At 71.9% G+C, this 57,127-nt stretch carries 53 protein-coding genes (1 of these 53 only partly in view); 37 read left to right on the top strand and 16 right to left on the bottom strand.

What is annotated here, in order from left to right; genetic code table 11:
* Positions 1–25: the beginning of a pyridoxamine 5'-phosphate oxidase family protein gene (locus ABZ454_RS09850; RefSeq protein WP_359536955.1), read on the bottom strand. Its footprint begins 431 nt before the window's first position; the window shows 25 of its 456 coding nt (coding positions 1–25); the start codon lies at positions 23–25; the stop codon falls past the left edge of the window.
* A 101-nt stretch (positions 26–126) separates the two neighbouring features.
* Here ABZ454_RS09850 and ABZ454_RS09845 point away from each other — a divergent pair, with 101 nt between their 5' ends.
* Together ABZ454_RS09845 and ABZ454_RS09840 are read left to right on the top strand one after the other, a co-directional pair.
* Positions 127–957 carry an arylamine N-acetyltransferase gene (locus tag ABZ454_RS09845; RefSeq protein WP_359536953.1) on the top strand — a complete coding sequence of 277 codons (831 nt, stop codon included), beginning with the start codon at positions 127–129 and terminating at the stop codon, positions 955–957.
* Between the two features lie 184 nt (positions 958–1,141).
* Positions 1,142–2,026 (top strand): YceI family protein, encoded by an 885-nt coding sequence (locus tag ABZ454_RS09840; RefSeq protein ID WP_356319123.1) that lies wholly within the window; start codon positions 1,142–1,144, stop codon positions 2,024–2,026.
* Positions 2,027–2,114: 88 nt separating this feature from the next.
* On the opposite strand, the gene ABZ454_RS09835 is transcribed toward ABZ454_RS09840, so the two are convergent.
* A complete protein-coding gene (locus tag ABZ454_RS09835; RefSeq protein WP_359536950.1) occupies positions 2,115–2,360 on the bottom strand; it encodes a hypothetical protein in 246 nt (81 codons plus the stop codon).
* 84 nt (positions 2,361–2,444) lie between these two features.
* Between ABZ454_RS09835 and holA the strand changes: the two genes are divergently transcribed.
* Complete coding sequence (gene holA, locus ABZ454_RS09830; protein ID WP_359536948.1) at positions 2,445–3,431, top strand: DNA polymerase III subunit delta; 987 nt, start codon at positions 2,445–2,447, stop codon at positions 3,429–3,431.
* A gap of 433 nt (positions 3,432–3,864) precedes the next feature.
* Here the strand turns inward: holA and rpsT are convergent, their stop codons facing one another.
* A complete protein-coding gene (gene rpsT, locus ABZ454_RS09825) occupies positions 3,865–4,131 on the bottom strand; it encodes a 30S ribosomal protein S20 (protein WP_266778644.1) in 267 nt (88 codons plus the stop codon).
* Positions 4,132–4,345: 214 nt separating this feature from the next.
* Here rpsT and lepA point away from each other — a divergent pair, with 214 nt between their 5' ends.
* The 4 genes from lepA to hemW all read left to right on the top strand — a co-directional run bounded on the left by lepA (position 4,346) and on the right by hemW (position 11,880).
* Positions 4,346–6,220, top strand: coding sequence for a translation elongation factor 4 (lepA, locus tag ABZ454_RS09820; protein ID WP_356319120.1), 1,875 nt, complete (start codon positions 4,346–4,348; stop codon positions 6,218–6,220).
* Positions 6,221–6,547: 327 nt separating this feature from the next.
* A complete protein-coding gene (locus tag ABZ454_RS09815; protein WP_359536946.1) occupies positions 6,548–8,437 on the top strand; it encodes a long-chain fatty acid--CoA ligase in 1,890 nt (629 codons plus the stop codon).
* 257 nt (positions 8,438–8,694) lie between these two features.
* The gene (locus ABZ454_RS09810; protein WP_359537134.1) at positions 8,695–10,596 is read left to right on the top strand and encodes an ATP-binding SpoIIE family protein phosphatase; all 1,902 of its coding nucleotides are present in this window, start codon (positions 8,695–8,697) and stop codon (positions 10,594–10,596) included.
* A gap of 51 nt (positions 10,597–10,647) precedes the next feature.
* Positions 10,648–11,880 carry a radical SAM family heme chaperone HemW gene (gene hemW, locus ABZ454_RS09805; RefSeq protein ID WP_359536944.1) on the top strand — a complete coding sequence of 411 codons (1,233 nt, stop codon included), beginning with the start codon at positions 10,648–10,650 and terminating at the stop codon, positions 11,878–11,880.
* Positions 11,881–11,888: 8 nt separating this feature from the next.
* On the opposite strand, the gene ABZ454_RS09800 is transcribed toward hemW, so the two are convergent.
* Both ABZ454_RS09800 and ABZ454_RS09795 read right to left on the bottom strand, forming a co-directional pair.
* Positions 11,889–12,710, bottom strand: a complete 822-nt coding sequence (locus tag ABZ454_RS09800) for a DUF3097 domain-containing protein (protein ID WP_356319117.1) — start codon at positions 12,708–12,710, stop codon at positions 11,889–11,891.
* Between the two features lie 25 nt (positions 12,711–12,735).
* On the bottom strand, positions 12,736–13,467 hold the full coding sequence (locus ABZ454_RS09795; protein WP_359536942.1) for an MBL fold metallo-hydrolase: 732 nt from the start codon (positions 13,465–13,467) through the stop codon (positions 12,736–12,738).
* A 185-nt stretch (positions 13,468–13,652) separates the two neighbouring features.
* Here ABZ454_RS09795 and hrcA point away from each other — a divergent pair, with 185 nt between their 5' ends.
* The 9 genes from hrcA to ABZ454_RS09750 all read left to right on the top strand — a co-directional run bounded on the left by hrcA (position 13,653) and on the right by ABZ454_RS09750 (position 24,307).
* Complete coding sequence (hrcA, locus tag ABZ454_RS09790) at positions 13,653–14,669, top strand: heat-inducible transcriptional repressor HrcA (protein WP_356319115.1); 1,017 nt, start codon at positions 13,653–13,655, stop codon at positions 14,667–14,669.
* Positions 14,670–15,806 carry a molecular chaperone DnaJ gene (gene dnaJ, locus ABZ454_RS09785; RefSeq protein WP_356319114.1) on the top strand — a complete coding sequence of 379 codons (1,137 nt, stop codon included), beginning with the start codon at positions 14,670–14,672 and terminating at the stop codon, positions 15,804–15,806.
* A gap of 278 nt (positions 15,807–16,084) precedes the next feature.
* Positions 16,085–17,158: a nitronate monooxygenase gene (locus ABZ454_RS09780; protein WP_356319113.1), complete on the top strand. Its 1,074-nt coding sequence runs from the start codon at positions 16,085–16,087 to the stop codon at positions 17,156–17,158.
* Positions 17,155–17,901, top strand: a complete 747-nt coding sequence (locus ABZ454_RS09775; RefSeq protein WP_359536939.1) for a 16S rRNA (uracil(1498)-N(3))-methyltransferase — start codon at positions 17,155–17,157, stop codon at positions 17,899–17,901. Before ABZ454_RS09780 ends, ABZ454_RS09775 begins: the two co-directional genes overlap by 4 nt.
* Positions 17,902–17,973: 72 nt before the next feature.
* Positions 17,974–18,513, top strand: a complete 540-nt coding sequence (locus tag ABZ454_RS09770; protein WP_359536937.1) for a hypothetical protein — start codon at positions 17,974–17,976, stop codon at positions 18,511–18,513.
* A gap of 112 nt (positions 18,514–18,625) precedes the next feature.
* A complete protein-coding gene (locus ABZ454_RS09765) occupies positions 18,626–21,841 on the top strand; it encodes a S41 family peptidase (protein ID WP_359536935.1) in 3,216 nt (1,071 codons plus the stop codon).
* A gap of 163 nt (positions 21,842–22,004) precedes the next feature.
* Positions 22,005–22,364, top strand: coding sequence for a histidine triad nucleotide-binding protein (locus ABZ454_RS09760; RefSeq protein WP_359536933.1), 360 nt, complete (start codon positions 22,005–22,007; stop codon positions 22,362–22,364).
* Between the two features lie 8 nt (positions 22,365–22,372).
* A complete protein-coding gene (locus tag ABZ454_RS09755) occupies positions 22,373–23,281 on the top strand; it encodes a ribonuclease Z (RefSeq protein ID WP_359536931.1) in 909 nt (302 codons plus the stop codon).
* Positions 23,282–23,314: 33 nt separating this feature from the next.
* Entirely contained in the window at positions 23,315–24,307 is a 993-nt protein-coding gene (locus ABZ454_RS09750; RefSeq protein WP_359536929.1) for an adenosine deaminase, read from the top strand.
* On the opposite strand, the gene ABZ454_RS09745 is transcribed toward ABZ454_RS09750, so the two are convergent.
* A complete protein-coding gene (locus ABZ454_RS09745; RefSeq protein WP_359536928.1) occupies positions 24,271–25,626 on the bottom strand; it encodes an MFS transporter in 1,356 nt (451 codons plus the stop codon). The genes ABZ454_RS09750 and ABZ454_RS09745 overlap by 37 nt on opposite strands.
* A gap of 370 nt (positions 25,627–25,996) precedes the next feature.
* On the opposite strand from ABZ454_RS09745, the gene ABZ454_RS09740 reads away from it, so the two are divergent.
* The 5 genes from ABZ454_RS09740 (at position 25,997) to ABZ454_RS09720 (ending at position 30,436) form a co-directional block, all read left to right on the top strand.
* Entirely contained in the window at positions 25,997–27,109 is a 1,113-nt protein-coding gene (locus ABZ454_RS09740) for a PfkB family carbohydrate kinase (protein ID WP_359536926.1), read from the top strand.
* Between the two features lie 131 nt (positions 27,110–27,240).
* The gene (locus ABZ454_RS09735) at positions 27,241–28,290 is read left to right on the top strand and encodes a PhoH family protein (RefSeq protein ID WP_356319104.1); all 1,050 of its coding nucleotides are present in this window, start codon (positions 27,241–27,243) and stop codon (positions 28,288–28,290) included.
* A gap of 9 nt (positions 28,291–28,299) precedes the next feature.
* Positions 28,300–28,797: an rRNA maturation RNase YbeY gene (ybeY, locus tag ABZ454_RS09730; RefSeq protein WP_136325172.1), complete on the top strand. Its 498-nt coding sequence runs from the start codon at positions 28,300–28,302 to the stop codon at positions 28,795–28,797.
* Complete coding sequence (locus ABZ454_RS09725) at positions 28,794–30,086, top strand: hemolysin family protein (protein ID WP_356319102.1); 1,293 nt, start codon at positions 28,794–28,796, stop codon at positions 30,084–30,086. The genes ybeY and ABZ454_RS09725 overlap by 4 nt, the downstream gene beginning before the upstream one ends.
* A complete protein-coding gene (locus ABZ454_RS09720) occupies positions 30,083–30,436 on the top strand; it encodes an MmcQ/YjbR family DNA-binding protein (RefSeq protein ID WP_356319101.1) in 354 nt (117 codons plus the stop codon). The genes ABZ454_RS09725 and ABZ454_RS09720 overlap by 4 nt, the downstream gene beginning before the upstream one ends.
* Positions 30,437–30,451: 15 nt before the next feature.
* Here the strand turns inward: ABZ454_RS09720 and ABZ454_RS09715 are convergent, their stop codons facing one another.
* On the bottom strand, positions 30,452–31,099 hold the full coding sequence (locus ABZ454_RS09715) for a dihydrofolate reductase family protein (RefSeq protein WP_359536923.1): 648 nt from the start codon (positions 31,097–31,099) through the stop codon (positions 30,452–30,454).
* 56 nt (positions 31,100–31,155) lie between these two features.
* On the opposite strand from ABZ454_RS09715, the gene ABZ454_RS09710 reads away from it, so the two are divergent.
* Positions 31,156–31,689 carry a helix-turn-helix domain-containing protein gene (locus ABZ454_RS09710; RefSeq protein ID WP_359536922.1) on the top strand — a complete coding sequence of 178 codons (534 nt, stop codon included), beginning with the start codon at positions 31,156–31,158 and terminating at the stop codon, positions 31,687–31,689.
* A 52-nt stretch (positions 31,690–31,741) separates the two neighbouring features.
* Here ABZ454_RS09710 and ABZ454_RS09705 read toward each other — a convergent pair whose 3' ends face one another.
* The gene (locus ABZ454_RS09705) at positions 31,742–33,154 is read right to left on the bottom strand and encodes an MFS transporter (RefSeq protein WP_359536921.1); all 1,413 of its coding nucleotides are present in this window, start codon (positions 33,152–33,154) and stop codon (positions 31,742–31,744) included.
* Positions 33,155–33,258: 104 nt separating this feature from the next.
* Here ABZ454_RS09705 and ABZ454_RS09700 point away from each other — a divergent pair, with 104 nt between their 5' ends.
* The 5 genes from ABZ454_RS09700 (at position 33,259) to era (ending at position 38,306) form a co-directional block, all read left to right on the top strand.
* The gene (locus ABZ454_RS09700; RefSeq protein WP_359536920.1) at positions 33,259–34,137 is read left to right on the top strand and encodes a helix-turn-helix transcriptional regulator; all 879 of its coding nucleotides are present in this window, start codon (positions 33,259–33,261) and stop codon (positions 34,135–34,137) included.
* Positions 34,138–34,200: 63 nt separating this feature from the next.
* Entirely contained in the window at positions 34,201–34,554 is a 354-nt protein-coding gene (locus ABZ454_RS09695) for a cytidine deaminase (RefSeq protein WP_219573182.1), read from the top strand.
* A gap of 216 nt (positions 34,555–34,770) precedes the next feature.
* Complete coding sequence (locus ABZ454_RS09690) at positions 34,771–36,153, top strand: beta-xylosidase (RefSeq protein WP_359536918.1); 1,383 nt, start codon at positions 34,771–34,773, stop codon at positions 36,151–36,153.
* A gap of 164 nt (positions 36,154–36,317) precedes the next feature.
* Complete coding sequence (locus ABZ454_RS09685; protein ID WP_359536917.1) at positions 36,318–37,268, top strand: DUF916 domain-containing protein; 951 nt, start codon at positions 36,318–36,320, stop codon at positions 37,266–37,268.
* Between the two features lie 63 nt (positions 37,269–37,331).
* Complete coding sequence (gene era / locus ABZ454_RS09680) at positions 37,332–38,306, top strand: GTPase Era (protein ID WP_356319095.1); 975 nt, start codon at positions 37,332–37,334, stop codon at positions 38,304–38,306.
* A gap of 133 nt (positions 38,307–38,439) precedes the next feature.
* Here era and ABZ454_RS09675 read toward each other — a convergent pair whose 3' ends face one another.
* Together ABZ454_RS09675 and ABZ454_RS09670 are read right to left on the bottom strand one after the other, a co-directional pair.
* Positions 38,440–38,706 carry a protealysin inhibitor emfourin gene (locus tag ABZ454_RS09675; protein ID WP_356319094.1) on the bottom strand — a complete coding sequence of 89 codons (267 nt, stop codon included), beginning with the start codon at positions 38,704–38,706 and terminating at the stop codon, positions 38,440–38,442.
* A 50-nt stretch (positions 38,707–38,756) separates the two neighbouring features.
* Positions 38,757–39,833, bottom strand: coding sequence for a M4 family metallopeptidase (locus ABZ454_RS09670; protein WP_356319093.1), 1,077 nt, complete (start codon positions 39,831–39,833; stop codon positions 38,757–38,759).
* Positions 39,834–40,127: 294 nt separating this feature from the next.
* On the opposite strand from ABZ454_RS09670, the gene leuA reads away from it, so the two are divergent.
* The 7 genes from leuA to ABZ454_RS09635 all read left to right on the top strand — a co-directional run bounded on the left by leuA (position 40,128) and on the right by ABZ454_RS09635 (position 49,017).
* On the top strand, positions 40,128–41,915 hold the full coding sequence (gene leuA / locus ABZ454_RS09665; RefSeq protein ID WP_356319092.1) for a 2-isopropylmalate synthase: 1,788 nt from the start codon (positions 40,128–40,130) through the stop codon (positions 41,913–41,915).
* Positions 41,916–42,125: 210 nt separating this feature from the next.
* Positions 42,126–42,830, top strand: coding sequence for a TerB family tellurite resistance protein (locus tag ABZ454_RS09660; RefSeq protein WP_359536915.1), 705 nt, complete (start codon positions 42,126–42,128; stop codon positions 42,828–42,830).
* Between the two features lie 158 nt (positions 42,831–42,988).
* Positions 42,989–45,088 (top strand): MMPL family transporter, encoded by a 2,100-nt coding sequence (locus ABZ454_RS09655; RefSeq protein ID WP_359536913.1) that lies wholly within the window; start codon positions 42,989–42,991, stop codon positions 45,086–45,088.
* 89 nt (positions 45,089–45,177) lie between these two features.
* The gene (locus ABZ454_RS09650; RefSeq protein WP_359537132.1) at positions 45,178–46,581 is read left to right on the top strand and encodes a histidine kinase; all 1,404 of its coding nucleotides are present in this window, start codon (positions 45,178–45,180) and stop codon (positions 46,579–46,581) included.
* The gene (locus ABZ454_RS09645; protein ID WP_359536912.1) at positions 46,578–47,261 is read left to right on the top strand and encodes a response regulator transcription factor; all 684 of its coding nucleotides are present in this window, start codon (positions 46,578–46,580) and stop codon (positions 47,259–47,261) included. Before ABZ454_RS09650 ends, ABZ454_RS09645 begins: the two co-directional genes overlap by 4 nt.
* Before the next feature lie 58 nt (positions 47,262–47,319).
* A complete protein-coding gene (gene recO, locus ABZ454_RS09640) occupies positions 47,320–48,066 on the top strand; it encodes a DNA repair protein RecO (protein ID WP_359536910.1) in 747 nt (248 codons plus the stop codon).
* Positions 48,067–48,186: 120 nt separating this feature from the next.
* Positions 48,187–49,017: an isoprenyl transferase gene (locus ABZ454_RS09635; protein ID WP_359536908.1), complete on the top strand. Its 831-nt coding sequence runs from the start codon at positions 48,187–48,189 to the stop codon at positions 49,015–49,017.
* A 60-nt stretch (positions 49,018–49,077) separates the two neighbouring features.
* On the opposite strand, the gene ABZ454_RS09630 is transcribed toward ABZ454_RS09635, so the two are convergent.
* The 4 genes from ABZ454_RS09630 to ABZ454_RS09615 all read right to left on the bottom strand — a co-directional run bounded on the left by ABZ454_RS09630 (position 49,078) and on the right by ABZ454_RS09615 (position 52,299).
* Entirely contained in the window at positions 49,078–49,512 is a 435-nt protein-coding gene (locus ABZ454_RS09630; protein ID WP_356319086.1) for a transcriptional repressor, read from the bottom strand.
* Positions 49,513–49,577: 65 nt separating this feature from the next.
* A complete protein-coding gene (locus tag ABZ454_RS09625; protein WP_356319085.1) occupies positions 49,578–50,471 on the bottom strand; it encodes a metal ABC transporter permease in 894 nt (297 codons plus the stop codon).
* Positions 50,472–50,473: 2 nt separating this feature from the next.
* Positions 50,474–51,256 carry a metal ABC transporter ATP-binding protein gene (locus ABZ454_RS09620; RefSeq protein ID WP_359537130.1) on the bottom strand — a complete coding sequence of 261 codons (783 nt, stop codon included), beginning with the start codon at positions 51,254–51,256 and terminating at the stop codon, positions 50,474–50,476.
* A gap of 89 nt (positions 51,257–51,345) precedes the next feature.
* A complete protein-coding gene (locus ABZ454_RS09615) occupies positions 51,346–52,299 on the bottom strand; it encodes a metal ABC transporter substrate-binding protein (protein ID WP_359536905.1) in 954 nt (317 codons plus the stop codon).
* A gap of 253 nt (positions 52,300–52,552) precedes the next feature.
* On the opposite strand from ABZ454_RS09615, the gene ABZ454_RS09610 reads away from it, so the two are divergent.
* Positions 52,553–53,935 carry a glycine--tRNA ligase gene (locus ABZ454_RS09610; RefSeq protein ID WP_356319083.1) on the top strand — a complete coding sequence of 461 codons (1,383 nt, stop codon included), beginning with the start codon at positions 52,553–52,555 and terminating at the stop codon, positions 53,933–53,935.
* 124 nt (positions 53,936–54,059) lie between these two features.
* Positions 54,060–54,266 (top strand): hypothetical protein, encoded by a 207-nt coding sequence (locus ABZ454_RS09605; RefSeq protein WP_356319082.1) that lies wholly within the window; start codon positions 54,060–54,062, stop codon positions 54,264–54,266.
* A gap of 93 nt (positions 54,267–54,359) precedes the next feature.
* On the opposite strand, the gene ABZ454_RS09600 is transcribed toward ABZ454_RS09605, so the two are convergent.
* A complete protein-coding gene (locus tag ABZ454_RS09600) occupies positions 54,360–54,947 on the bottom strand; it encodes a TetR family transcriptional regulator (protein ID WP_356319081.1) in 588 nt (195 codons plus the stop codon).
* An 83-nt stretch (positions 54,948–55,030) separates the two neighbouring features.
* On the bottom strand, positions 55,031–56,044 hold the full coding sequence (locus tag ABZ454_RS09595) for an aldo/keto reductase (RefSeq protein WP_359536902.1): 1,014 nt from the start codon (positions 56,042–56,044) through the stop codon (positions 55,031–55,033).
* A 365-nt stretch (positions 56,045–56,409) separates the two neighbouring features.
* Here ABZ454_RS09595 and ABZ454_RS09590 point away from each other — a divergent pair, with 365 nt between their 5' ends.
* Complete coding sequence (locus ABZ454_RS09590) at positions 56,410–56,646, top strand: DUF6243 family protein (RefSeq protein ID WP_356319079.1); 237 nt, start codon at positions 56,410–56,412, stop codon at positions 56,644–56,646.
* Positions 56,647–57,127: the final 481 nt, after the last annotated feature.

Genomic DNA, 57,127 nt, shown 5'->3' with positions numbered 1-57,127 from the left:
CGCGCGCCGGCTCCCGATGCGTCATGCCCGGCACGGTAGTGAACACACCACGCGCCGCGCCTCCGCCGCCGGTCCTAGGACCATCGCCCCAGGGCGTGGTCCCCTCCGCCGGGACAGACTGCCCTCATGGACCCGTATCTGCCGCAGACCGCCGACGCCTACCTGGAGCGCATCGGCGCCGCCCGGCCCGCCCGCCCCGATGCCGCGGCGCTGCGCGAGCTGCAACTGCGCCACCTCGTCAGCGTGCCCTTCGAGAACCTCTCGATCCACCTCGGCGAGGACATCGTGCTGGAGGAGCGCGCACTCCTCGACAAGGTCGTGGCGGCCCGTCGCGGCGGGTTCTGCTACGAACTCAACGGCGCCTTCGCGGTGCTGCTGCGGGCGCTCGGCTTCCGCGTCACGCTGCTCCAGGGGCGGGTGCACGGGGACGAAGGGCGGCTCGGCATCCCCTACGACCACCTGGCGCTGCGGGTGGAGACGGACGACGGCACCGGGCCGTGGCTCGCCGACGTCGGCTTCGGCGACCACGCCCAGCACCCGCTCGCGCTCGATGACCGCACGGACCAGCGGGATCCTCGCGGCACCTTCCGGATCGGGCGGGCCGCCGCCGAGGACGGCGAGGACCACGGCGACCTCGACGTCCTGCGGGACGGCGTGCCCCAGTTCCGCCTGGACCAACGGCCGCGGGCACTGGCCGACTTCCGGGGCGGGGCCTGGTACCACCGCACCTCACCCGAGTCCGGCTTCACCCGGGCGCCGGTCTGCTCACGCTTCACCACCACCGGGCGGATCACGCTCAAGGGCCACAAGCTCCTCACGACGGTGGGCACCGAGCGCCACGAGACACGGCTGGAGAGCGACGAGGAGGTCCTCGCCGCCTACCGCGAGCACTTCGGAGTACGCCTCGACCGGCTTCCCGACGAACGAGGAGTCGGCGCTCGTGCGTCGAATGCGTGACACACACAAACGGAACGAGCAATTCGGACCTGCGGTAACACCTCCGCCCAAGCCCTTGCGAGCCGCCCTGTTTGCCTCGAACGCCACAAGGGTGATCGAATGCATGATCGTCGGCGGGCCGCTGCTCCGACAACGACGTCCAGCCCTTCGGCCCGAGGTGGAACCGCCCCCGGGAGTGCGTGAGATGTTCGGCCGTTGGCTCGGAAACAAGAGACCGGCGGGTGCCGCGCGTGGCAACGCCTTCGCCGGTCTCGCCGTACCGGACTCCGCGGGTGTCCTCAGCTGCCGGGTGCTCGACCCGGTCGACGAGGCGGTTCAGCAGGCCGAGTTCGTCGTCACGGACGCCGCGGGCCGCAAGGTCGTCAGCGGGGAGACGGACCCGTTCGGCAACGTGCTCGCCACGGTGCCGGCAGGGGAGTACCGACTTGCCGTCACAGCGGAGGGGTTCACCCCGTTCCACGGCTCGGCCACGGTCGTCGAGGGCGGGCACGCGCAGCTGGGCGAGGTGACGCTGCAGGTCTCCGCGCCTCCGCAGCTGCCCGACCCGGGCGAGTGGGAGATCGAGCCGATGCACTCCCAGATCGGTTTCACCGCCCGGCACATCGGGATGGCCCGTATCCACGGCCGGTTCAACACCTTCGCCGGCGCGGTGCGGATCGCCGACCGCATGGAGAACTCGGCCATGCACGTGATCATCGACGCCGCGTCGATCGACACGAACGTCCAGATGCGCGACGACCACCTGCGCTCGGGCGACTTCCTCGACGTCGGCCGCTTCCCGACGCTGGAGTTCTACAGCGACCGCTTCGTCCACCGGGGCGGCACCCGCTGGGGCGTGAGCGGCGCGCTCACCCTGCACGGAGTGAGCCGTACGGTGACGCTGGACACCCAGTACCTCGGCCTCGGCAACGGCCTGGAGGGCGAGACCCGCGCCGCCTGCCGCGCCACCACCGAGCTGCACCGCGAGGACTTCACCCTCACCTGGCAGACGATGCTGGCCCGTGGCATCGCCGCGGTCGGCTCCAGCATCGCGATCGACATGGACATCCAGATCGTCCCGAAGGGCTGACCCCGGGGCGCTGACCCCGGCCGCCGGCGCCAGGGCGGCCCGCCGGGAAGCGGACACCCTCCGTGGGCGGCACCGACCGGGGCGCCGTTTACGGAGCCTCCAGCCATCCCTCGTACTCCGCGGCGAACGCGTCGAGCGCCGCGGAGTCCAGGCGCCGGTCCTGGTCCTCCACGACCACCAGCCACTGGGCGTCCTCGGCGTCGTCCTCGCCGGCCAGGGCGTCGCGTACGAGCTGCGGCTCCTCGGTGACCCCGAACCGGTCGGCCAGTTCTCCGGCCGCCTCCTCCGCGGCATCGCGGTCGGGCAGCACCAGTACATGTCTCACGTCGCTCACCCGCCCATTCTCGGCTACGGTCCGCGGCGCCCGGAACGGCGGTCGCGGCCGGGCTGTCAGTGGCCCGTGGGATGCTGGACGGCGATGGCCACCAGAAGGAATTCCGCCGACGACCCGCTCGCCCCCCTCACGCTCGCCGTGGGGCAGGAGGACCTGCTCCTGGACCGTGCCGTGCAGCAGGTGGTGGCGGCGGCCAAGGCCTCCGACGCCGACACGGACGTCCGGGACCTCACCTCCGACCAGCTCCAGCCGGGCACGCTCGCCGAGCTGACGAGCCCCTCGCTCTTCGCCGAGCGCAAGGTGGTGATCGTGCGCAACGCGCAGGACCTCTCCGCCGACACGATCAAGGACGTCAAGAAGTATCTCGACGACCCGGTCGAGGAGATCACCCTCGTGCTGCTGCACGCGGGCGGCGCCAAGGGCAAGGGGCTGCTCGACGCCGCGCGCAAGGCCGGGGCGCGGGAGGTCGCGTGCCCGAAGACCACCAAGCCCGCCGAGCGCCTCTCCTTCGTGCGGGGCGAGTTCCGGATCCTGGGACGCTCCGCCACGCCCGAGGCGTGCCAGGCCCTGGTCGACTCCATCGGCAGCGATCTGCGGGAGTTGGCGAGCGCGGTGTCGCAGCTCGTCGCGGACGTCGAGGGCACGATCGACGAGGCCGTGGTCGGGCGCTACTACACGGGGCGCGCGGAGGCGTCGAGCTTCACGGTCGCCGACCGGGCGGTCGAGGGGCGGGCGGCGGAGGCCCTGGAGGCGCTGCGCTGGTCGCTGTCGACCGGTGTGGCGCCCGTCCTGATCACCAGCGCACTCGCGCAGGGCGTACGGGCGATCGGCAAGCTCTCGTCGGCGCGCGGGGGGCGGCCGGCGGATCTCGCCCGGGAGCTGGGCATGCCGCCCTGGAAGATCGACCGGGTCCGCCAGCAGATGCGGGGATGGACGCCGGACGGGGTGGCGGTGGCACTGCGAGCGGTCGCGGACGCGGACGCGGGGGTCAAGGGCGGCGGGGACGACCCGGAGTACGCGCTGGAGAAGGCCGTGGTCGCGGTGGCACGGGCGGCGCGGGCAGGGCGATAGCGGTGTGCCCCGGTGGGTGCGGTGTGCCCCGGCGGGGGCGGTGCGACCCGGTGGGTGCGGGTCCGTCCCGCTGACCCGGGGTGTCCTCAATCGCCGGACGGGCTTGAACTTGCCGTTCGGGGTGTCCTCAATCGCCGGACGGGCTGGGTGTGGCCGAGCGCCGTCATCACCGGACGGGCTGGTGTGGCCCAGCACCGTCATCACCGGACGGGCTGCTCCTGGCCGAGCACCGAGCACCGTTCGTAGCCCCCCACGCGCGCCATGACGAAGGCCCCGGTCGTCCCCCTGGGGAGGGGGACGACCGGGGCCTTCGATACGCGCTTGGTGCGCCGCACCCGCGTGGCGAACGCAGGTTCGGTGTGCGGCGCGGGGTGCCGGTCAGGAGCGGGAGAGAGGGCCCGCTGGGTCCGTTCCGGCGATCACATCAGAATGCTCAGCCCTGGAGGGTGGCAACCTTGGTGGCCAGCGCCGACTTCTTGTTGGCGGCGGCGTTCTTGTGGATGACACCCTTCGAGACAGCCTTGTCGAGGGCACGCGAAGCGTCGCGAACGGCCACGGTGGCCTTCTCGACGTCGCCCGCGACAACGGCCTCACGGGCCTTGCGGATCGCGGTCTTGAGCGAGGACTTGACGGCCTTGTTACGCAGGCGCGCCTTCTCGTTCGTCTTGTTCCGCTTGATCTGGGACTTGATGTTCGCCACGAAAGAGCCTTTTCAGGTTCGTTGGATCTTCGATGTGTGTCCTTGCGGCCCGAGAGCCACGAGGCACAGCTGTCCACGGTACCAGTCACACTCCGACCGGCCCAAACCGGTCTTCGCCCCGCAGGCGTGGGACGATGGAGGCTACGTACAGATCCGACCGACCCGACATCGACCCGAGACACGGCGTTCGGCGTCTCAAGAATCAGGACCCTGCGTGCCCGCGACTCCTCTCCACGTGCCCGAGCCGAGCCGTACCGACCCGGCGCTGATCCGCAATTTCTGCATCATCGCGCACATCGACCACGGCAAGTCGACCCTTGCCGACCGGATGCTCCAGCTGACCGGTGTGGTCGACCAGCGGCAGATGCGCGCTCAGTACCTCGACCGGATGGACATCGAGCGCGAGCGTGGCATCACCATCAAGTCCCAGGCGGTACGACTGCCCTGGGCGCCCACGACCGGCGAGGGCCAGGGCAGCACCCACGTCCTCAACATGATCGACACCCCGGGACACGTCGACTTCACGTACGAGGTCTCCCGCTCGCTCGCCGCCTGCGAGGGCACGGTCCTGCTGGTCGACGCCGCGCAGGGCATCGAGGCCCAGACGCTGGCCAACCTCTACCTGGCGATGGAGAACGACCTCACCATCGTCCCGGTGCTCAACAAGATCGACCTGCCGGCCGCCCAGCCCGAGAAGTTCTCCGAGGAGCTGGCCAATCTCATCGGCTGCCAGCCCGAGGACGTCCTCAAGGTCTCCGCGAAGACCGGTGTCGGCGTGGACGCGCTGCTCGACCGGGTGGTCAGGGACGTCCCCGCGCCGGTCGGCAAGGCGGACGCCCCGGCCCGGGCGATGATCTTCGACTCGGTCTACGACGCGTACCGCGGAGTCGTCACGTACGTCCGCGTCGTCGACGGCCAGCTGAACAAGCGCGAGCGCATCCGGATGATGTCGACCGGAGCGACCCACGAGCTGCTGGAGATCGGGGTCTCCTCCCCGGAGATGACCCCGTCCGACGGCATCGGCGTCGGTGAGGTCGGCTACATCATCACCGGTGTGAAGGACGTCCGGCAGTCCAAGGTCGGTGACACGATCACCTCGCTGAGCAACGGGGCGACCGAGGCGCTGGGCGGCTACAAGGACCCCAAGCCGATGGTGTTCTCGGGTCTGTACCCGCTGGACGGATCGGACTACCCGGACCTGCGCGAGGCGCTGGACAAGCTCCAGCTCAACGACGCCGCGCTGGTGTACGAGCCGGAGACCTCCGCCGCGCTCGGGTTCGGTTTCCGCGTCGGTTTCCTCGGCCTGCTGCACCTCGACGTGGTCCGCGAGCGGCTGGAACGCGAGTTCGGCCTCGACCTCATCGCCACCGCCCCGAACGTGGTCTACCGCGTCGAGATGGAGGACGGGACCGAGCACACCGTCACCAACCCGAGTGAATTCCCCGAGGGCAAGATCGACAAGGTGCACGAGCCGGTCGTCCGGGCCACGGTCCTGGCGCCCAGCGAGTTCATCGGCGCGATCATGGAGCTCTGCCAGCAGCGCCGCGGCACGCTCCTCGGCATGGACTACCTCTCCGAGGACCGCGTCGAGATCCGCTACACCCTGCCGCTCGCCGAGATCGTCTTCGACTTCTTCGACCAGCTGAAGTCCAAGACCCGGGGCTACGCCTCGCTCGACTACGAGCCCACCGGCGAGCAGTCCGCCCAGCTCGTCAAGGTCGACATCCTGCTGCACGGCGACAAGGTCGACGCCTTCTCCGCGGTCACGCACAAGGACAAGGCGTACGCGTACGGCGTACGGCTCGTCGCCAAGCTGCAGAAGCTCATCCCTCGGCAGAACTTCGAGGTGCCGATCCAGGCGGCCATCGGCTCCCGGGTCATCGCCCGTGAGACCGTCCGCGCCATCCGCAAGGACGTCCTCGCCAAGTGCTACGGCGGTGACATCTCCCGTAAGCGGAAGCTGCTGGAGAAGCAGAAGGAAGGCAAGAAGCGGATGAAGATGGTCGGCAACGTGGAGGTGCCGCAGGACGCGTTCATCTCCGTGCTGTCGACCGACGAGTCCGCCGGAGAGGCCAAGGCCAAGAAGTAGTACGGAGGCGTGGAGGGGCACGGAGACGTGGCCGTCTATTCCTACCGACCGGTAGACAAACGGGTCTCCGCATCGCAGAACGCTGCGGCGCGGGGGCCCGTTCGTTATGAAGCGGCGTCCGATTGCCCCTTACGCGGGGCGCGCGGGCGCTTTACCCTGATCACGGCTTCGTAGTTACTCGCCAGTTAAACAAGCGGGATCCCGCACGCGTGGACACGCAGGGTCCAGTACGCCCGAACACGCAGGATCCAGCACGCAGACGTCAGCGGAGAGCACACCCCAACCAGCAGCCCGTCGTGAAGCAATGCCGCAGGCCCGGAGGATGTCGTGAGCGACACACAGACCATGATCGAGAACCGTCCGCCCTCCGTGGCGACCCTTTTCATCGACCGGGTGGCGGCCACCCCGGACGGGGAGGCCTACCGCTACCCCGTTCCCGCGGCCGCCGGCCAGGGTCCTGACGAGTGGAAGTCGCTCAGCTGGGCGCAGGCCGCCGAGCGCGTCTACGCCGTGGCGGCCGGGCTGATCGCTCTGGGCGTGCAGCCGGAGGAGCGCGTCGCGCTCGCCGCGAGCACCCGGGTCGAATGGATCCTGGCCGACCTCGGCGTCATGTGCGCGGGCGCCGCGACCACCACGATCTACCCCTCGACGAACGCCGAGGAGTCGGCGTTCATCCTCTCCGACTCCGAGAGCCGGGTGCTGATCGCCGAGGACGCCGTACAGCTGGCCAAGGCCCGCGAGTGCCGTGACGAGCTGCCGCACCTCGCGCACGTCGTCGTCATCGACGCCGAGGGCGCCGGACCGGCCGAGGGCGACCCGGAGGGCTGGGTGCTCTCGCTGGCCGACCTGGAGGCACTGGGCGCCCAGCACCTGGCCGAGAACCCGGAGGCGATCCGCGCGCGGGTCGACGCCATCACCCCCGAACAGCTCGCGACCCTCATCTACACCTCGGGCACCACCGGCCGCCCCAAGGGCGTACGGCTGCCGCACGACAACTGGTCGTACATGGCCAAGGCCACCGTCTCCACCGGCCTGATCACCAAGGACGACGTCCAGTACCTCTGGCTGCCGCTCGCGCACGTCTTCGGCAAGGTGCTCACCTCCGGGCAGATCGAGGTCGGCCACGTCACCGCCGTCGACGGCCGGGTCGACAAGATCATCGAGAACCTGCCCATCGTCCAGCCGACGTACATGGCGGCCGTCCCCCGCATCTTCGAGAAGGTCTACAACGGCGTCGCGGCCAAGGCCCGGGCCGGCGGCGGGGCCAAGTACAAGATCTTCCTCTGGGCGGCCGGGGTCGCCCGCGAGTACGCGAAGGTCTCCCAGGACAACTTCCGGCGCACCGGCATCGCCTCGGTGCCCTTCGCGCTCGGCGCCAAGCACAAGGCCGCCGACGCCCTCGTCTTCGCCAAGATCCGCGAGGCGTTCGGCGGACGGCTCCGCGCCTGCGTCTCCGGCTCCGCCGCACTCGCCCCCGACATCGGCTTCTTCTTCGCCGGCGCCGGGATCCACATCCTGGAGGGCTACGGCCTCACCGAGTCGAGCGCGGCCTCCTTCGTCAACCCGGGCGAGGCCTACCGCACCGGCACCGTCGGCAAGCCGCTCCCCGGAACCGAGGTCCGGATCGCCGACGACGGCGAGATCCTCCTGCGCGGCCCCGGCCTGATGCAGGGCTACCAGGGGCTTCCGGACAAGACGGCCGAGGTGCTGGAGGCCGACGGCTGGTTCCACACCGGCGACATCGGCGAACTGTCCGTGGACGGCTATCTGCGGATCACCGACCGCAAGAAGGACCTGATCAAGACGTCGGGCGGGAAGTACATCGCGCCGGCCGAGGTCGAGGGCCAGTTCAAGGCGGTCTGCCCGTTCGTCTCCAACATCCTGGTGCACGGCGCGGACCGTAACTTCTGCACCGCGCTCATCGCCCTCGACGAGCCGACCATCCTCGGCTGGGCCGCCGAGAACGGCATGGAGGGCAAGTCGTACGCGGACGTCGTGGCGTCCCCGAAGACCGTCGAGCTCATCGACGGGTACGTCAAGCGCCTCAACGAGGGACTGCAGCGCTGGCAGACCATCAAGAAGTTCCGGCTGCTCCCGCGTGACCTCGACATCGAGCACGGCGAGGTCACGCCCAGCCTCAAGCTGAAGCGCCCGGTCGTCGAGCGCGCGTACAAGGACCTGATCGAGGACATGTACGCGGGCTCCCGCGAGGCGTAACGGCGGCCCGGGGCCCCGCCCCGCAGCGGTCGGCGCCGCCGCTCCCGCCGCCCGTCACCGGCCCCCCGCGCCCCGCGCGGGGGGCCGGGCCGTCGTCCCGGGCACCCCGTTCTCCAGAAACTTCGGTAACTCGACGCGTATGCGAGGGGCCGATCTGTCACTCTGTCCGTGTCGTCAGCGGCGCTTAGAGGGTCCGTCTTAACGGAGAACAGGCAGAGCGAGAACAGGTCAGGAGCCGCCCTGTGGGGTCCATTCCCTTGCAGCGGGACATCGTGCAACGTCCCGGAACCACTGGCGCGTCCACGGGCGCACAGCCCGTCGCCCGCACGAGCCTGCCCGGCAACCTGCTGGCGCCCTCCGCGGCCCGGCAGTTCGTCGCGGCGGCGCTCGCCGAGTGGAGCGGGCTCGGGCTGCCCGCTGCCGTGGGCTTCAGCGAGCGGCTGTCCGACGACGCGTCGGTCATCGTCAGCGAACTCGTCACCAACGCCGTCGTGCACGCCGGGACCCATGTCGAACTGCTCTTCCGGCTGGAGGAGGCGACCGAGGACGAGGCCTCCGCGCTGGTCCTGGAGGTCTCCGACCACCACCCGGCCCGCGCCGTGCGCAGCGACCGCCCCGAGAACGGCTCCGGGGACGGGGAGGGGCCGGGGGAGCCCGCCGAGTACGGGCGCGGCCTGGAGCTCGTCGCCACCCTCGCCGAACGCTGGGGCATCACCTACCGCACCGGCCTCAAGACCGTCTGGGCCCGCCTCCCCGTCGACGACTGGAACCCCTTCCCCGACGCCCCGGAGGCCGGATTCCAGCACGGGCTGCGCGCCGCCGAACTGCTCGCCCCCACCGCCCGCCGCGCCGTGCGCGACGGCGGGGACTGGGCGGGCCGCGGCGCGCTGTCGTTCCTCGCCGAGGCCTCGGACCTGCTGGCCGGCCAGCTCGACGAGGACATCGTGGCCGCCCTCGCCGGACAGTTACTCGTGCCCCGGCTCGCCGACTGGTGCGCGATCTGGCTGGAGCCCGAGACCGCCGGCCGGGCGGCCGTCCCGCGGCTCGCCAAGGTCTGGCACGTCGACGAGGCCCGCATCCAGCCGCTGCGCACCCTGCTGGAGGGTGACCCCCTCCGGCTTCCCGAGCGGGTCGGGACCGGCCCCGTCTCGATGCCGTGGCCCGGCGGCGCGGAGGACGGCGGGCAGCCGGACGGGACCGAAGGCGTCACGCTCGCCTACCGGATCACCTCGGGCGGCCGCACCCTGGGCGCCGTGCTCCTCGGACGCGGAGGCATCGCCCGCGTCCCCGACGAGGTCACCGCCCTGATCGAGGACTTCGTACGCCGGGTGGGCCTCGCCGTGGGCGCGGCACGCGCCTACACCCGGCAGGCCACCATCAGCCGCATCCTCCAGCGCGGACTGCTGCCCAGCAAGGTCGCCGAGATACCGGGAGTCGCCAGCTCCCTGGTCTACGAGCCCAGCGACGACGGGGTGGTCGGGGGTGACTTCTACGACATCTTCCCGTGCCCCGGCGACCGCTGGTGCTTCGTCCTGGGTGACGTCCAGGGCAGTGGTCCCGAGGCGGCCGTCGTCACCGGGCTCGCCCGCCCCTGGCTGCGCCTGCTGGCCCGGGAGGGCTTCCAGGCGGGGGAGGTCCTGGTCCGCCTCAACCGGCTGCTCCTCGACGACGCGATGGAGGCCGCCGAGGCGGCCGCGCTCATGGTCGCCGCCGCCGGCGGCCAGCACTCGGCGGACACCGGTCAGTCCCGGTTCCTGTCCCTGCTGTACGGGGAGCTCGTGCCGCTGCCGGGCGGTGGCGCGCGCTGCACCCTGGCCAGCGCCGGTCACCCCCTGCCCCTGCTGCTGCGGCCCGACGGCACGGTGCGGCCGGCCGCCCGCCCGCAACTGCTCCTCGGCGTCATGGACGACGCCGTCTACGAGACCCAGAGCTTCGACCTGGCCCCCGGCGACAGCCTCCTCTGCGTCACCGACGGGGTGACGGAGCGCCGCTCGGGTCCGCTGATGTTCGACGACGGGGACGGGCTGGCGGAGGCCCTCTCCGGCTGCGCCGGGCTGAACGCGGAAGAGATCGCGGAGCGCATCAAGCGGGCCGTGCACGCCTTCGCCGAGCGTCCGCCGGACGACGATCTGGCGCTGCTGGTCCTCCAGGCCCAGTAGCGCGACCGGGCGTGGCGTCCGCCGGCCGGGCGGCGCGCGACAATGGGCGGTATGCCTTCCGTACTGCCCGATGGTGAACCCGTACCCGACGACGGGGCGCTGCCCCGCCACGCCCTGGAAGGCGCCGCGACCCGGCCCCTCGGCTTCTATCTGCACGTGCCGTACTGCGCGACCCGCTGCGGCTACTGCGACTTCAACACCTACACCGCGACCGAGCTGCGCGGCTCCGGCGGGGCGCTGGCGTCCCGGGACAACTACGCCTCCCACCTCGTCGGCGAGGTCCGCCAGGCCCGCAAGGTCCTCGGCGACGACCCCCGCCAGGTCCGTACGGTCTTCGTCGGGGGCGGGACGCCGACGCTGCTGGCCGCCGCCGACCTCGTACGGATGCTGGCGGCCATCCGGGAGGAGTTCGGCCTCGCGGACGACGCCGAGATCACCACCGAGGCCAACCCCGAGTCCGTCGGGCCCGCCTACCTGGCCGAGCTGCGCGAAGGCGGCTTCAACCGGATCTCCTTCGGGATGCAGAGCGCCCGGCAGCACGTCCTCAAGATCCTCGACCGCACGCACACCCCCGGCCGGCCCGAGGCCTGTGTCGCCGAGGCCAGGGCGGCCGGCTTCGAGCACGTCAACCTCGACCTGATCTACGGCACCCCGGGGGAGTCCGACGACGACTGGCGCGCCTCCCTCGACGCGGCGATCGGCGCCGGCCCCGACCATGTGTCGGCGTACGCCCTGATCGTCGAGGAGGGCACCCAGCTGGCCCGCCGGATCAAGCGCGGCGAGATCCCGATGACGGACGACGACGCGCACGCCGACCGCTACCTCATCGCGGACGAGGCGATGGCCGCGGCCGGCTTCTCCTGGTACGAGGTGTCGAACTGGTCCCGGACGCCCGAAGGCCGCTGCCTGCACAACGAGCTGTACTGGCGTGGAGCCGACTGGTGGGGCGCCGGACCCGGCGCGCACAGCCACGTCGGCGGCGTGCGCTGGTGGAACGTGAAGCACCCGGGGGCGTACGCACAGGCGCTGGCCGAGGGGCGCTCGCCCGGCGCGGGCCGCGAGATCCTCTCGGCGGAGGACCGGCGGGTCGAGCGCATCCTGCTGGAACTGCGCCTCGTCGACGGCTGCCCGCTGGCGCTGCTCGCCCCGGCCGGTCTCGCGGCGGCGGGCCGGGCGGTGGCGGACGGGCTGCTGGAGCCCGGCCCGTTCGCGGACGGGCGGGCGGTGCTGACCCTGCGCGGGCGGCTGCTGGCGGACGCGGTGGTGCGGGACCTGGTGGACTGAGCGCAGGCCTACTCGGGAGGGGCCGTCACGAAGTCGATCAGCTCCTCCACCCGGCCCAGCAGCTGCGGCTCCAGGTCCCGGTAGGAGCGGACCGTCGACAGGATCCGCTGCCAGGCCGCACCCGTGTTCTCCGGCCACCCCAGCGCGCGGCACACCCCCGTCTTCCAGTCCTGGCCGCGCGGCACCACCGGCCACCCGGCGATCCCGACGGAGGACGGCTTCACGGCCTCCCACACGTCGATGTACGGGTGGCCCACCACCAGCACGTTCGCGTCCGAGATCCGCGCCGCGATCCGGGACTCCTTGGAGCCCGGCACCAGGTGGTCCACCAGGACCCCGAGCCGCGCGTCCGGGCCCGGTGAGAACTCCCGCACGATCGCCGGCAGGTCGTCGATGCCCTCCAGGTACTCGACGACCACGCCCTCGATGCGCAGGTCGTCGCCCCAGACCCGCTCCACCAGCTCGGCGTCGTGCCGGCCCTCCACGTAGATCCGCCCGGCCCGTGCCACCCTCGCCCGAGCCCCGGGCACCGCCACGGAACCGGAGGCCGTCCGGCCGGGCCGGGCCGGGCCGCCCGCCGACGGGCGCACCAGCGTGACGACCCGGCCCTCCAGCAGGAAGCCGCGCGGCGTCATCGGGAAGACCCGGTGCTTGCCGAAGCGGTCCTCCAGGGTCACCGTCGGGCCCTCGGCCGTCTTCTCGCAGCGGATCACCGCACCGCAGAAGCCGGTGACGGCCTCCTCCACGACCAGATCCGGGTCGGCGGGCACCTCGGGAGCGGGGGCGGACTTCTTCCACGGCGGGGTCAGGTCCGGCTGGTAGCTGCGCATCGGACGACGATAAGCGGGGAGCGGCCTACGACACGCCGAACCGGGCAGCGAGATCATCGCGTTGGGCCCGGACGAACGCGGCGTCCACGACCGCCCCGTGCCCCGGCACGTACAGCGCGTCCTCGCCGCCCAGCGCCAGCAGCCGGTCCAGCGCCGCCGGCCAGCGCGCCGGGAAGGCGTCCGGGCCCGCCTGCGGCTCGCCGGACTCCTCCACCAGGTCGCCGCAGCACACGATCGCGGGGGAGCCCGAGGCGGCGGGCACCAGCACCGCCAGATCGTGACCGCTGTGCCCCGGGCCGACGTTCACCAGCACCACCTCGCGCCCGCCTCCCAGATCGAGTGCCCATGAGCCGCACACCTCGTGATGCGGCGCCACCAGCACATCGGCGGACTCGGCCGCATCGTGCTCGGCCAGGCCGTGCCGCACCGCGTCGGCGTGCAGCTCGTCCGCCCCACGCCGCAGCAGGTCCGTCAGGCCGGCCGCGCCGTACACCTGCGCCCCGGCGAAGGCGGCCGTGCCCAGCACATGATCGAAATGGGGGTGGCTGAGTGCGATATGCGTCACCCTCCTGCCGAGCAGAGACTCCGCCTGACCGCGCACTTCGACCGCTTCACGGAGTGACGACCCGGTATCGCAGAGCAGCGCTCCGTCCGTCCCGGCCACCAGGACGACCGAGGCATCCCACACCGGAAGGCGTCTACGGCCCACTCCGTGTCCGAGTCGCTCCCAGCCGAACTCTTCCCAAGCGGCGTCCATACGGCGACGCTATCGGCAACGACCTGCGCAGTCACGCGGTAGCGTGGCCGGTCGCCCTTGCTAGGGGGCCACCCCGTCGCCGTACACTGGCCGGGGGATTGCTGGCACTCGTACGCACAGAGTGCCAGGGCAGGACCCGGGAACGGCCCGAGAACCACCGAGGTACACAGCTGGAGGTGTGCGCGATGCTCAGCGAACGCAGACTCGAAGTGCTGCGCGCCATCGTCCAGGACTATGTCGGCACCGAGGAGCCCGTCGGCTCCAAGGCGCTCACGGAGCGGCACAAGCTGGGGGTCTCCCCGGCCACCGTCCGCAACGACATGGCGGTGCTGGAGGACGAGGGCTTCATCGCCCAGCCGCACACCAGCGCGGGACGCATCCCGACGGACAAGGGCTACCGGCTCTTCGTCGACAAGCTCGCGGGGGTCAAGCCCCTGTCGTCGCCGGAGCGCCGTGCCATCCAGAATTTCCTCGACGGCGCGGTCGACCTCGACGATGTCGTGGGGCGGACCGTACGGCTGCTCGCGCAGCTGACCCGGCAGGTCGCCGTCGTGCAGTACCCCTCGCTGACCCGCTCGACGGTGCGGCACGTGGAACTGCTGTCCCTGGCCCCCGCCCGGCTGATGCTCGTGCTGATCACGGACACCGGCCGGGTGGAGCAGCGGCTGGTCGACTGTCCCGCGCCGTTCGGTGAGGCGTCTCTCGCCGATCTGCGGGCCCGGCTCAACAGCCGGGTCGTGGGACGCCGCTTCGCGGACGTCCCGCAGCTGGTGCAGGACCTGCCGGAATCCTTCGAGAGCGAGGACCGGGGAACCGTGTCCACCGTGCTCTCGATCCTGCTCGAAACCCTCGTCGAGGAGACGGAGGAGCGGCTGATGATCGGCGGCACCTCCAACCTCACCCGCTTCGGGCACGACTTCCCCGTGATGATCCGGCCGGTGCTGGAGGCATTGGAGGAGCAGGTCGTGCTGCTGAAGCTGCTCGGCGAGGCCAAGGACTCGGGCATGACCGTACGTATCGGGCACGAGAACGCCCACGAGGGGCTCAACTCCACGTCCGTCGTCGCGGTCGGCTACGGTTCGGGCGACGAGGCAGTCGCCAAACTCGGCGTGGTCGGACCGACCCGCATGGACTACCCCGGAACGATGGGAGCGGTACGCGCAGTGGCACGTTACGTCGGACAGATCCTGGCGGAGTCGTAAGTGGCCACGGACTACTACGCCGTACTCGGCGTGCGCCGCGACGCTTCTCAGGACGAGATCAAGAAGGCCTTCCGGAGGCTCGCCCGCGAGCTGCACCCGGACGTGAACCCCGATCCGAAGACCCAGGAGCGGTTCAAGGAGATCAACGCCGCTTACGAGGTGTTGTCGGACGCTCAGAAGAAGCAGGTCTACGACCTCGGCGGCGACCCGCTGTCCGCCTCCGGAGGCGGTGGCGCGGGCGGATTCGGACAGGGTGGCTTCGGCAACTTCTCCGACATCATGGACGCGTTCTTCGGTACGTCGTCGCAGCGCGGACCCCGTTCGCGCACCCGTCGCGGCCAGGACGCCATGATCCGGCTGGAGATCGACCTCTCCGAGTCGGCCTTCGGCACGACCAAGGACATCCAGGTCGACACGGCCGTCGTCTGTACGACCTGCAACGGCGAGGGGGCCGCACCCGGCACCTCCGCCCAGACCTGCGACATGTGCCGCGGCCGCGGCGAGGTCTCCCAGGTCACCCGGTCGTTCCTCGGCCAGGTCATGACCTCGCGGCCCTGCCCCCAGTGCCAGGGCTTCGGTACGGTCGTGCCGACCCCGTGCCCGGAGTGCGCCGGTGACGGCCGCATCCGCTCGCGGCGCACGCTCACCGTGAAGATCCCCGCCGGTGTCGACAACGGCACCCGCATCCAGCTCGCGGGCGAGGGCGAGGTCGGCCCCGGCGGCGGCCCGGCCGGCGATCTCTACGTCGAGATCCACGAGCTGCCGCACGCCGTGTTCCAGCGGCGCGGCGACGACCTGCACTGCACGGTCACCATCCCCATGACGGCGGCGGCCCTCGGCACCAAGGTGCCGCTGGAGACGCTCGACGGCCTCGAGGAGGTCGACATCCGGCCGGGCACCCAGTCCGGTCAGTCCGTCCCGCTGCACGGGCGCGGCATCACGCACCTGCGCGGCGGCGGGCGCGGCGACCTGATCGTGCACGTCGAGGTGATGACCCCGACCAAGATGGACCCGGAGCAGGAACGCCTCCTGCGCGAGCTGGCGAAGCTGCGCGGCGAGGAGCGGCCCACCGGGCAGTTCCACCCCGGGCAGCAGGGTCTGTTCTCGCGTCTGAAGGACGCGTTCAACGGCCGCTAGTGCCGCGGCAGCCAAGGTTCGCCCCGTCGCGACGCCATGCACGCACTCTCGCCGCACCGGCCGAAAGTCCAAGTACGTCCAGTACGAGGACTTCCGGTCGGCACGCCGAGAGCACGCACCTGACGCCGCTCCTACCGGGCAAACCTTGACTGACGCGGCACTAGACCCGCGCGACGACGCCGTACGGGCCCGGTCTCCGGGCCCGTACGGCATTGCGGACAAATCCTGGCAGCGGGGTGCCCATCACGGGACAAGGAAGGACATGACACGATGCGGTCATGTCCTCCGCGTTGACCGATCTCTGCCGGTATCCGATCGTGCAGGCCCCGATGGCGGGCGGAACCTCCTGTCCGGAGCTCGTCGCGGCCGTCGCCGAGGCCGGCGGGCTCGGCTTCCTGGCCGCCGGGTACAAGACGGCGGACGGCATGTACAACGAGATCAAGCAGGTGCGCGGGCTCACCGGCCGGCCCTTCGGCGTCAACCTCTTCATGCCGCAGCCGAACCTCGCCGACCCGGCCGCCGTCGAGGTGTACCGGCACCAGCTGGCGGGCGAGACCACCTGGTACGAGACCCCGCTCGGTGAGACCGACGCCTGCGGTGACGACGGCTACGAGGCCAAACTCGCCATCCTGCTGGAGGACCCCGTCCCGGTCGTCTCCTTCACCTTCGGCTGCCCCTCCCGCGACACCCTCGACGCCTTCGCCGCGGCGGGTACCTACACCGTCGTGACGGTCACCTCCGCCGAGGAGGCCCAGGCCGCGCAGTGGGCGGGCGCCGACGCCGTCTGCGCCCAGGGCGTGGAGGCGGGCGGCCACCAGTCCACGTTCCGCGACGATCCCCAGGCCGACGGCGCCGGCACCGGGCTGCTCTGCCTGGTGGCCCAGGTCCGCGAGACCGTGCAGATACCCGTCATCGCCGCCGGTGGGCTGATGCGCGGCTCCCAGATCGCCGCGGTGCTGGCGGCGGGCGCCGATGCCGCTCAATTCGGCACCGCCTTCCTGGCCTGCCCCGAGTCGGGCGCCCACCCGCTGCACAAGCAGGCCCTGACCAACCCGCTGTTCGTGCGCACCACCCTGACCCGGGCGTTCTCCGGCCGCCCGGCCCGCGGCCTGGTCAACCGCTTCGTGCGTGAGCACGGACCGTACGCCCCCGCCGCCTACCCCCAGGTCCACCACCTGACAGCCGCGCTGCGCAAGGCGGCGGCCAAGGCGGGGGACGCGCAGGGCATGGCACTGTGGGCGGGGCAGGGACACCGGATGGCGCGCGAGCTGCCCGCGGGCCGGCTGGTCAGGCTGCTCGCCGAGGAACTGGACGCCGCACGGGCGGCCGTGAGCACAAGGAGCACACAGTGACGGCACCCGTCTTCGTCGTCGATGAGATGCCTCAGGGCCCCGGGTTCGTCCTGGAAGGGCCGGAGGGGCGGCACGCCGTCTCGGTGAAACGCCTGCGCGCCGGTGAGGACGTCGTCCTGACGGACGGCCGGGGCCGTTGGGCGGAGGGCGTCGTGACGGCCGCCGAGGGCAAGGACCGGCTCGTCCTCACGGATCTGGAGTCCATCTGCGAGGAACCCCGTCCCGGTGTGCGGATCACCGTCGTCCAGGCGCTGCCCAAGGGGGACCGGGGCGAGGTCGCCGTCGAGACGATGACGGAGACCGGCGTCGACGCGATCGTGCCGTGGCAGGCCGCGCGCTGCATCACCCAGTGGAAGGGCGACCGCGGCCTCAAGTCCCTGGCGAAGTGGCGCAACACGGCCCGCGAGGCCGGCAAGCAGTCGCGCCGGGTGCGGTTCCCGGACGTGGCGGACGCGATGACGACCCGACAGGTTGCCGCACTTCTGGCCACGGCCGACTTCGCGGCCGTACTCCACGAGGACCGCGGGTACGACAGTGAGCCGCTGGCCACCGTCGGGCTGCCCGAGGAGGGCGAGATCGTGCTGGTCGTCGGCCCCGAAGGCGGCGTCTCGCCCGACGAGTTGGCCGTGTTCGCCGCCGCCGGCGCCCGGACCTGCCGGCTCGGGCCGACCGTGCTGCGCACCTCGACGGCGGGGACCGCGGCGACCGCACTGCTGCTGGGGCGCACGGGCCGCTGGTCATAGCCCCTTCCTGCCGGGACAGTTGTGGCCACAAGCGGACTACCGCCGCGCCAGGAGCGGTGGGAAGCTGCCCTTATGGGGACATCAAGGGCATGGGGTCGCCGAGCGACCCGTCGCTTTCCGGCCGCGATCTGCCTCGCGGCCACCGCCGTCGCGGGCCTCGTCGCCTGCGAACCCGCGGACGGGCTGAACACCGCGTCCGTCGCCGTGACCACCGACCGCACCGCCACCCGCGCCCTGGAACACGAAGGCGTCGACGTGGAGTGGCTGACCTGCACGGCGAGCATGGGCGGGGGCGGCGCGAAGGCCTCGTCCCCCGAGGCCGGTCCGGCCACCGCCTCCACGCGTCGCCTCGCCGACGTCGACTGCGACGGCAGGACGAAGGACGGCCGGGACCTCACTGTTTCCGGCCAGGTCCGGCAGGCGGTCGACGGCCGGTGCGTCCGCGGGGACCTGACCGCGAAGGCCGCGGGGCGGACGGTGTTCCGGGCCAGCCTGCTCGGCAACTGCGACGCGCCGCCCTCGACCCCCGCGCCCGGCGCGGGGGGAGGGGGAGGGGCCCGGCCGACGGTCACGGTGACCGTCACGGTCACCGAGCAGCCGCAGGGCAAGTGAGGCGGCCCGCCCCGCCGTTGCCGGATCTTCCGAGTGCGCCGGAGACCGACCGTACGGCGGACTCCGGCCAACCCCGTTCCGCCGGCCACGACCGCGGCCTAGGGTGATCCATGTGACACAGCCTTCCTACCTCCGGTATCCCCATGTCCAGGGCGACTCGATCGCCTTCACCGCCGAGGACGATGTCTGGCTCGCGCCGCTCGACGGCGGCCGAGCCTGGCGTGTCAGCGCCGACAACCGTCCCGTCACCCAGCCCCGGATATCTCCCGACGGCACCCGCGTCGCCTGGACGTCCACCCGGGACGGGGCACCCGAGGTACATCTGGCTCCCGTCGACGGCGGCCCCTCCCGGCGGCTGACCCACTGGGGCGACGCGCGGACCACCGTGCGCGGCTGGACGCCCGACGGCGACGTGCTGGTCACCAGCACGCAGGGGCAGGTCTCGCTCCGGCGCAGCTGGGCCCGGGCCGTCCCGGTCGACGGCGGTCCCGCCCGGACCCTCCCGTACGGACCGGTCGGCTCCCTGGCGTACGGCCCCGACGGACGCGTCCTGCTGCTCTCGGCCACCATGGGGCGCGAGGCCGCCACCTGGAAGCGCTACCGGGGCGGCACGGCCGGAAAGCTCTGGATCGCGGCCGAGGGGGACCCGGCGGAGTTCGTACGCCTCCACGAGGAGATCGACGGCAACATCGAGTGCCCCCTGTGGGTGGGCGACCGCGTCGCCTTCCTCTCCGACCACGAAGGCGTGGGCGCGCTCTACTCCTCCCTCCCCGACGGCGCCGACCTGCGCCGGCACACCGGCGTCGAGGGCTTCTACGCGCGGCACGCCACCACCGACGGCACCCGCGTCGCCTACGCGTCCGCCGGTGAACTGTGGCTCCTGGACAGCCTGGAGGGCGACGAGCCCCGCCGCCTCGACATCCGGCTCGGCGGCCAGCGCGCCGACCTCCAGCCCCACCCCGTGCACGCCGGCAGCCACCTGCACGCCGCGTCCCCCGACCGCACCGGCCGCGGCAGCGCCGTCGGGTCCCGCGGCGCCGTCCACTGGGTCACCCACCGCGAGGGCCCGGTCCGCGCGCTCGCCGTCGAACCCGGCGTACGGGCCAGGCTGCCCCACACCTTCCAGGCCGACGGCGACCAGTACGTCGTCTGGGTCACCGATGCCGAGGGCGACGACGCGCTGGAGTGCGCCCCCGCCACCGGGACCGGACCCGGCGCCGTCCCGCGCCGCCTCGCCGCAGGCCGGATCGGCCGGGTCCTCGACCTGGCCCCGGCGCCCGACGGCAGCCGGTTCGCGGTCGCCGCCCACGACGGACGCGTCCTGATCGTCGAGCGGGAGAGCGGCGAGGTCCACGAGGTGGACCGCAGCGAGAACGGTGACGCCTCCGGGCTCGTCTTCTCGCCCGACTCCGCCTGGCTCGCCTGGTCGCACCCCGGTCCCGAGCCGCTGAGTCAGCTCAAGCTCGCGCACCTGGCCGATCTGTCGGTCTCCGAGGCGACCCCGCTGCGGTTCAGGGACTTCGCGCCCGCCTTCACCTCCGACGGTAAGCACCTGGCCTTCCTCTCCGAGCGGGCCTTCGACCCCATCTACGACTCGCACGTCTTCGACCTGGCGTTCATCGGCGCCTGCCGGCCGCACCTGCTCACGCTCGCCGCGACCACCCCGTCCCCGTTCGGGCCGCAGCTCCACGGCCGCCCGACCGAGAAGGAGAAGGGCGGAGACGGCGAGGACAACCCCACGGCGCTCCCGGTCACCCGCATCGACCTGGACGGCCTCGCCGACCGGATCGTGCCGCTTCCCGTCGAGGCCGCCAGCTACTCCTCGCTGCGGGCCGCCAAGGACGGGCTGCTGTGGCTGCGCCACCCGGTGACCGGGGTGCTCGGCACGAGCGCGGCCACCCCCGACGCCCACGGCCCCGAGCCCGTCCTGGAGCGGTACGACCTGGAGAAGCTGCGCTGCGAGGAGCTCGCCTCCGACATCAGCCGGTTCGCGGTCAGCGGCGACGGCAGGCGACTGGTCCTGCACAGCCACGGCAAACTGCGCGTCGTCCCCTCCGACACCCGGGTGTCCGGGAGTTCCGACGACGACGGCGACGACGGCAACGTCACCGTCGACCTCTCCCGCATCCGCCGCACCCTCGACCCGGCCGCCGAATGGCGGCAGATGTACGACGAGGCCGGCCGCATCATGCGGGACAACTTCTGGCGTCCCGACATGGGCGGCATCGACTGGGACGGCGTCCTGGACCGCTACCGGCCCGTCCTGGAGCGCGTCGCCACCCACGACGACCTCATCGACCTGCTGTGGGAGGTGCAGGGCGAACTCGGCACCTCGCACGCCTATGTGACCCCCTCCGCCGGATGGCGCGACGACTCCACCCGGCAGGGACTGCTCGGCGCCGACCTCTCCCGCGCGGACGACGGGAGCTGGCGCATCGACCGCATCCTGCCGTCCGAGACCTCCGACCCCGCCGCCCGTGCGCCGCTCGCCGCGCCCGGCGTCGCCGTCCGTCCGGGTGACGCGATCGTGGCCGTCGACGGCCACCCCGTCGACCCCCTCACCGGCCCCGCGCCGCTGCTCACCGGCTCGGCCGGCAAACCCGTCGAGCTGACCGTCTCGCCGGTCGACGGCGGCGACCCGCGCCACGTCGTCGTCGTGCCGGTCGCCGACGAGGAGGCGCTGCGCTACCACGCGTGGGTCGCCGACAGGCGCGCCTACGTGCACGAGAAGTCCGGCGGGCGCCTCGGCTACCTCCACGTCCCCGACATGGTCGGCTCGGGCTGGGCGCAGATCCACCGCGACCTGCGCACCGAGGTCCCCCGCGAGGGCCTGGTGGTGGACGTACGGGAGAACCGCGGCGGCCACACCTCGCAGCTGGTCGTGGAGAAGCTGGCCCGCCGTATCGTCGGCTGGGACCTGCCCCGGGGCATGCGGCCCGCCAGCTACCCGGGCGACGCGCCGCGAGGGCCCGTCGTGGCCGTCGCCAACGAGTTCTCCGGCTCGGACGGCGACATCGTGAACGCGGCGATCAAGGCGCTGGACATCGGCCCCGTGGTCGGCGTACGCACCTGGGGCGGCGTGGTCGGCATCGACAGCCGGTACCGGCTCGTCGACGGCACGCTGGTCACCCAGCCCAAGTACGCCTTCTGGCTGGAGGGCTACGGGTGGGGCGTCGAGAACCACGGCGTCGACCCCGACGTCGAGGTCGTCATGACGCCGCAGGACCACGCGGCGGGCCGGGACCCGCAGCTGGACGAGGCGATCCGCATCGCGCTGGAGTCGCTCACCCGGACCCCGGCGAAGGCGCCGCCCGGGCTGCCGGAGTGACGTGGGGGCCCGGGGTTGTGCCCCGGGCCCCGCGCTCCGAACGCGGCAGTCAAGCCCCTCCGGCGGGGGAACGGCGGGTGTCCCGGGGCTGAGCCCCCGAAAACACCCGCGCCCCGCCCGCTAGGCTGCCCCGTAACGGATCACCGCGACAGAGGAGCGCCCCATGGCAGGAGAACCGCAGCCCGACTGCCTGTTCTGCAAGATCGTCTCGGGTGAGATCCCGGCCACCATCGTCCGCGAGACCGACACCACGGTCGCCTTCCGCGACATCAACCCCCAGGCCCCCACCCACGTCCTGGTCATCCCCCGCGTCCACCACCCCGACGCCGCTACCCTCGCCGTCGCCGAGCCGCAGATCCTCGCCGACGTGCTGCGCGAGACCGGCCACGTCGCCGCCGACGAGAAGGTCGACGAGAGCGGGTACCGGGTCGTGTTCAACACCGGCGTCGGAGCCGGGCAGACCGTCTTCCACGCGCACGCCCACGTCCTGGGCGGCCGCGGCCTCCAGTGGCCCCCCGGCTAGCGCACACCGTGTCCGCACGTGAACTCGTCGTCCTCGGCACCGCCAGCCAGGTTCCGACCCGGCACCGCAACCACAACGGCTACCTGCTGCGCTGGGACGGCGAGGGCATCCTCTTCGACCCCGGCGAGGGCACCCAGCGCCAGATGCTGCGGGCCGGTGTCGCCGCGCACGACATCGACCGGATCTGCGTCACGCACTTCCACGGCGACCACTCGCTCGGCCTGGCCGGGGTGATCCAGCGGATCAACCTCGACCAGGTCCCGCACCCCGTCACCGCGCACTACCCGCTCAGCGGGCAGCACTTCTTCGACCGGCTGCGGTACGCGACCGCCTACCGCGACTCCGTCGAGCTGACCGAGGCGCCGGTCGCGGCCGACGGACCGCTGGCCACCACCGGCACGTACACGCTCAGCAGCCACCGGCTCTCGCACCCCGTCGAGTCGTACGGCTACCGGCTGGCCGAGCCCGACGGGCGGCGCATGCTGCCCGCGAAGCTCGCCGAGCACGGCATCGCGGGACCGGACATCGGCCGGATCCAGCGCGAGGGCGCGCTCGGCGGTGTCACCCTCGACGACGTCTCCGAGCACAGGCGCGGACAGCGGTTCGCGTTCATCATGGACACCAGACTGTGCGACGGCGTGTACGCACTCGCCGAGGGGTGCGACATGCTGGTCATCGAGTCGACCTTCCTCGACGAGGACGCGGGCCTGGCCGCCGACCACGGCCACCTGACCGCCGGACAGGCGGCCCGGGCCGCGCGGGAAGCGGGCGTGCGGCACCTCGTGCTCACGCACTTCTCCCAGCGCTACCCGGACCCGGACGTCTTCGAGACCCAGGCCAGGGTGGCCGGGTTCGAGGGCGAACTGACCGTCGCCCAGGATCTGATCCGCGTTCCGGTACCGAGCCGTCACCCCTGACAGACAGCACCACCTGCGTAAGTGAGAAACACCGTGCACCTCCCCAAAGCAGAACTCCACCTCCACATCGAAGGAACCCTCGAACCCGAGCTGGCCTTCGCGCTCGCCGCGCGCAACGGCGTGCCGCTGCCCTACGCGGACACCGAGGAGCTGCGCACCGCCTACCTCTTCGACGACCTGCAGAGCTTCCTCGACCTGTACTACGCGCTGATGGCGGTGCTGCGGACCGAGGACGACTTCGCCGAACTCGCCGACGCCTACCTCGCCCGCGCGGCAGCCCAGGGGGTGCGCCACGCGGAGATCTTCTTCGACCCGCAGGCGCACACCGCCCGCGGTGTGCCCCTCGGCACCGTCGTCGAGGGACTCGGCCGGGCGCTGGAGCACAGCGAGGAGAAGCACGGCGTCTCCACCCAGCTGATCATGTGCTTCCTGCGCGACCTGCCGGCCGAATCGGCGCTGGAGACGCTGGAGGCCGCGAAGCCGTATCTGTACCGGATCAGCGCCGTCGGCCTGGACTCCGCCGAGGTCGGCCACCCGCCCGCCAAGTTCCGCGAGGTGTACGCCGCGGCCGAGGCGCTCGGACTGCGCAAGGTCGCCCACGCGGGCGAGGAGGGGCCGCCCGCGTACATCAGCGAGGCGCTCGACGTGCTCGGCGTGGAGCGCATCGACCACGGGCTGCGCTGCCTGGAGGACCCGGAGCTGGTGAAGCGGCTGGTCGCCGACCGGGTGCCGCTCACCCTCTGCCCGCTGTCCAACGTGCGGCTGCGGGCCGTCGACACGCTGGAGGAGCACCCGCTGCGCGCCATGATGGACGCCGGACTGCTCTGCACGGTCAACTCCGACGACCCCGCCTACTTCGGCGGGTACGTCGGGGACACCTTCCACGCCGTCCACGAGGCGCTCGGCCTGGAGCGTGAGCAGCTGCGCACCCTGGCCCGCAACTCCTTCGAGGCGGCCTTCCTCGACCACGACGAGGAGCGCCGGGCGCGCTACCTGTCCGAGGTCGAGGCGTACGCGTTCGACTGACCGGCGCCCGACGGGCCGGCCGTCCGGAACGCACTCCTGACCAGGCGCCTGCGGCGCAGCACGGGCAGGCTGATCTCCGTGACGGCCTGCTCGGGCGCGCCCAGCTTCGGCACGGCCCCGGGCACCGCGCCGGTGGTGACCGCGAGCAGGGCCGCCGGAGCGCCGCCCCTGCGCCGCACCGAGCCCGGAACCAGCGGACGGCCACCGGTGTGCAGGGCCACCGCCGTCACCGGGACCGCGACCAGCAGGGTCGCGGCGCCCAGGATCAGCCCCATCACCGGGAACCCGGCCCCCTCGGACAGCACACTGCCGAGCACCGGACCGCAGGCCACGCCGACCGACGAGGCCGAGCCCGCCAGGACCGCCCAGCGCCCGCGCACGTCCAGGGACGCGGCCAGTCCGATCAGATACGACAGGACCACCGGGTAGACGGTGTTCCAGAGGATCTCCCCGGTCGCGAACGACCCGAGGCTCCCCGCCGACGAGCTGAGCACGATGCTCGCCGCGATGACGACGGTCCCCAGCCCGATCGGCACGGCCCGCCCGAGCCGGGCCCCCAGCACCCCGGCGCCCATCACCCCGAGCAGACCGGCACCCAGCGCGGCGGCGAACACCGCGCCGATGGTGACCTCGGAGAGGCCGACCTGGTCCACGCCGATGCGGCTGCTGACCCCCCACAGCGCGTTCTGCGCCATGGACCAGACGAGCATGCCGCCCGCCAGCACCAGACCCGAGCGGCGGTGCGGCAGCCGTCCCGACGCCGGGACGGCCGGACCGGCCGGGGCAGGACTGCCGAGCCGGGAGGTGGCCGGCCAGACGAGCAGCGCGACCAGCGCGATCGACGCGAACGGCAGCCGGTGGCCGCCCCCCAGGTGCGGGATCGTCAGGTACAGGGCACCCGCGGTCGCCGAGACGCTCAACAGCCCCAGGGACGAGGTCCGGTGCGGGTCACGCTGGGCGGCGATGCCCGCCGCGGCCACCGCGGTCGCCGTACCGGAACCGAAGCCGCCGATCACGGCGCCCAGGACCACCAGCGGCACCGAACCCGCCAGGGCGGCGCAGCCGTACCCCAGCACGGCCAGGGCCAGCCCGAGCCGCGCCGGTCTGCGCGGCCCGTACGTCTCGACGCGACCCGCCAGGCAGAAGCCGGCCGAGGCCGAACTCAGCAGCAGGGCGCTGCCGACCAGGCCGGCCTGGGCCGTGGTGAGGCCCAGATAGACGGAGAGCCGTCCCACGATGGTGGGGAGGAGATAGGCGGCGAGGTAACCGGCGGTGAACACGGCGACCAGAGGCCACGCGGCGCGAGGGCGCGAGGACATGGGCGTTCCTGAAGACATGCCGAAGGAGGCGGCGAAGGCAGAGGGGGGTCATGCGGGAAAGGCGGAGAACGAGAGAATGCGAGACCTGCGAGAAAAACGGAGAATGCGGGGAGTCGGCACACTCGTCGGGTAAGTCGCCGCCGGTGGTCGCGGGCCAATTTGTATCAAGTGCTCCCGGTCTACCGAAAGGCGACCCGGTGTGATCTGAGTCACGTATGCGTTTGGCGTTCCTCCACGCGGGTAACAGCGGCTGTTTGCGCAGGTCAGCCTCTGTGTACGCGAACCCGTCGCAGGCCCCGGCGCGGGCCCGGCCGACGCGGACGGGAATCGGGCAGACTGGCCCGGAACCGTCACGACCGGGGAGTGCAAGGTGAGCGCTGACATTCCAGACATCGACCCGCTGGACGGCCTGCGCGCACCGCAGGACCCCGACTGCGACGTCTTCCTCACCGGCACGGTCTTCCTCGACATCATCTTCACCGGCCTGGACAGCGCCCCGGTACGCGGCACCGAGTCCTGGGCGCGCGGCATGGGGTCAAGCCCCGGCGGGGTCGCCAACATGGCCACCGCGCTGGCCCGTCTCGGCCTCCACACCTCGCTCGCGGCGGCATTCGGCGACGACCACTACGGCGAGTACTGCTGGGACGCCCTCGAACAGGGCGAAGGCATCGACCTGTCCATGTCGCACACCGTCCGCGGCTGGCACTCCCCGGTGACCGTCTCGATGGCCTACGAGGGCGAACGGACGATGGTCTCGCACGGTCACGAGGCCCCGCCCCCGCCCGCCTCCACGCCCCCGGGAGCCGCCACCGCCGCCTTCCCCCGCTGCCCGCCCCGGGCCCGGGCCGCCGTCGCCTCGCTCGTCCCCGGCCGCGGCGAACCCTGGGTCGCCGCCGCGGCCCGCCAGGGGGCCGTGGTCTTCGCCGACGTCGGCTGGGACGAGACCGGCCGCTGGGACCTGGACGGGCTGACCGACCTGGAGCACTGCCAGGCCTTCCTCCCCAACGCCGAGGAGGCCATGCGCTACACCCGCACCGACTGCCCCCGCGCCGCCGCGCACGCCCTCGCCGAGCGGGTCCCGCTGGCCGTGGTCACCCTCGGCTCCGAGGGCGCGTACGCGGTCGACGCGGCCACCGGGACGACCGCCGAGGTCCCCGCGATCGAGGTCGAGGCCCTGGACCCGACCGGCGCCGGGGACGTCTTCGTCGCCGGTTTCGTCACCGGCACCCTCGCCAACTGGCCGCTCGCCGACCGCCTCGCCTTCGCCGGTCTCACCGCGGCCCTCTCGGTCCAGGAGTTCGGCGGCTCGCTCTCGGCCCCCGGCTGGGCGGAGATCGCCGCCTGGTGGCAGCGGATCCGTACCGTCACCGGCCAGGACCCGGCCGCGCTCCAGCGGTACGCCTTCCTCCAGGACCTGCTCCCGGCGGCCGCCCGCCCCTGGCCGCTGCGCCGGGCCGTGCCGACGATCGGCTTCCGTCCGTGACGTGGTGACCGCTTCCCGCCAGGGAAAACCTCTGGTGTTGTCCGTACGGAGTCGTAGGCTTGGTGCACACGAGGTTTTCGAGCAGCGAGAACCCTCCAGCGGGAGGTATGTGCAGGCCCGAGGGCCGGCCCATGACTCAGACACCCACACAGCCGCAGGCGCGCGCCCACATCAGCATCCCGGCCGCACACCCCATGGTGATGCTCCTGGGAGCGGGCGACTCGCTGTTGCGCGTGATTGAAGCGGCGTTCCCGGCGGCCGACATCCATGTCCGGGGCAATGACATAAGCGCGACGGGCAACGCGGCGGACATCGCTCTGATCCAGCGCCTGTTCGACGAGATGGTGCTGGTGCTCCGCACCGGGCTGCCGATGACGGAGGACGCTGTGGAACGGTCGATCGCGATGCTCAAGGCCAGCGACAACGGCCAGGCGGACGGGACCGAGACCCCGGCCGAGGTGCTCACGCAGAACATCCTCTCCAGCCGCGGCCGCACGATCCGGCCCAAGACGCTCAACCAGAAGCGGTACGTCGACGCGATCGACAAGCACACGATCGTCTTCGGTATCGGCCCCGCCGGTACCGGAAAGACCTACCTCGCCATGGCCAAGGCGGTCCAGGCCCTGCAGTCCAAGCAGGTCAGCCGGATCATCCTGACCCGCCCGGCGGTCGAGGCCGGTGAGCGGCTCGGCTTCCTGCCCGGCACGCTCTTCGACAAGATCGACCCGTATCTGCGCCCGCTCTACGACGCGCTGCACGACATGCTCGACCCGGACTCGATCCCGCGGCTGATGGCGGCGGGCACGATCGAGGTGGCGCCGCTGGCGTACATGCGGGGACGCACCCTTAATGATGCTTTTATCATCCTGGACGAGGCGCAGAACACCAGCGCCGAGCAGATGAAGATGTTCCTGACCCGGCTCGGCTTCGACTCGAAGATCGTCGTCACCGGTGACGTCACCCAGGTCGACCTGCCGAACGGGACCAAGAGCGGTCTGCGTCAGGTGCAGGACATCCTCGAAGGCATCGACGACGTGCACTTCTCCCGGCTCACGTCCCAGGATGTCGTCCGGCACAAGCTGGTCGGCCGTATCGTCGACGCGTACGAGAAGTACGACAGCCAGGGCGACCAGGACGGCCAGGCCGGCACCGGCCGGGGCCGACGCAACGGGAAGCAGTAGCAGCGCACCATGTCGATCGACGTCAACAACGAGTCCGGAACCGAGGTCGACGAGCAGGCGATCCTCGACATCGCCCGCTACGCGCTCGCGCGGATGCGGATCCACCCGCTCTCCGAACTCTCGGTGATCGTGGTGGACACCGCGGCCATGGAACAGCTCCACATCCAGTGGATGGACCTGCCGGGTCCGACGGACGTCATGTCCTTCCCGATGGACGAGCTGCGTCCGCCGGCCAAGGACGAGGAGGAGCCCCCGCAGGGGCTCCTCGGTGACATCGTGCTCTGTCCCGAGGTCGCCAAGAAGCAGGGCGAGGACGCCGAGACGCAGCACTCCATGGACGAGGAGCTCCAGCTCCTCACCGTCCACGGTGTGCTGCACCTGCTCGGCTACGACCACGAGGAGCCGGACGAGAAGGCCGAGATGTTCGGTCTCCAGGCGGCGATCGTGGACGGCTGGCGCGGCGAGCACGGGCTCACCGGTCCGTCCCCCGCCCCCACCGTCTCGTGAGCCTGCCACTCGTCTTCGGGGTCGTCCTGCTGGTCGTCGTCGGCTGGCTCGCGGCCTGTGCCGAGGCCGGCATCGCGCGGACGTCGAGCTTCCGGGCCGCCGAGGCGGTTCGCTCGGGACGGCGCGGCAGCGACAAGCTGGAACAGGTCGCGGCCGATCCGACGCGCTATCTCAACGTCGCGCTGCTCGTCCGGGTCGCCTGCGAGATGGCGGCCGGCGTGCTCGTCACGTACGCCTGCCTGAAGGAGTTCCCGGAGACCTGGGAAGCGCTGGCCGTCGCCATCGGCGTGATGGTCCTCGTGTCCTACGTCGCCATCGGCGTCTCGCCGCGCACCATCGGCCGCCAGCACCCGCTGAACACGGCCACCGCGGCGGCGTACGTCCTGCTGCCGCTCGCCCGGGTCATGGGGCCGATTCCTCAGCTGCTGATCCTCCTCGGCAACGCGCTGACGCCGGGCAAGGGGTTCCGCAAGGGCCCGTTCGCCAGCGAGGCCGAGCTGCGGGCCATGGTCGACCTCGCCGAGCAGGAGTCGCTGATCGAGGACGACGAGCGCCGCATGGTGCACTCCGTCTTCGAGCTCGGTGACACGCTCGTACGCGAGGTGATGGTGCCGCGCACCGACCTGGTCTGCATCGAGCGGTACAAGACGATCCGGCAGGCGCTGACGCTGGCCCTGCGCTCCGGTTTCTCGCGGATCCCCGTCACCGGGGAGAACGAGGACGACATCGTCGGGATCGTCTACCTCAAGGACCTGGTCCGCAAGACGCACATCAACCGGGACTCCGAGGCCGACCTCGTCTCCTCGGCGATGCGCCCGGCGGCGTTCGTGCCCGACACGAAGAACGCCGGTGACCTGCTGCGCGAGATGCAGCAGGACCGCAGTCACGTCGCCGTCGTCATCGACGAGTACGGCGGCACGGCGGGCATCGTCACCATCGAGGACATCCTGGAGGAGATCGTCGGCGAGATCACCGACGAGTACGACCGCGAACTGCCGCCGGTCCAGGCGCTGGAGAACGGCTGCTTCCGGGTCACCGCCCGGCTGGACATCGGCGACCTCGGCGAGCTGTTCGGCCTGGACGAGTACGACGACGAGGACGTGGAGACCGTCGGCGGGCTGCTCGCGAAGGCGCTGGGCCGGGTCCCGATCGCGGGCGCCACCTCGGAGGTCGAGCTGCCGGACGGGCGGCGGCTGCGGCTGACGGCGGAGTCCCCGGCGGGCCGGCGGAACAAGATCGTCACGGTGCTGGTGGAGCCGCTGGCTCCCGTGGAGGAGGCGACGGTATGACACCGCAGCAGCTGAGGGCATTCTGCCTGGGGTTCAACGCGAGCGTGGAGGAGTTCCCGTTCGGGCCGGAGGCGTCCGTCTTCAAGGTGCTCGGCAAGATGTTCGCCCTGAGCGTGCTGGACGCCCGGCCGCTGACGGTGAACCTCAAGTGCGACCCCGACGACGCGGTCCGGCTCCGGGAGGAGTACGAGGCCGTGGCGCCGGGGTGGCACATGAACAAGCGGCACTGGAACACCGTGACGGTGTCCGGTCTGCCGGACGCGAAGCTGCGTGAGCTGATCGAGGACAGCTACGACCTGGTGGTGGCGAAGCTGCCGCGGGCGGAGCGGCTGCGGCTCGACCGGGCGTAGGACCCGCCCGGACGGTCACTTCCGCCAGAGCAGGTGGTGCACCACCCCGCTGCTCGGGCTGGGGACCTTCTCCAGGTGGAAGCGGCCGGTCAGGTCCTCGGGGCTCTCCCACAGCCGTTCGCCGGCGCCGAAGTCGACCGGCGCGACGCCGACGTGCAGCGAGTCGATGAGATCGGCGTCGAGGAATTCCCGGACCGTGGCGACACCGCCGCCGATGCGTACGTCCTTGCCCTCGGCGGCGTCGAAGGCCCGGGCGAGCGCGTCCTTCGGGGACGCGTCGAGGAAGTGGAACGTGGTCTCCCCCAGGGTGATCGAGGGCCGTTCATGATGCGTGAGGACGAAGACCGGGGTGTGGAACGGGGGTTCCTCGCCCCACCATCCCTCCCAGTCGTGGTTCTCCCACGGACCGCGCTGCGGGCCGAACTTGTTGCGCCCCATGATCTCGGCGCCGATGTTGTTGGTGAAGTCGCGCGTGAAGTAGTCGTCCAGGCCGAGGGTGCCCCCGGGCTCCGTCCGGTTGGGCCAGTGCGCGGTGGCGCCGGCCCAGGAGAGCAGCGCGCCGGGATCGGCGTCGCCGAACGGCCGGTCGAGCGTCTGCCCCTCCCCGGCGCCGTAGCCGTCGCGGGACACACAGAAGTTCTGGACGCGGACCAGCTGTTTCATCGGAGCCCTTCCGGTTGCAATCTGCAAGCGGTTGTCAAGCTATCTAGACTGCTCCCATGTTGCAACCAGTTCCGGTCGGAAAGCTCCCCGTGTCGCCGGGCCGCTCCGGATGTCCGATCAACATGACGGTCGAACTGCTCGGGGACCGCTGGAGCCTGATCGTGCTGCGCGACATCATGTTCGGAGGCCACACCCACTTCCGGGAGCTGCTCAACGCGTCCATGGAAGGCATCGCGTCCAACATCCTGGCCAACCGGCTGGCGAAACTCGTCGCGGCGGGGCTGCTCACCCGCGACGACGACCCGAGCCACCGCCAGAAGGTCGCCTACCACCTCACCGAGGCGGCGGTACAGCTCGTCCCGGTGATGGCCCAGCTGGGCGCCTGGGGCGCCCGCTGGCTGGACACGGCGCCGGAACTGACGGTGCGGGCCGAACTGCTGGCCGTCGGCGGCCAGCCGATGTGGGAGCGGTTCATGGCGGAACTCCGCGCCACGCACCTGACCGGGGCGCCGGCCCCCGCGGACGGCGTGCTGGCGGAACTGACCGCCGCCTACGAGGAGGCGGCCGCCCGGGAAGCGCCCACCCTCTGAAGCGTGTCGCAGAAGGCCTCGCCGGCCCGGCCTCAGCCTTCCGCGACGCGCTTCAGGGCCGCCGCAGGCCGGCCGCCACCACCCCCGCCGCGACGACCAGCAGCCCCGCGGCCACCGCGACCACGGTCCGCACGCCGTCGAACAGGGAGCTCTGGGCCGTCGCCACCACACCGAGCAGCGGGATCCCGATGGTGAGCCCCACCTGCTGGACCGTGGTGACCAGTCCCGTCGCCAGACCCTGCTCCGCGTCCGGGACCCCCGACGTGACCGTGAGGCCGTACGCGATGATCGCGCCGAGGTGGCACATGCTGGCGAGCGAGACCGCGACCGTGGCCAGCCAGACGCCCGAGTCCGTACCGAGGCCCAGCAGCGCCGCGATGAACAGGCCCTGGCCCAGCAGGGAGGCGGCCAGGGTGCGCCGGGCGCCCACCCGGCCGATGACCTTCGGGGCGTACACACCCGCCACCACGGAGGCGAGGCCCTGCACCCCGAAGACGAGCCCGGTCCCGAACGCCGACAGGCCCAGGATCTCCTGCAGGTACAGGGTGAGGACGAAGACGAGCGTGCTCATCACCGCGAAGGTGAGCAGCCCGCCCAGATTGCCGAAGGCCACCGTGCGCCGGCGGAGCATCGGCAGTGAGACCAGAGGGGCGGACGCCCGCGACTCGACGACCCCGAAGGCGGCGAGCAGGACCACCCCGGCGGCCAGTGCGGCCTGTACGTCCACGCGCCCGAAGCCGTGCTCGGCCGCTGTGGAGAGGGCGTAGATCAGCGCGAGGAGTCCGCCGGTGACGGTCATGGCCCCCGGCACGTCCAGCCGCGGCCGGTGGGGCGTACGGGACTCGGTGAGCAGCGCGGGCGCCGCCGCGAGGACGAGCACCGCGGCCACGGTCAGCAGCCCCATCGTGGAGCGCCAGCCGAGGGTGTCGGTGAGCGTGCCGCCGGCCACCATGCCGACGGTGAAGCCGAGGGAGAGCAGGGTGCCGCTGATGCCGAGAGCCCGGTCGCGCAGCGGGCCCTCCGGGAACGTGGTGGTGAGCAGGGACATCCCGGTGGGCACGATGGCCGCGGCGCCAAGACCCTGGAGCGCCCGCCCGGTGAGGAAGACGGCCGGGTTCCAGGCCAGCGTGGCCAGCAGCGAGGCCGCGCCGAAGACCACGAGCCCGCTGAGGAACAGGCGGCGGCGTCCGTAGAGGTCGGCGATCCGGCCGAAGAGCAGCAGGAAGCCGCCGGACGGAAGGGCGAAGGCGGTGATCGCCCACTGGAGGCCGGACCGGCTCAGACCGAGGTCGTCGCCGAGGACGGGCAGCGCCACGTTCAGCACGGAGAAGTCGAGCGACACCATGAACTGGGCGGCGCACAGGACGAGGAGCACCAGCCGGGCCCGGCCGGAGAGCCGGTCCGGGCCGGGGGGCGCGGGGACGGGGGAGGTGACAGCCGTTGGGGAGGAGGAATCGATCGCCATGGCATGAGCCTCGGGCCGCCGGAATATCCGTGGGGAGCCGGTACTTATCCTGTCGGCGCCACCACCAGGCAGGCGTGCGCCCGGACACCAGGGGGAGCAGGTACTTGGGGACACCGGCCCGGACCGCGGCGAACGCCGGCACAGCGCACCGCCTCGGCGAGCTGCGGGAGTTCCTGATGAGCCGGCGGGCGCGGGTCACCCCGGCCGAGGCCGGCCTGCCGGACGGCGGGGCCCGGCGGCGCACTCCGGGGCTGCGCCGCGAGGAGGTCGCCGTCCTCGCGGGGGTGGGCGCCTCCTGGTACCAGTGGCTGGAGCAGGGCCGTGACATCACCGTCTCGCCCCAGGTGCTGGACTCCGTGGGCCGGGTACTGCGGCTCAGCAGTGCCGAACGCCGTCACCTCTACGTACTGGCGGGGCTCAACCCGCCCGTGCCCGAGGTCGATCCGGCGCACACGGACATGTGCGAGGGGCTGCGGCGGCTGCTCGACGGCTGGCTGCCCTACCCGGCGCACATCATGGACGCGTACTGGAACGTCATCCTCTACAACGACGCGGCCTCGACGGTCTTCGGGCTGCGGCCGGACCGGCCGCAGAACTGTGTGATCGCCTTCTTCACCGAACCCGTCCACCGGGGCCGGGACGCGCAGTGGCGGGAGACCGCCGCCCGGCTCGTCGCCCAGTTCCGGGCCGCGTGCGCGGAGTGCCCCGACGACGACGGGTTCCGGGCGATCGTGGCCGAGGCGGCCGAGCGCAGCCCCGAGTTCGCCGAGCTGTGGGCGCGGCAGGACGTCGCGCCCGGCGGTCAGATGCGCAAGGAGATGTCGCACCCGGCCGTCGGCAGGCTGGTCCTGGAGGCCACCCAGCTGCGCATCCCGGCCCGCCCGGACCTGGCGGTCGTGCTGCACAACCCGTGGCCGGACACCGGCACCGAGGAGAAGCTGCGGCTGCTGGCCGCACCCCGGACGCCGGCGGACGGCCGCTGACCGGGCGGCCGCACCGGCACGCCCCCGTGTCCGGGCCACCGCCGCGCTTCGTATGCTCGGCACATGACCGATAGCACCGACCTCGGCGCCGAGGACCGCAAGATCGTCACCCTGGCGCGCAGCGCCCGCGCCCGCAACGGCGTGCCGGAAGGCGCGGCCGTGCGGGACGAGACCGGACGCACCTACGTGGCCGGCACCGTGGAGCTGGAGTCGCTGCGGCTCAGCGCGCTCCGGACGGCCGTCGCGATGGCCGTGGCCAGCGGCGCCACGTCACTGGAGGCGGCCGCGGTCGTCTCCGAGGCGCAGACCCCCTCCGACGAGGACCGGGCCGCGGTGCGGGACCTGGGCGGGGCCGACACGCCCGTGCTGCTCGCCGGGCCCGACGGGGTGCTGCGGCTGACCGTGACGGCGGGCTGAACCTCCGCCGAACCCCTGCCCCGCATGCCCCCGCCCCGCGCCCCACCGGCGCGGGGCGTTCGCCCAGGAGGTGCGGGAAACGCGGATCTTGACACCAGCTGATGGCCCATCAGTCAGGGCGTTTCGCCGCCATTGACTTCTTTCGGACCGGAGTCATCAATGGCCCCCTGCCGACGCGGAAGAGCCACCGCGCCGGATCCCGCAGGAGGGGGCTCCATGCGTTCAGCCGTCCGAAGATCCGACAGCCGAAGATCCTGTCGCCGGAACCGTCCCGACCGCGGCCGCCGCTGGGCCGCCGCGCTGGGCGTCGGCGCGCTCGTCGTCACCGGGGGAGGGCTGCTCGCCGGACCCGCGCAGGCCAGCGCCACGGCCTCGGTCGCGGTGGACTTCCCGACCCACTGCATCCCGCCCGCCATCGCGGGCATCCCGCCGATCGACGGCACGACCTCGGCCGAGATCACCGTCGACAACGCCGCGCCCAAGGTCGGCGACACGGTCACGGTGACGTACACCGTCATCGCCCCCGCCGCGAGCAACCCGGTCGACCTGGCGCTGCCCGCCGACATCATGACGCCGACCGGCAAGGTCACCGTCGGCGGCGCGCAGTCCGCAGACGTCACGGTGGCGGGCCCGAAGAAGAACGAACCGGTGCCCGGCAAGGGCGACTTCCCGTCGTTCTCCATGACCGGCACGTTCACCGTCACCGCGCCCGGCGCGATCACGCTCTCGCCCGGCGACTACAACATCCACACCAGCTACATCATGGAGCTGGACACGCCCTGCACGGTCACCGATCCGCCCGCCCCCGTGTCCCAGACCATCATCGCCACGGGCGGCGGCGGTCAGGTCAACGAACGGGCCATCCAGCTCGGTACGGCGTCCGGCGCGGCCGGGGACCAGGTCACCGTGACCGGGTCGAAGTTCACCGCGGGCGCGTCCGTCACCCTCGCCGGGCGGGCCGGCGACGCCCCGACCGGTGACCGCGCGACGGTCACGGCGGACGGGTCCGGCTCCTTCACCGGCCGGCTCACCGTCAACGCCCGCTCGACCACCGGCATCGTCGCCTACGAGGGCGCGGAGTGGAACGCCGCCAAGGGTGCGGGCCCCCAGGCCTACACCGTCACCGGAGGCGGCGGCGAGACCCCGGGCGGCAGCCAGAAGCTGACCTCGTCCGTCAGGCCGGGCACGCTCGCCATGACCCAGGCCGGGGACTCCGTCGCCCTGTCGGCGGTCGACTTCGGGCAGGGCGGCGCCTCCACCGGCGCCTTGCAGACCGTGACGGTCCAGGACTTCCGCGGCGGCCCCGCGGGCTGGTCCCTGACCGGCAAGGTCACCGACTTCAAGGGCCCGGGAGGGGCGACGATCAGCGCGTCCGCGCTCGGCTGGAGTCCGGCCTGTGCCACGAAGCCCGGCAGCCCGGGCACCTGCGCGGCCGGGTCCGAAGGAACGGTCGGCAGCGCGGGGGCCACCCTGGCCTCCACGCCGGACAGCGCCTTCACCGGGGGCGTGTTCACCGTCGACGCCCAGCTGTCGCTGGACGTACCGGCGTACACCGCCGCCGGCGCGTACAGCGGAGTGCTCACGCTCACCCTCACATGAACGAACGACGAATGTGAACGACGACGAGAACGAGCACACCTGATCACGTGAGCGAGCACCACCGATCAACCGGTGGGCCGGGCGCGCACCCGGCCGGCCCACCCCGCCCGAGTGTGCACCTGGGAGCCCGCACCGTGCGCAGACCCTTTGTATCTCTGACGCCCATGACGCCCCTGGCGCCCCTGGCGGCCCTGCTGGCCGGAGCCCTCCTCCTGCTCGGCGCGCCCCCGGCCTCCGCCGCCGACAACGGCAGCTGGTCGGTCTTCCCCACCACCGCCGACGCGGGCGCGCGGCCGTACTTCTACCTCTCCGCCGACCCGGGCGCCACCCTCACCGACAAGGTCACCGTCACCAACAAGACGGGGACACCGCTGACCTTCCGGCTGTACGCCGCCGACGCCTACAACACCGCACGCGACGGCGGCTTCGCGGTCCGGGCGCAGAACGAGAAGCAGCGCTCCGTCGGAGCCTGGGCGAAGGCCGGCCGCGACCGGGTCACCGTGGGACCGCACGGCTCCGTCACCTTGCCGGTCACCATCAAGGTGCCCGAGGACGCCGAGCCGGGCGACCACCCCGGCGCCCTCGTCGCCCTCGACCAGCGCATCGACCCCGCCGACGCGGGGGCCGTCGCCGTCGGCATCCAGAAGGCGGTCGGAGCGCGTATCTATCTGCGGGTCAACGGCCCGACGATGCCCGCGCTCTCCGTCGAGGACGTGTCGGTCGAGCACACCCAGCCGCTGGTCCCGGGCACGGGCACGTCCCGGGCCGTCATCTCGTACACGCTCCGCAACCGCGGCAACGTCACCCTCAGCCCCGAGGTCGCCCTGAAGGCCGAGGGCCTCTTCGGCCGCACCCTGCTCACCCGCGACCTGAAGCGCATCCCGTCCGAGCTGCTGCCGCGCCAGGAGGTCAGGCTCACCGAGGAGTGGGCGGGCGCGCCGCAGGTGGAATGGGGCGAGATCAAGCTGACCGCGAGCGCCCGCGACACCCGCGAGTCCGCCTCCGTCTCGTACTTCGCACTGCCCTGGCTGGTCGCCGGGGTGCTGCTGGCGGCGCTCGCCGGGGGCGCGGCGCTGTGGATCCGGTCACGCCGCAACCGTCGCCGCACCGCCTGAGAAGAGGGGTCCGGTGGCCGTGGCGGACGGAGTGGTGCCCCGAGGCCGCCGGGATCGGGGACAATGGGCGCCATGAGCGCTCGACCTAACCCAGAAGCTGCTGCGCGGCAGGCTGAGAACAACGCCCCCCACCGGGCCGGTTTCGCCTGCTTCGTGGGCCGTCCCAACGCGGGCAAGTCCACCCTTACGAACGCTCTGGTCGGCCAGAAGGTGGCGATCACGTCCAACCGGCCCCAGACGACCCGGCACACCGTGCGCGGCATCGTGCACCGGCCGGACGCACAGCTGATCCTGGTCGACACCCCCGGCCTCCACAAGCCGCGCACCCTGCTGGGCGAGCGCCTCAACGACGTCGTACGCACCACCTGGGCGGAGGTCGACGTCATCGGCTTCTGCCTGCCCGCCGACCAGAAGCTCGGCCCCGGTGACAAGTACATCGTCAAGGAACTCGCGGGCATCAAGAAGACGCCCAAGATCGCGATCATCACCAAGTCCGACCTGGTCGAGTCCAAGCAGCTCGCCGAACAGCTGCTGGCCGTCTCCCGCCTCGGCGAGGAGCTCGGCTTCGAGTGGGCGGAGATCATCCCGGTCTCGGCCGTCAAGGACGACCAGGTCGGCCTGCTGGCCGACCTGATCGCCCCGCTGCTCCCGGAGAGCCCGCCGCTCTATCCCGAGGGCGATCTCACCGACGAGCCCGAGATGGTCATGGTCGCGGAACTGATCCGGGAGGCCGCACTCGAAGGCGTCCGGGACGAGCTGCCGCACTCCATCGCGGTCGTCGTCGAGGAGATGCTGCCGCGCGAGGACCGCCCGGCGGACAAGCCGCTGCTCGACATCCACGCCAACGTCTACATCGAGCGGCCCAGCCAGAAGGGCATCATCATCGGCCCGAAGGGCAAGCGGCTGAAGGACGTCGGCACGAAGTCGCGCAAGCACATCGAGGCCCTGCTGGGCACGCCGGTCTTCCTCGACCTGCACGTGAAGGTCGCCAAGGACTGGCAGCGGGACCCCAAGCAGCTGCGCAAGCTGGGGTTCTGAGCGAGCTCACGGACCGGAGGCCGGCGCAGCCGCCGAAGCCCCCGGGGCGAAGGCGTGCGAGGGCGGCCGGGGAAGGATGCGAAGCGGTCCCGCACGCGGTGGTCCGCGCCCCGTCAGACGTACGCCGCCGGTCTCACGCGCCCTCCTTCAGGACGCGTGAGACCAGCGCGCGCTGGGCGTCGGTCAGCCGCGGGTCCGCGCAGTGCACGGTCCGGCCGTCGACCGTGATCCGGTAGCTGAAGCCGTCCGCGACGCCCGTCGCGGGAGCGTCCCGGCCGTCGGTGAGTGCCGATTCGGCCAGGGCCTCCCATGCGGGGGCGTCGGCCCGTCCCGAGGTGTCGATCTCACGGTGGCGCGCGATGCCGGCGAAGCCGCCGGTCCTGCTCACCTGGATCCGCATGCGGTGTCCTTCCTCGACGGACGGTCCTGGGACCGTAAGGTCCTGTCCGGCTACGCGGTCGGCACACCCACCTCCGACCAGGCCTTGCGGACCGCTTCCAGTTCGTCGCCCTCGCCGAAGCGGCTGCGGGCCGCCGCCACGGTCAGCCGGGCGAAGGACGCGAAGTCCGCGTCCACCGCCAGTTCACCACCGGTCAGCACGTCGAACCAGAGCTGACCCGCCTTCTCCCAGGAACTGCCGCCGAGCGCGGTGGCCAGCAGGTAGAACGCGCGGTTCGGGATGCCGGAGTTGAGGTGCACCCCGCCGTTGTCGTCGCTCGTGTGGATGTAGTCGTCCATCGAGGCGGGCTGCGGGTCCTTGCCGAGCACGTCGTCGTCGTACGCGGTACCGGGCGCCTTCATCGAGCGCAGCGCCACTCCCTGGACACGGGGCGCGAGCAGCCCCGCGCCGATCAGCCAGTCGGCCTGACCGGCGGTCTGGCCGAGCGAGTACTGCTTGACCAGGGACCCGAACACGTCCGACACCGACTCGTTGAGCGCGCCGGACTGGCCGTAGTAGTTCAGGTTGGCCGTGTACTGCGTCAGTCCGTGCGCCAGCTCGTGGGCGATCACGTCGATGGCGACGGTGAAGTCCAGGAAGATCTCGCCGTCCCCGTCACCGAAGACCATCTGCTCGCCGTCGAAGAAGGCGTTGTTGTACTTCTCGTCGTAGTGCACCGAGCCGATCAGCGGCAGCCCGTTGCCGTCGATCGAACGCCGGCCGTAGGCGCTGAGCAGCAGGTCGAAGGTGGCGCCGAGCCCCGCGTACGCGCGGTTGACGCTGGCGTCGGACGTGGGCTTCTGGCCCTCGGCGCGGACCTTCTTGCCGGGCAGGTTCGTGCGGTGGCGGCAGTCGTAGATCGTGCGGTCGGGTTTGGCCGACCGGTCCGCCTCCGCCGCGGGGACGACGGGGGTCCGGACGACGGTGGTCACCTGGCGGCGGGTGCGCCGGGCGGCGTCGGCCTCCAGGGTGCGGCGAGCCGGGCCCGCGAGGACGGGGTCGTCGGACTGCGACAGCTTGTCGAGGACGTGGGGCGGCACGATGGTGCAGAAGACGGGACGGATTTCGTGCTGAGATCGAGGCTGCATACACACGACTGTGGCAGTGCGTGTTCGTCATGTCACTGGTTGCAACCGGAATTGACGAAATAGAGTGATCCCTCACTGTTCGCCCGACACCGGCGCCCGGTCCCGCATACTGATACGGCACCGACGTCTCGGGCGCCCCTCGGCTAGTCTCTTCGCATCATGCGTTTCGGGCTGCTTCTTCTTAGCTGCCGCGGCGAGGGCCTGTAGTCGTAGGCCGACCCCCTCCCCGCGGAGTCTGGTGTTGCAGCAACACAGTCGGCCGTCCCCTTGCAGGACCCCGAGGAGCCCTACGCCATGACCGCAGTGAACCCCGCGCAGACCCCCGCCGAGAACGCCGTGGGCCGCCCCACGCCGATCACCAACGCCACGGGCCTGCAGAAGCCGTCCGGGATGCCGGTCCACAAGTACGGCCGGTACGAGGCCGTCGAGATCCCCGACCGCACCTGGCCCGAGAAGCGGATCACCACCGCCCCCCGCTGGCTCTCCACCGACCTGCGCGACGGCAACCAGGCGCTGATCGACCCGATGTCGCCGGCCCGCAAGCGCGAGATGTTCGACCTGCTGGTACGCATGGGCTACAAGGAGATCGAGGTCGGTTTCCCGTCCTCCGGCGAGACCGACTTCGCCTTCGTCCGCTCCATCATCGAAGAGGGCGCGATCCCCGAGGACGTGACGATCTCCGTCCTGACGCAGGCCCGCGAGGAACTGATCGAGCGGACCGTCGAATCACTGCGCGGCGCCCACCGCGCCACGGTGCACCTGTACAACGCGACCGCCCCCACCTTCCGCCGCGTGGTCTTCCGCGGCTCGAAGGAGCAGGTCAAGCAGATCGCGGTGGACGGCACCCGGCTGGTCATGGAGTACGCCGACAAGATCCTGGGCGAGGAGACGATCTTCGGCTACCAGTACAGCCCCGAGATCTTCACCGACACCGAGCTGGACTTCGCCCTGGAGGTCTGCGAGGCGGTCTGTGACGTGTGGCAGCCCGAGGAGGGCCGCGAGATCATCCTCAACCTGCCCGCCACCGTGGAGCGTTCGACGCCGTCCACGCACGCGGACCGGTTCGAGTGGATGTCACGCAACCTGTCACGCCGCGAGTTCGTCTGCCTGTCCGTCCACCCGCACAACGACCGGGGCACCGCCGTCGCCGCCGCCGAACTGGCCCTGATGGCCGGGGCGGACCGGATCGAGGGCTGCCTGTTCGGCCAGGGCGAGCGCACCGGCAACGTCGACCTGGTGACGCTGGGCATGAACCTGTTCTCGCAGGGAGTCGACCCGCAGATCGACTTCTCGCAGATCGACGAGATCCGCCGCACCAGCGAGTACTGCAACCAGATGGAGGTCCACCCGCGCCACCCCTACGCGGGCGACCTGGTCTACACCGCCTTCTCCGGCTCCCACCAGGACGCCATCAAGAAGGGCTTCGACGCCATGGAGGCCGACGCGGCCGCCCAGGGCAAGACCGTCGACGACATCGAGTGGGCGGTCCCGTACCTGCCGATCGACCCGAAGGACGTCGGCCGCTCCTACGAGGCCGTGATCCGGGTCAACTCGCAGTCCGGCAAGGGCGGCATCGCGTACGTCCTGAAGAACGACCACAAGCTGGACCTGCCGCGCCGCATGCAGATCGAGTTCTCCCGGATCATTCAGGCCAAGACCGACGCCGAGGGCGGCGAGGTCACGCCGACGCAGATCTGGACCACGTTCCAGGACGAGTACCTGCCCAACCCGGACAACGCCTGGGGGCGCGTACAGATCCGCTCCGGCCAGAGCACGACCGGCTCGGACGGCCAGGACACGATCACCGTCGAGGCGACCGTGGACGGCGTGGACACCGTGCTCACCGGCTCCGGCAACGGCCCGATCTCGGCGTTCTTCGAGGCGCTGCAGGCCATCGGCATCGACGCCCGGCTGCTGGACTACACCGAGCACACGATGAGCGAGGGTGCGAGCGCCCAGGCCGCCTCGTACATCGAGTGCGCCATCGACGGAAAGGTCCTGTGGGGCATCGGCATCGACCCCAACACCACGCGCGCCTCGCTGAAGGCGGTCGTCTCCGCGGTCAACCGCGCCACCCGCTGACCCGGCGCCCGAAAGGGCGTGAAGTCGTACGGTCCGCGAACCCCGTCCCCCACCTTCCGGGGGGCGGGGTTTGGCCATCTCCGGCGGTTGTGACGATCGAGGTGCTGACGCCGCTTCACGGATGTGGTTAACATCACGTCAACACGGCAATGTTGCCGGGGGTACCTCCCGTGCCCGAAGGGCTACGGGGGAGTTACGGAGGTGTTCGACGTGCGGTCAGCCCAGGGACGAAGCGCCACGAAGCTGCGTATCTGCGGCATCCGCACCCTGTGGGACACCGTCGGCGACGGCGAGTTCTTCTGCCCGGGCTGCGGGGGCGACCGCAACTACCGCCGCCTCACCGGACGCCGCCGCTTCACCGTCCTCGGAGTGCCGCTGCTGCGGCGCGGCACGGTGGGCCCGGTCGTCGAATGCGCCGCCTGCCACGCCCACTTCGACCCCGAGGCACTCGACCACCCCACCACCACGCGGTTCTCCGCGATGCTCAGGGACGCCGTCCACACCATGACCCTCGGGGTCCTCGCGGCCGGTGGCAGCACCTCCCGCCCGGTCCTGGAGACCGCGGTCGAGACCGTGCGCGACGCCGGCTTCGACGGGTGCACCCGGGAACAGCTCGCCACCGTCGTCGAGATCCTCTCCGCCGACATCGGCCACGGCTCCGCCTTCGACCCCGCGGCCGAGGCCTGCGGCGCGGCCCTCGCCATCGAGCTCCACGAGGCGCTGGAGCCCCTCGCCCCGCACCTGGCGCCCGCGGGCCGCGAGGCGATTCTGCTCCAGGGCGCCAGGATCGCCCTCGCCGACGGCCCCTACACCCCGGCCGAGCGCGAGGTGCTGACCACGGTCGGCGGGGCGCTGCGCCTGCGCGGCGAGGACACCGCCCGGCTGCTCGCCGCGGCGGCGCGCACACCCTCGTGATCCCCTTTCCGCACCGGCCCGGTACTCCCGCGGGAGTAGCCGGGCCGTCGGGCCCTCCACGGCAGTAGCGGGGAAGTCGGCCCCCGGTGCGACGCGTCGCGCCCGGCCCGACGGGAGTCTGGACATGACCGGACACCCGGACGGAAGGGGGGCCTCCCATGAGGGCCGCAGCACAGGACATCGGCGGACGCACGCGACCACGGAGCCGGTGGCGCATGCTGCCCTGGGCGATCGTCGTGTTCTGGGCCGCCGTGATCGCGATCGCCGGCCCGCCGGCCGGCAAGCTCGGGGACGTACAGGTCAACCGCGCCGTCGACTACCTGCCGGCGAGTGCCGACTCCACCCAGGTCGCGAAGATCCAGGACACACTGCCCGGCGGTGAGTCGACCGACCTCGTCCTCGTGTACCACCGGGACGGCGGACTGACCGCCGCGGACCGGGCCGTCGCGGCCCGGCAGACCGCCCGGGTGGCGGCCGGCCACACCCTCACCGCGCCGCCGCGGGCCGTGCCCTCCGAGGACGGCACGACGCTGATGTACCCGGTCTCCACGACCGAGCCCGGCCAGGACGACGAGGCGAGGACCGCGTTCGTCGACGAGGTGCGTGAGACCGCGAAGGGCGGCGGCGGACTGGACGTCGAGGTCGGCGGGCCGGGCGCGCTGACCGTGGACGCGCAGAAGGTCTACGGCTCGCTCGGCGGCCCGCTCCTCTACACGACCGTCGCCGTCGTCGCGATCCTGCTGATCCTCATCTACCGCAGCCCGCTGCTGTGGCTGGTGCCGCTCCTCGTCGCGGGCGTCGCCGACGCCCTGTCCATGGCGGTCGTGTACGGCCTCAACCGGGGCTTCGACGTCACCGTCACCGGCCAGAGCTCCGCGGTGATGACCATCCTCGTCTTCGGCGCGGGCACCGACTACGCCCTGCTGCTCGTCTCCCGCTACCGCGAGGAACTCACCCGCACCGCCCGGCCGCACGAGGCGATGGCGGCGGCGCTGCGCGGCTGCGGGCCCGCCGTCGTCGCGTCCTCCGCCACCGTCGCAGCCGGTCTCCTGTGCCTGCTGGCGGCCGATCTCACCAGCAGCCGGGGCATGGGCCCCATCGCCGCCGTCGGGGTGCTGTGCGCCCTCCTGGCGATGCTGACGCTGCTTCCGGCCGTCCTGGTGCTCCTGGGCCGCCGGGTGTTCTGGCCGCTCGTGCCCGTGTACGGCGCCGAGCCGAAGAAGCGCCGCTCGCTCTTCGCCGCCATGGGCGGTTTTGCGGGGCGCCAGCCCGTCGCGGTGCTCGTCGGCGGCGGACTGCTGCTGGGCGCGCTGTCGCTCGGCGCGTTCAGCCTGCCCGGCGACCTCAAGCAGGAGGACTCCTTCACCAGCAAGCCGGACTCGGTCGCGGCGATGGCGACCCTCGCCGGCGCCTACCCCGGCCGCTCCACCCAGCCGATCACCGTGATCACCCCCACCGGCCGGGCCGACGCCGCGCTGGCGCGGGCCCGTACGACCGAGGGCGTCGCCTCCGCCGCACGCGGCCGCAGCGGCGGCGGCTGGACCGAACTGTCCGTCGTCGCCCAGGACAGGCCCGAGTCGCCGGGGGAGCGGAAGACCATCCACGCCCTGCGCGACGGCCTCGACGGCAGCCACGTCGGCGGACCCGGCGCCCAGCAGATGGACCTGGAGACGGCCAGTTCCCGGGACCTGAGGATCGTCGTCCCGCTCGTCCTGCTCTCCGTCCTGCTGATCCTGATCGTCCTGCTGCGCAGCCTCGTCGCCCCGCTGCTGCTCGTCGCCGCCGTCGTCGCGGTCTGGGGCGCCGCGCTCGGCATCGGCGGCCTCCTCTTCGAACCGCTCCTCGGGCTCAAGGGCACCGACCCGGGGCTGCCGCTGCTCTCGTTCGTCTTCCTGGTGGCCCTCGGCGTCGACTACGGCATCTTCCTGATGCACCGGGTCCGTGAGGAGGCCCGGGGCGGCGCCGAACCCACCGATGCCGCTCTCACCGCGCTGCGCACCACCGGCGGCGTGATCGCCTCGGCGGGGCTCGTGCTCGCCGCCACCTTCGCCGTCCTCACGAACATGCCCCTGGCCGGCCTGGTCGAGATGGGCTTCGTCATCGCCGTCGGCGTCCTGCTCGACACCTTCCTCGTCCGCACCTACCTGGTGACCTCGGCGAGCGTGGCCCTGCAGCGGAGGATGTGGTGGCCCGGCGCGCTCAGCCGCACGCCCGCCGCACCCGTGCCGCACGAACCCGCACTCGTCAGGGCCCCCTGACAGTGCCCCCACCCGTACCGGAGGATGGCGGCGTGTCCACCACCCCACGCCGCCGCGAGCGCATCCTGGCCGTCGTCAACCGCGACCCCATGCTCGCGCCGCACCGGACCCGCACCGACGCCCTCGTCGCCGTGGGCGCCGGTGCGCTCTCCGCGGCGCTCGCCCTGTCCACCGACCACGCCCGCGCTCCTGACCCGCTCGGCTGGCTCCTGCTGCTGTGCAGCGCCGCACCGCTCGTGTGGCGTCGGCGCAGCCCCGTCCTCGCGCTGCTCGCCATGGTGCCCGTGCTGGCGCTCTACCACGGTCTCGACAACGCCCACACGGCCACGATGCCGCAGACCTGGATCGCGCTGTACACCGTGGCCGTGACCGGCCGCCCGCTGCGCACCCTGCTCACCGGCATCGGTGTGACGTCGGTGATGGTGACGGTGGTGCTCACCATCGACGCCCATCAGGGGTTCGAACTGCTGCGCATCTCCGGGTGGGTCGTGGCCGTGCTGTTCTGCGGTGTCGACGTACGCATCTACCGCCAGTACGTCGCCTCGGTGCTGGAGCGCGCCGAACGCGCCGAACGGACCCGCGAGGAGGAGGCCCGGCGGCGGGTCGCCGAGGAACGGCTGCGGATCGCCCGCGACCTGCACGATCTGCTGGCCCACAGCATCACCCTCATCGGGGTGCAGACCTCGGTCGCCTCGCACATCCTGACCGTCGACCCGGAGCGGCTCGACCGGCAGGCGATCGCCGCGGCCCTGGACGACATCGCGGACACCTGCCGCGAGGCCAGGGCCGAACTCCGGACCACGCTCCAGGTGCTGCGGGACACCGGTCAGGGCGACCGGCACGACACGGACGGGCCGCTGCCCGACCTGGCCGCCCTGCCCGGTCTGGTACGGGCCGCGGAGGCGGCCGGGGCCCGGGTCGGCCTGCGGGTGCGCGCCCCCTCGGGCCGCGTCGCCCCGGCGACCGGAGCGGCCGCGTACCGCATCGTGCAGGAGTCCCTGACGAACGCGGTACGGCACGCGGGCCCCGGCGTCCGCGTCGTCGTCGCCGTCGAGCCCGCCGGCCCGGGCGCCCTGCGGGTCACGGTCACCGACGACGGCACCGGCCCGGTGGACGACGGCTCCACGCCCGGCTTCGGCATCGTGGGGATGCGGGAACGCGCCCGCAGCACGGGCGGCACACTGACCGCCGGGCCCCTCCCCGGCGGCGGCTTCGAGGTCTCGGCGCTGCTGCCCTGCCCGGACCTGCAGGATCTGGAGGAACAGCAGGAACCCCGGGGGCGGCAGGAACCACGAGACCAGCAGGAACACCAGGGCCAGCAGGAACGCCGAGACCAGCAGGAACACCGGGGCCAGCAGGAACGCCGAGACCAGCAGGAACCCCGAGACCAGCAGGAACAGGCGGAGGGGGAGAGCCGGACGCAGGCTCCGGCAGCGCCGCTGCCCCCCACACACGCCACGGTCCGGGCACAGGAGCCGGAGACCGCCTCATGATCCGCGTACTGCTCGCCGACGACCAGACGCTCGTGCGGGCGGCGTTCGCGATGCTCGTCGGTTCCGACCCGGACATGGAGGTCGTCGGCGAGGCCGCCACCGGTCTCGAAGCCGTCGCGCTCGCCCGCTCCGCACGTGCCGACGTCGTCGTGATGGACATCCGGATGCCCGAGCTCGACGGCATCGAGGCGACCCGTCGCATCGCCGCCGACGAGGACCTGGCCGGGGTGAAGGTCCTCGTCCTGACCACGTACGACACCGACGACCACATCGTCGAAGCGCTCCGGGCCGGCGCCTCCGGCTTCCTGGTCAAGGACACCCGGCCCGCCGACCTGCTCACCGCGATCAGGACCGTGGCCGCGGGGGAGGCCCTGCTCTCGCCCGGCCCGACCGCCCGGCTGATCGCCCGGGTCCTCAGCGCTCCGCAGCCCCCGGCCGGTGCCGGGGCCGGAGGCCCCGGGATGCTCTCCGACCGGGAACGCCAGGTCCTCGCCCTCGTCGCACGCGGCCTGAACAACGCCGAGATCGCCGAGTCCCTCGGTCTCAGCCCGCTCACCGCCAAGACGCACGTCAGCCGGATCATGGGCAAGCTGGGCGCCCGCGACCGCGCCCAGCTCGTGATCGTCGCCTACGAATCCGGCCTCGTCGTGCCCGCGGGCGGGGGCGCCGACGGGCACTGACCGGACCGGGTTCCGGGGGCGGGCCCGGCGGGCCGCCCGCGTACCGGACAATGGAGCCATGAGCTTGTTCCGGGACGACGGCGTGGTGCTCCGCACGCAGAAGCTGGGCGAGGCCGACCGGATCATCACGATCCTGACCCGCGGCCACGGCCGGGTACGGGCCGTCGCGCGCGGGGTGCGGCGCACGAAGTCGAAGTTCGGGGCCCGGCTGGAGCCGTTCTCCCATGTGGACGTGCAGTTCTTCGCGCGCGGCAGCGAACTCCTCGGGCGCGGGCTGCCGCTCTGCACCCAGAGCGAGACCATCGCCCCGTACGGCGGCGGAATCGTCACCGACTACGGGCGCTACACCGCCGGCACCGCGATGCTGGAGACCGCCGAACGCTTCACCGACCACGAGGGCGAGCCCTCGGTGCAGCAGTACCTGCTGCTGGTGGGCGGCCTGCGCACCCTGGCCCGCGGAGAGCACGAGCCCCACCTCATCCTCGACGCCTTCCTGCTGCGCTCCCTCGCGGTCAACGGCTACGCCCCCAGCTTCGACGACTGCGCCCGGTGCGGAATGCCCGGTCCGAACCGGTTCTTCTCCGTCGCGGCGGGCGGCGTCATCTGCGGCGACTGCCGGGTGCCCGGCAGCGTCGTACCCTCGGCTGAGGCCGTCGCCCTGCTGAGCGCCCTGCTCACCGGCGACTGGGCAACGGCTGACGCGTGCGAGGCGCGTCATGCCAGGGAGGGGAGCGGGCTGGTGTCCGCCTATCTGCACTGGCATCTGGAGCGCGGACTGCGCTCGCTACGGTACGTGGAGAAGTGACACGGGCCCCTCACGTACGGACCCGTCAAGTACGGGCCTCCAAGCACGCGTCCATCAGCACAGGCAGACCAGGCAGCACAGGCAGCACAGGCAGACCAGGTACAGGGAGCGAGACAGTTCATGGCAGTACGCGGGATTCTCGGCGGCCGTAACCGGCGCGACTACAAGACCCCGGAGCCGCACCCGTCCGGTGCCGTGCCTCCGAAGATCCCCGGTGAGCTGGTGCCCAAGCACGTGGCCGTCGTGATGGACGGCAACGGCCGCTGGGCCAAGGAACGCGGTCTGCCGCGCACCGAGGGCCACAAGGTCGGCGAGGGCGTCGTCATGGACGTGCTCAAGGGCTGCATCGAGATGGGCGTCAAGAACCTCTCGCTGTACGCGTTCTCCACCGAGAACTGGAAGCGGTCCCCGGAGGAGGTGAAGTTCCTCATGAACTTCAACCGGGACGTCATCCGCCGCCGCCGCGACGAGATGGACGAGCTCGGCATCCGGATCCGCTGGGTCGGCCGCATGCCGAAGCTGTGGAAGTCCGTCGTCCAGGAGCTCCAGGTCGCCCAGGAGCAGACCAAGGACAACACCAAGATGACGCTGTACTTCTGCGTGAACTACGGCGGCCGGGCCGAGATCGCGGACGCCGCGCAGCGCATCGCGCAGGACGTCGCCGCGGGGAAGCTCGACCCTTCGAAGGTCAACGAGAAGACGTTCGCGAAGTACATCTACTACCCGGACATGCCGGACGTCGACCTCTTCGTCCGCCCCAGCGGGGAACAGCGCACCTCCAACTACCTGATCTGGCAGAGCGCGTACGCCGAGATGGTCTTCCAGGACGTTCTGTGGCCGGACTTCGACCGCCGTGACCTGTGGCGGGCCTGTCTGGAATTCGCTCAGCGCGACCGGCGCTTCGGCGGCGCGGTGGAGGCGGCGGGCGCCCCGGAGGGCTCCGAGGGCTGAACCGCGGGAGCCCCGGGGGCCGCGCCCCCGGGGCTCACCCCCGCGTGCTCACCGCTGCGCTCACCCCTGCGTGGTCGCGCACTCCACGCACGTACCGAAGACCTCGACCGTGTGCGCCACGTTGACGAAACCGTGCTGCGCCGCGATGGTCTCGGCCCACTGCTCCACCGCCGGGCCCTCGACCTCGACGGCCTTGCCGCACATCCGGCACACCAGATGGTGGTGGTGGTCGCCGGTCGAGCACCGGCGGTAGACGGACTCCCCCTCGGTGGTGCGCAGCACGTCGACCTCGCCCGCGTCCGCGAGGGACTGCAGGGTGCGGTAGACCGTGGTCAGTCCGACCGAGTCACCGCGGTGCTTGAGCACGTCGTGCAGCTCCTGGGCGCTGCGGAACTCGTCCACTTCGTCGAGCGCCGCCGCCACCGCTGCCCGCTGCCGGGTCGACCGGCCGCGTACCGGTGCAGCGTTCGTTCCACTGATCGGCGCCGTCGCCACAGGAGCCTCCTCGTGTCGCCCGTACGTATGTCGGGCCATTGTGCCAGTCCGCACCGGTGCCGGCCTCAGACGCGGACGTCGTCGGCGGCCCGGCGGGCGGCGGGTACTTCCAGGGTGCACCGCTCGTCCGCCGTTTCGCGGTGGCGGGCGCGCCTCCTGGCCAGCGGGGTGGCGAGGAGCGTCAGGGCGATGAACACCCCGATGGCCAGGAGCACGATCGTCGCGCCGGGCGGGACGTCCTGGTAGTACGAGGTGATGGTGCCGGCCAGCGTCACCGCGACCCCGACGGCCACCGACAGCACGAACGTCACCTTGAAGGACCGGCTGATCTGCTGCGCGGCGGCGACCGGGACCACCATCAGGGCGCTGACCAGCAGCAGCCCGACGACCCGCATCGCGACGGTGACGGTCACCGCGGCGGTGACCGCGATCAGCAGGTTCAGCACGCGTACGGGCAGTCCGGTGACCCGGGCGAACTCCTCGTCCTGGCTGACGGCGAACAGCTGCCGTCGCAGTCCCACCGTCACCAGCAGCACGAACGCCGCCAGCAGGGTGATCGCGGTGATGTCCTCGGAGGAGACCGTGGACAGCGAGCCGAAGAGGTAGGACGTCAGGTTGGCGTTGGAGCCGGTGTCGGAGAGGTTGATCAGCAGGACACCGCCCGCCATGCCGCCGTAGAAGAGCATCGCCAGGGCGATGTCGCCCCGGGTGCGTCCGTACCAGCGGATCAGCTCCATGGTGACCGCGCCCACGACGGCGACGGCCGTGGCCATCCAGACGGGGCTGCTGGACAGCAGGAAGCCGAGGCCCACGCCGGTCATCGCGATGTGGCCGATGCCGTCGCCCATCAGTGCCTGCCGGCGCTGCACCAGGTAGATGCCGACGGCGGGGGCGATGACACCGACCAGCACGGCGGCGATCAGCGCCCGCTGCATGAAGGGAGGGGTGAGGAATTCCATGATCAGCTCAGCAGTCCCGTCCGGACGGGCTCGGAAGCCGCGTGGGGGTGTACGTGGTCGTGGCCGGGCAGCGCGTGCTGCCCGAGCGCCTTCGGGGGCGGCCCGTCGTGCATCACACAGCCGTCGCGCAGCACGACCGCCCGGTCGATCAGCGGCTCCAGCGGGCCGAGCTCGTGCAGGACGAGCAGCACGGTGGTGCCGGCCGCGACCTGCTCGCGCAGCGTCGCGGCGAGGATCTCCTGGCTGGCCAGGTCGACGCCCGCCATCGGCTCGTCCATGATCAGCAGCTCGGGTTCGGCGGCGAGCGCGCGGGCGATCAGTACGCGCTGGTGCTGACCGCCGGAGAGGGCGTCCACCGAGTCCTTGGCGCGGTCGGCGAGACCGACGAGCGCGATGGCGCGGTCGACGGCGGCCCGGTCGGTCCTGCGCGGCAGGCGCAGCCCGGTGCGGGACAGCCGCCCGGAGGAGACGACCTCGCGGATCGTGGCCGGCACACCGCCGGCAGCGGTGGTGCGCTGCGGTACGTAACCGACCCGGGCCCAGTCGCGGAAGCGGCGCAGCGGGGTGCCGAAGAGCTCGACGGCGCCGCCGGTGAGCGGGACCTGGCCGATGACGGAGCGCACGGCGGTCGACTTGCCGGAGCCGTTGGCGCCGAGCAGGGCGACGACCTCGCCGCGGCGCACGGTCAGGTCGACGCCGCGCAGCACGGGGCGTGCGCCGAGGACGGCCGTGGCGTCGCGTACGACGATCACGGGTTCGGATGTGGAGCTCTGGGGCTCGGGCATGAGCGCCTCCGGTGCTGCCGCGCGGTTCGTGTCGGTCGGGTCGGGCGAGCTGGTCGTGTCGGGCGGGTCGCTCGTCCTGTTCGTCTCGCTCACTTCGCGCCGAGAGCCTTCTGCAGCGCGGCGAGGTTGGACTCCATGACCTCGATGTAGTCATCGCCCTTGGACTTGCCGGTAATTCCCTCCAGCGGGTCCAGCACATCGGTTTTCAGGCCGGTGTCCCGGGCGACGGTCTTGGCCGTCTTGTCGCTGGCGAGCGTCTCGAAGAAGACGGTGGTGACCTTCTTCTCCCGCGCGATCGCGTGCAGGGCGCTGATCCGGGCGGGGCTGGGCTCGGCCTCGGGGTCGATGCCCGCGATGCCCTCCTGGGTGAGGCCGTAGCGCTCGGCCAGGTACCCGAAGGCGGAGTGGGTGGTGATGAACGTCTTGGTGGCGGTGTTCGCCAGCCCCTTCTCGTACGCGGTGTCGAGCGCGCCGAGCTTCGCGACCAGGGCGTCGGTGTTCTTGCGGTAGTCGGCGGCGTGGTCCGGGTCGGTCTTCTCCAGGGACTTCCCGACCCCCTCGGCGACCTGGGCGTACTTCACCGGGTCCAGCCAGATGTGCGGGTCGGCGCCGGCCTCCTCGCCCTCGTGCTCATGGCCGTGCTCCTCGCCCCCTACCTCGGCGCCGTGGTCCTCCAGCGTGGTGAGCTTCGCGGCGTCGACGGCGTGCTCGGACTCGGAGAGCTTGATCGCGTCGTCCACGGCCGGCTGGAGGCCCTTGAGGTAGAGGATGTAGTCCGCGTCGCTGAGGCCGCCGACCTCTCGCGGGCTGAGCTCCAGGTCGTGCGGTTCCACGCCCGGCTTGGTCAGCGTGGAGACGGAGACGTGGCTCCCGCCGATCTGCTCGGCCAGGAACTGCATCGGGTAGAACGACGCCACCACGTTCAGCCTGTCGCCGCTCTTGCGGTCGGCGGCGTCGGAGGCGGAGCAGGCGGAGAGGGCGGTGAGGCCGAGGACGACTGCTCCGGCGACGGCGGTCGTGGCTATGAGGCGGCGTACGTTCATGACAGTCATTTTCAACTAAACTGGAAACGATTGTCAACAAGGCTGATGAGATGACTCCGGGACGGACTGCCGGGGGCCGCTCGGCGGACCACTGGACGGACTGCGCGACGGACTCCTCCGATACCGATTTGATCGAAGGGGCGTGCCCGCCGGTAATCTGAGGCATTCGCCCAGCCGTCTCCCGACCACCACCCCCCACCGAGGCGCTTCGCGACACCCCTGTCCAGTTCGTCGTCGTAATGAAGAGAGCACCGTGGCCGCCGACAAGATCGACTCCATCGTCAGCCTGAGCAAGCGCCGTGGCTTCGTTTTCCCCTGTAGCGAGATCTACGGTGGCCAGAGGGCCGCCTGGGACTACGGGCCGCTGGGCGTTGAGCTCAAGGAGAACCTCAAGCGTCAGTGGTGGCGCTACATGGTCACTTCGCGCGAGGACGTGGTCGGGCTCGACTCGTCGGTCATCCTGGCCCCCGAGGTGTGGGTGGCCTCCGGCCACGTCGCCACGTTCTCCGACCCGCTGACCGAGTGCACCTCCTGCCACAAGCGCTACCGCGCGGACCACCTGGAGGAGGCGTACGAGGAGAAGCACGGCAAGCCGCCGGTCAACGGCCTCGCCGACCTCAACTGCCCCAACTGCGGCAACAAGGGCACCTTCACCGAGCCCAAGCAGTTCTCCGGCCTGCTCTCCACGCACCTCGGCCCGACCCAGGACTCCGGCTCGGTCGCCTACCTGCGCCCCGAGACCGCCCAGGGCATCTTCACCAACTTCGCCCAGGTGCAGACGGCTTCGCGCAAGAAGCCGCCGTTCGGCATCGCCCAGATGGGCAAGTCCTTCCGGAACGAGATCACTCCGGGCAACTTCATCTTCCGCACGCGCGAGTTCGAGCAGATGGAGATGGAGTTCTTCGTCAAGCCGGGCGAGGACGAGCAGTGGCAGGAGTACTGGATGGAGCAGCGCTGGAACTGGTACACCGGCCTCGGCATGCGCGAGGAGAACATGCGCTGGTTCGAGCACCCGGCGGAGAAGCTCTCCCACTACTCCAAGCGCACCGCTGACATCGAGTACCGCTTCCGCTTCGGCGGCAGCGAGTGGGGCGAGCTGGAGGGCGTCGCCAACCGCACGGACTACGACCTGAAGGCGCACTCCAAGGCCTCGGGCACCGACCTGTCCTTCTTCGACCAGGAGGCCGGCGAGCGCTGGACCCCCTACGTCATCGAGCCCGCGGCCGGTGTCGGCCGCTCGATGCTGGCCTTCCTGCTGGACGCCTACATCGAGGACGAGGCGCCCAACGCCAAGGGCGTCATGGAGAAGCGCACCGTCATGCGCCTCGACCCGCGCCTGGCGCCGGTCAAGGTCGCGGTCCTGCCGTTGTCCCGCAACCCGCAGCTCTCGCCGAAGGCCAAGGGCCTCGCGACCGACCTGCGTCAGAACTGGAACATCGAGTTCGACGACGCGGGTGCCATCGGCCGCCGTTACCGCCGCCAGGACGAGATCGGCACGCCGTTCTGCGTCACCGTCGACTTCGACACCCTCGACGACAACGCGGTGACCGTGCGCGAGCGCGACACCATGAAGCAGGAGCGCGTCTCGCTGGACCAGATCCAGGCGTACCTCGGCGCCCGTCTGCTCGGCTGCTGACACGACGCACCCGCTGGACCGCTGGACCGCTGTACCGCTGTACCCGCTGGACGAAGCCCCCGGTTCCCCGTACGGAACCGGGGGCTTCGTGCACACTGGGCACACCCGCTCTCAGGAGGCTCGGATGCCGTCCATGACCACGAGCAAGGTCAGCAGATGGGACCAGCACGGACGTGAACACGTCGTTCAGGTACGGAAGTCGGGGGTGCGACGCCAACTGACCTGCGGTACCTGCGACTGGCGCAGGGCGGCGCAGTTCCTGCCCTGGCTCAAGGCCGAGGAACACCTCGCCGAAGCCCATCAGGCGACGGTCGACCCGACGGCGACATAGGGCACGGCTTGCTTCCCTGCCTGCCTTCAGCCTGTTTGTTCCGCCGCACTACGGGCGGGCCACCCCCTCCGCCACCCCCGTCAGAGCGCCGGCTCAGGCGCGCAGGCCGCGCAGCAGGAGGTCCGAGACGGCGGTGAACTCGGCGACGATGGCGGGTTTCTGCCACTCGGCGGCGTACGCCGGGTCGTGGAACCGTGCCGTCGCGGCGAAGACGGCCTGGGCGGCGGCCGCGGGGTCCTCCACGGCGAACTGCCCGTCCTGCACGCCTTCCTCGATGATCTCCCGCAACTGGCCGACGAGGACGTGGATGTGGTCCTCGACGACCGTGCTCCCGCCCATCAGCACCTCATAGGTGGCGAACAGCTCGGGATCATCGCCCGCCTTGTGACGCTTGGCCTCGAACAACGTCTCCAGCCATTCCCGCAGCTTCGCCGGAGCAGGCTGGGCGGAGGCGTGCAGGATCTCGGTGAGCGCCACCTCCGTACGGGTCAGCCAGCGGCCCGTCACGGCCTCGCGCAGGGCGGCCTTCGTGCGGAAGTGACGGTAGACGCTGCCATGGCTGACACCGAGCGCGCGGGCCACGTCGACCACGGTCGCCTTCGCGGGCCCGTAGCGGCGCAGCACGTCCTCGGTGGCTTCGAGGATGCGCTCGGGGGTCAGCGGGTCGGACGGCGGCGTCATGGTGAGGTGCTGCCTTTCGGGGTGTCGCGTGGGGCCAGGGCCGGAGCGGGGCGGGCCGTACCCCCGCTGACGGTACCCGGAGGTCAGCGCTCGCTGTCCAGGTGGGCCATCTGGCTGTCCGGGTAGCGGGCGCCGGCGGCCGCGCCGGCCGGGACGGCCTCCTCGATCGCGGCGAGGTCGGCCGCGTCCAGCCGGACGTCCAGCGCGCCGAGGGCCTCGGTCAGCCGGGTACGGCTGCGGGCGCCGACCAGCGGCACGATGTCCGCGCCCCGGGAGAGGACCCAGGCGATGGCGATCTGCGCGACCGTGACGCCCTTTTGCTCGGCGATCTTGCGCAGGGCGTCCACCAGGTCGAGGTTGTGCTGGAGGTTCTCGTCCTGGAAGCGGGGGCTCATGGACCGGAAGTCGCCGGGGGCCAGTTCGCGGTCGCGGGTGAAGTGGCCGCTGATCAGGCCCCGGGAGAGCACCCCGTAGGCGGTGACCCCGATGCCCAGTTCGCGGCAGGCGGGCAGGATGTCGGCCTCGATGGAGCGGGAGATCAGCGAGTACTCGATCTGCAGGTCGGAGATCGGGGAGACGGTCGCCGCCCGCCGGATCGTGTCCGCCCCGACTTCGGAGAGCCCGATGTGGCGGACGTGACCCGCCTCGACGAGCTCCGCGATGGCGCCCACGGTCTCCTCGATCGGGACATCGGGGTCCACACGGGCGATGCGGTAGACGTCGATGTGGTCCGTGCCCAGACGCTGCAGTGAATAGGCCGCGAAGTTCTTGACCGCCGCCGGACGGCCGTCGTATCCGGTGAAGCCGCCCTCGACGGTCCGCAGGGCGCCGAACTTCACGCTGGTCAGCGCCTTCTCCCGGGCGGCGGCGGGGGCGGTGCGCAGGGCCTCGTTGATCAGCAGCTCGTTGTGTCCCATGCCGTAGAAGTCGCCGGTGTCCAGCAGCGTGATGCCGGCGTCGAGGGCGGCATGGATGGTGGCGATCGATTCGGCGCGGTCGGTCTCGCCGTACAGCGCGGACATGCCCATGCAGCCGAGGCCGAGCGCGGACACCTGCGGGCCGGCGGAGCCGAGGGTGCGGGTGGGGAAGGTGGTCATGAGGAACTCCCGGTGGGTGGACGGATCGGAACAGCTCGGAAGAACGCGTGAGGCGCGGACGGGGCCGCGCCGGGCCGTGCCTCCACCATGGCATGTGGGCTGACAGATTTCAATATCTGTCAGCCCATGTTCCCCCGGGAGTGTGGTCGAGGGACGGTCGACGGGCGGTGGGCGGGCGAGGGACGGGCCGGTCGACGAGGCGGAAAACCCGGTGCTGGGGCCGCGCGGGGCGGGGTAGCGTTCATGGCATGTATGCGTTCTTCCAGATCTACGAGTGAGAGCGCGGCGGGTCCGACCACCCGCCGCCCACCGGTACCGATCCAAGGTCGTGTCAGACCTCACTTTCACCACACATGGGAGAACCCGTGGCCAAGAGCCGTAACAACCTTCTCGGTGTCGGCGGACAGCGCAGGAAGCTGTCCCGCGCCGAACAGCAGGGCGCGCCCGCCGGGCGCGACGCCGACCGCAAGTCGGCCGCCGAGCAGAAGCAGGAGCTGCTGCGCAAGATGCGCGAGCGTGCCGCCGGGGTCGAGCCGTCGGACGACGCCGCCGCGGGGCAGGACGCCCCGGAGGGGGAGCAGGACGCCCCGGCGCAGAGCTGACCCACCCGCGGCGGAGCGCGCGGCCCGCAAGCCGTGAGACGGGCTCGCCCCCGCGCCGCACGTACGACCGTGGGCCCGGAACACCCCAGGTGTACCGGGCCCACGCCCGTACCGGAACCCGGACCGCCGGGGGGCCATGGGCCGAACCCGGCCCATGGCCCCCGCCGAAGCCGAAGCCGATGTCGATGCCGTTGCACTGGCGGGAGCCGAAGCCGAAGCCGAAACCGAAACCGGCACCGGCGCAGAAGCTCAGCACGGCCCCGCCGGCACCGGCACAGAGTCGGCACCGGCACAGAGCCGGCACCGGCGCAGAAGCTCAGCACCGGCCCCGCCGGCACCGGCGCAGAAGCTCAGCACGGCCCCACCGGCACCGGCACAGAACCGCCACCGGCCCCGCCGGCACCGGCGCAGAAGCTCAGCACGGCCCCACCGGCACCGGCACAGAACCGCCACCGGCCCCGCCGGCACCGGCGCAGAAGCG

Origin of the sequence: Streptomyces sp. NPDC005803, from assembly GCF_040630435.1 — a bacterium.
Taxonomy (GTDB): domain Bacteria; phylum Actinomycetota; class Actinomycetes; order Streptomycetales; family Streptomycetaceae; genus Streptomyces.
Note: the sequence above shows the minus strand (reverse complement) of the source record. Positions and strands in the feature narration are given on the sequence as shown.

Coding starts and splice junctions, on each gene's coding strand:
- ABZ454_RS09845 (WP_359536953.1), top strand. CDS start 127: ATGGACCCGTATCTGCCGCAGACCGCCGACGCCTACCTGGAGCGCATC.
- ABZ454_RS09840 (WP_356319123.1), top strand. CDS start 1,142: ATGTTCGGCCGTTGGCTCGGAAACAAGAGACCGGCGGGTGCCGCGCGT.
- holA (WP_359536948.1), top strand. CDS start 2,445: ATGGCCACCAGAAGGAATTCCGCCGACGACCCGCTCGCCCCCCTCACG.
- hemW (WP_359536944.1), top strand. CDS start 10,648: ATGCCTTCCGTACTGCCCGATGGTGAACCCGTACCCGACGACGGGGCG.
- ABZ454_RS09800 (WP_356319117.1), bottom strand. CDS start 12,710: ATGCGCAGCTACCAGCCGGACCTGACCCCGCCGTGGAAGAAGTCCGCC.
- ABZ454_RS09795 (WP_359536942.1), bottom strand. CDS start 13,467: ATGGACGCCGCTTGGGAAGAGTTCGGCTGGGAGCGACTCGGACACGGA.
- hrcA (WP_356319115.1), top strand. CDS start 13,653: ATGCTCAGCGAACGCAGACTCGAAGTGCTGCGCGCCATCGTCCAGGAC.
- ABZ454_RS09780 (WP_356319113.1), top strand. CDS start 16,085: ATGTCCTCCGCGTTGACCGATCTCTGCCGGTATCCGATCGTGCAGGCC.
- ABZ454_RS09770 (WP_359536937.1), top strand. CDS start 17,974: ATGGGGACATCAAGGGCATGGGGTCGCCGAGCGACCCGTCGCTTTCCG.
- ABZ454_RS09760 (WP_359536933.1), top strand. CDS start 22,005: ATGGCAGGAGAACCGCAGCCCGACTGCCTGTTCTGCAAGATCGTCTCG.
- ABZ454_RS09745 (WP_359536928.1), bottom strand. CDS start 25,626: ATGTCCTCGCGCCCTCGCGCCGCGTGGCCTCTGGTCGCCGTGTTCACC.
- ABZ454_RS09735 (WP_356319104.1), top strand. CDS start 27,241: ATGACTCAGACACCCACACAGCCGCAGGCGCGCGCCCACATCAGCATC.
- ybeY (WP_136325172.1), top strand. CDS start 28,300: ATGTCGATCGACGTCAACAACGAGTCCGGAACCGAGGTCGACGAGCAG.
- ABZ454_RS09720 (WP_356319101.1), top strand. CDS start 30,083: ATGACACCGCAGCAGCTGAGGGCATTCTGCCTGGGGTTCAACGCGAGC.
- ABZ454_RS09715 (WP_359536923.1), bottom strand. CDS start 31,099: ATGAAACAGCTGGTCCGCGTCCAGAACTTCTGTGTGTCCCGCGACGGC.
- ABZ454_RS09710 (WP_359536922.1), top strand. CDS start 31,156: ATGTTGCAACCAGTTCCGGTCGGAAAGCTCCCCGTGTCGCCGGGCCGC.
- ABZ454_RS09705 (WP_359536921.1), bottom strand. CDS start 33,154: ATGGCGATCGATTCCTCCTCCCCAACGGCTGTCACCTCCCCCGTCCCC.
- ABZ454_RS09695 (WP_219573182.1), top strand. CDS start 34,201: ATGACCGATAGCACCGACCTCGGCGCCGAGGACCGCAAGATCGTCACC.
- ABZ454_RS09690 (WP_359536918.1), top strand. CDS start 34,771: ATGCGTTCAGCCGTCCGAAGATCCGACAGCCGAAGATCCTGTCGCCGG.
- ABZ454_RS09685 (WP_359536917.1), top strand. CDS start 36,318: ATGACGCCCCTGGCGCCCCTGGCGGCCCTGCTGGCCGGAGCCCTCCTC.
- era (WP_356319095.1), top strand. CDS start 37,332: ATGGGCGCCATGAGCGCTCGACCTAACCCAGAAGCTGCTGCGCGGCAG.
- ABZ454_RS09675 (WP_356319094.1), bottom strand. CDS start 38,706: ATGCGGATCCAGGTGAGCAGGACCGGCGGCTTCGCCGGCATCGCGCGC.
- ABZ454_RS09670 (WP_356319093.1), bottom strand. CDS start 39,833: ATGCAGCCTCGATCTCAGCACGAAATCCGTCCCGTCTTCTGCACCATC.
- leuA (WP_356319092.1), top strand. CDS start 40,128: ATGACCGCAGTGAACCCCGCGCAGACCCCCGCCGAGAACGCCGTGGGC.
- ABZ454_RS09655 (WP_359536913.1), top strand. CDS start 42,989: ATGAGGGCCGCAGCACAGGACATCGGCGGACGCACGCGACCACGGAGC.
- ABZ454_RS09650 (WP_359537132.1), top strand. CDS start 45,178: ATGCTCGCGCCGCACCGGACCCGCACCGACGCCCTCGTCGCCGTGGGC.
- ABZ454_RS09645 (WP_359536912.1), top strand. CDS start 46,578: ATGATCCGCGTACTGCTCGCCGACGACCAGACGCTCGTGCGGGCGGCG.
- recO (WP_359536910.1), top strand. CDS start 47,320: ATGAGCTTGTTCCGGGACGACGGCGTGGTGCTCCGCACGCAGAAGCTG.
- ABZ454_RS09635 (WP_359536908.1), top strand. CDS start 48,187: ATGGCAGTACGCGGGATTCTCGGCGGCCGTAACCGGCGCGACTACAAG.
- ABZ454_RS09625 (WP_356319085.1), bottom strand. CDS start 50,471: ATGGAATTCCTCACCCCTCCCTTCATGCAGCGGGCGCTGATCGCCGCC.
- ABZ454_RS09620 (WP_359537130.1), bottom strand. CDS start 51,256: ATGCCCGAGCCCCAGAGCTCCACATCCGAACCCGTGATCGTCGTACGC.
- ABZ454_RS09615 (WP_359536905.1), bottom strand. CDS start 52,299: ATGAACGTACGCCGCCTCATAGCCACGACCGCCGTCGCCGGAGCAGTC.
- ABZ454_RS09605 (WP_356319082.1), top strand. CDS start 54,060: ATGCCGTCCATGACCACGAGCAAGGTCAGCAGATGGGACCAGCACGGA.
- ABZ454_RS09600 (WP_356319081.1), bottom strand. CDS start 54,947: ATGACGCCGCCGTCCGACCCGCTGACCCCCGAGCGCATCCTCGAAGCC.
- ABZ454_RS09595 (WP_359536902.1), bottom strand. CDS start 56,044: ATGACCACCTTCCCCACCCGCACCCTCGGCTCCGCCGGCCCGCAGGTG.